Origin of the sequence: Arthrobacter sp. BL-252-APC-1A (genome assembly GCF_009696625.1) — a bacterium.
In the GTDB taxonomy this organism is placed as follows: domain Bacteria; phylum Actinomycetota; class Actinomycetes; order Actinomycetales; family Micrococcaceae; genus Arthrobacter_B.
On sequence record NZ_VULS01000010.1, the window covers coordinates 56,592 to 114,114 of the forward strand.

The following is a 57,523-nucleotide window of genomic DNA, read 5'->3' on the forward strand; positions in this document are numbered from 1 at the left end:
AAAGCGCCAACAATACGACGCCGTGCGTAGGCACCGAAGGGCACCCCAAGCTCCGCATTAAAAGATTCAGCGGACGTAATCAGGGCAATTGCCCCAACCGAAGCCAGATCATCCCGGGAAAGGTGCGTTGCCTTGGCACACACCTCTGAGACCAGATATCCGACCAGCGGTAAGTTCTCCACAACCAGACGGTTGCGTTCTTCGCGATTCAACTTTTGGACCCCCAAGTCCTTGTTCCCCAACAAAATACGCTGACCGCTAGGAGGGGAGCTGAGTCTCCCGGTTCATTCCACACTTTGGCGCAGTAGCTGCAACATACCACTAACATTGGAATCACAAGCGCCGATAGGTGTTTCCAACGGATTAAAAGTTTTCAAGCCTGTGAGAGCGGGGTCTTTGAACCCGTTGCAGGATGCGGCTTTGCATCCTTCGGAGACAAGACATTCGCGCGAACCGCAGGAGGTGGGCAAAGCATGGGGACCCAAAAACTATCCGCATTACTCTGGGAAGAACGGGAGCTGCTTGAGCTCCTGACCTTCAAGCTGGAAGAAGAACAGCTGCTCCTCACCTCCGGCAAAACGCGCTGGCTCCAGCACGCGACCCGGGAAGTGGAACAGGTTCTTGAACGCCTGCGAACCGCGAATCTGGCCAGGACGGTGGCCGTTTCCGAACTCGCACAAGAGTGGGGCATAGCCGAAGATGCAACTCTTCGGGAGATCATTGCCGCCGCGCCTCCGGGCCCGTGGACTGAGATCTTCACGGCCCATCTGCAGGCGATGACGGAACTTACTGTGAAGATTCGTGACCTGCGCGACACAAACGAGCAGTTCCTGCGGACTGCTGCGCGCTCGGCCCAGGAAACCCTCGCGGGCCTGGGCACTGAAAGCAAGACGTACACGTCCAACGGCACTTCCGCCGGCACCGGAAGCGGCGCCCGGATCGTGGACAAGCAACTCTAAAGACCGTGAACAAAGGAACCAGCACGCCATGAGCACCTTCAGCGGCCTGAACACCGCCTATACCGGTCTGAGCGCAGCCCGCAAGGGACTCGACGTCGTCGGCCAGAACATCGCCAACGTCAACACCCCCGGTTACACCCGCCAGCGCGTCACCACCTCTGCCATGGGTGGAGCAGCTATCACCGGCAAGTTCGCCACCGGCGCCAGGGTGGGCCAGGGCGTGTCTGTGGACGGCATAGCGCGTCTAGGCAGCATGCAGCTGGACACGCGGGTACGGGCCACCGCGGCGGCCTCGGGTTTCTCCGCCGTACGCGCCAATGCGCTGGCAGGACTTGAGACCAGCCTCAACGAACCCGGGAAGAACGGCATCTCTGCCTCCCTCACCGAGTTCTGGGCAGCCTGGCAGGGCGTTGCGAACAAGCCCGGGAATGAAGCGGCTGCCACGGCCCTGATCGGGCAGGCCACCACGCTCGCTTCCCAGATTTCAACCGGTTACAAGGCCGTTGAGGAGCAGTGGACCGGCGCCTACAAGCAGCTGAAGGACATGGAAGCGGAGCTGAACGGAACGGCGTCGCAGATCGCCTCGCTCAACGCGCAGATCCGCACCGTGCAGGCCTCCGGGGGCACCGCCAACGAACTCATTGACCAGCGCAACGCGCTGACCACCACCATCGCCGCCCTGGCCGGCGGCACCGTCCGCGAGTCAGGCAACGGCATGGTGGACGTGCTGATCGACGGCAACGCCATTGTTTCCGGTGACATTGTCCGCCCGGTGCAGGTTGCCGGCGGCATCAGGATGGGCGACGAGGCACCCCGGCTCGAATGGAGCCACCGCCCCGGAACCAACATGGCTGCCAGCGGTGAGATCGCCGGCGTACTCAGCGTGCTGGCACCGGCAGCCGACGGCGGGATCCTCGCCTCCGCTGCCGAGGGGTACAACAACTTCGCCAAAGAACTGGCCAGCGCTGTTAACAAAATCCACGGCACTGGTACCAACACGGCAGGTGACCCGGTGGGCAACTTCTTCAGCCACGACACTGATCCCGCTGCCCTGTCCCTGACCGTCCTCGCAGAGAAGGCGGCGGACATCGCCACAGGCGGCGCGAACATGGGCAACCTGGATAGCTCCATCGCCGACGAGATCGCCCAGCTGGGAACCGGCCCGAAATCCCCCGACTCCATCTGGGCGAACTTCGTCAGCGGCATCGGCGCGAGCACCCGCGTGGAAATGCAGCAGGCCGAACTGGCCGGTGTCGCAGCCTCCGCCGCCATCGACATGCAGCTTTCCAACTCTTCGGTGGACCTGGACGAGGAGAACCTGAACCTGCTGGCTTACCAGCACGCCTACCAGGGCGCGGCACGGGTCATGACCGCCATCGACGAAATGCTCGACACCCTCATCAACCGCACCGGCATTGTGGGAAGGTAACCCGTGATCACCCGCACCTCCAACCTGATGCTGACGCGCAACGCGCAGCAGAACCTCCAGGCCAACATGTCCCGGCTGGCCAAGCTCCAGGAGCAGGCCCAGACGTCCGCAGCCATCACCCGGCCGTCCGACGATCCCGCCGGAACCGCCGACGCCCTGAAGGTGCGCGCAGAAATGCGTGCCAACACCGCGTACAAGAACAACATCTCGGACGCGAACAGCTGGCTCTCCACCGTGGATGCTGCGCTGACCCGCACCACGGATATCCTCACCCGGATCAAGGATCTGGCGATCACGGCATCGACGGCCACAGCAACGGCGGCGAACAAGGCTGCCATCGCCACCGAAATCGAGGGACTGAAGTCGGACCTGCTGGGGCAGGCCAACACATCTTTCCTGGGCCGGAACATTTTTGCCGGGAACTCCGACGCCGGCGTGGCAGTGAAAGCGGAAACATCCGGCACTCCTCCTACACAGACCTACACCTTCACCGGCGAAGGCCACGGCCCTGTGAACCGCCGGCTTGATGCCAACACCGAGGTCCGCGTCGACGCCAGCGCCGCGGAGGTCTTCGGGGGCGGCGTCAATGAGCCGGACGTCTTCACCAAACTCGATTCCCTGGTCGCCGGTCTGCGGGCCAACGGCGACATCAGCACCCATCTGGCCGGCATCGACGAGAGCATCAACACCGTGCTCACGTCGCAGACGGACGTCGGTATCCGCCACGCACGTGTCCTGAAAGCAGAGGAAACCAACTTGGAGCAGTCCGTCAGCCTTGAAGCCCGGCGCTCCGGGATCGAGGACCTCGATACTGCCCAGGTCATCCTGGACCTCAAGCTGCAGGAACTGGCGTACCAGTCTTCCCTCGCCGTCACGGCCAAGGTCCTGCAGCCCACGCTGATGGATTTCCTGCGATGAGCACCGTAACGCCGGTTTCCTTTCTGGCTCCCCCACCCGGCCTCGAGCCGCTGACGGAGTTCTCACTTGAAGACATCGACGGCGCCAGCGGACTGTATTCCCTCACCGGGGCGGACACCTCGGCCGGCGTCCGCCGTTTCTACGCCATCGATGCTTCGGTCTATCTCCCGGAGTACAACCCGGAGATTTCCGATGAGCAGGCAGCTCAGCTCGGCCTGACCGATCCGGCGGACGCCCGCGTCCTGGTGGTAGCCAATCCGGCGGATAACGGTACTACCGTGAACCTGCTGGCTCCGGTGATCGTAAACACCCGGACCTGGCAGTGCGCCCAGGTGATCCTTGAGGGCAGGGACCTCCCGCTCCGGGCACCGCTGGAAGCCGTAGCCGCCGCGTAGCTCCTTTCCCCATCGAGATAGCAGAAAGTGCACGTCCCAGAGCTGGGACGTGCACTTTCTGCGATCTCGTTTTTTGAGTGAGAGCTAGGCGAAGTCGGACGTTGCCGGATCCGCGCCGAAGCGGGTGCCGTTGTCCAGTGCGTTGATTGCCTGGATGTCCTCGTCGGAGAGCTTGAGGTCCAGTGCGGCCCAGTTCTCGCGGATGCGGGACTCGGTGACGGACTTCGGGATCACGATGTTGCCGAGGGCCAGGTGCCACGCGATGACCACCTGGGCGGGAGTGGCGCCGTCGTACTTTGCTGCAATGTCCTTCAGCACAGCGTCATCCAGAAGGCCCTGGCCGGAGCCCAGCGGCGAGTAGGACTGGTGCTTGATGTTGTGCTTGGCTTCGAACTCACGCAGTTCGGCCTGGGCCAGGTACGGGTGGGTTTCAACCTGGTTCAGGACGGGGACCACGCCGGTGGCGTCGATGATCTCCTGCAGTGCCTCAACGGTGAAGTTGCAGACACCGATGGACTTGACCCGGCCGGACTTCTGCAGCTCGATGAGCGCCTTCCAGGTGTCCACGTACTTGCCCTGCTTCGGCTGCAGCCAGTGGATCAGGTACAGGTCAAGGTATTCAAGGCCCAGGCGCTCCATGGAGGCGTCGAAGGCAGCCAGGGTCTCTTCGTAGCCCTGGTCCGCGTTCCAGACCTTGGTGGTGATGAAGAGGTCTTCGCGGGGCAGGCCGGAAGCGGCGATGGCGCGGCCGACGCCGGCTTCGTTGCCGTAGATCTTGGCGGTGTCGATGTGGCGGTAGCCGGCCTCGAAGGCCATGCCCACCGTCTTTTCCGCGAGTTCGTCCTCAACCCGCCAGACGCCGTAGCCGAGCTGGGGGATGGTGTTGCCGTCGTTGAAAGTGACGAGGGGGGATGTAGTCATAGTCACTATCCTCCACCCAGGTCCGTGAACTCCGTGACCAAACGGGCTGGTGTTAGCTCGCCGCGAAATTTGTTCAGGGGCGGGAGGCTGCGAGGACGCGTTCTGCCTCAGCCACGTCTTCCTCCACCAGGGCCGCACGGCGGCGGACGTTCTCCACTCCGGCGGACGCGATCCCCCACCGTTCACCTTCCAGCCGGGACATGGCTGCCGCCTCGGCTGCGGCGGCCAGCGAATTCCCGGAGCGGGACAGCGCACGGTGGACGGCGATCAGGCCGCCCGGGATGTCCTGTCCGGAGCTGGGCAGCTGCTTCTGCGCGCCTGCGCAGACGGAGCGGACCCGGGGAAGCAGCGCAGCGAGGCTGTTGGCGACGACGGCGAGCTCGTTGTAAAGCGCGTCGTCCTCCACTCCCTCCAGCATCTGGTGGTAGCGGTCAAGTCCCCGGGTGAACCGGTCGTGGGCGCGGCGCCACACACCCTTGCCGAGTTCGACGTCGTCCTTGCGCCCCTGACGGGCTGCTGCGAAAAGTGCCATCCTGCCGGAAATTCTACAGATACTGTCCGGGACCCGCGTGCGGCTCGGGGCGGCCGGCGCCCGGCTGCTGGCCCGGCTGCTGGGCGGTGCCCGCCCGCCGGGGCTCGCCGTTTTCACCAATCACGACGCCGGGTGCCAGGACGGTGCCCGGCGGCAGCTGGCGCAGCTGGAGCCTGCTCTGCAGCTGCTGGTTGGCGGTCTGCTGGGCTGCGATCGCCGTTTGGATGCCGCGGAACAGGCCCTCCAGCCAGCCGACGAGCTGGGCCTGCGCGATGCGCAGCTCCGCGTCAGTGGGGGTCGCGTCGTCCGGGAACGGAAGGTTGATGCGCTCTAGCTCGGTGACGAGTTCCGGAGCCAGGCCGTCGTAAAGCTCCTTGAGCGAGCGCTCATGGATTTCGGCAAGACGGTTGCGGGCGGCGTCGTCCAGCGGCGCGTTGCGGACTTCCTCAAGCAGCTGCTTGATCATGGTTCCGATCCGCATGACCTTGGCCGGTTCGTCCACCAGTTCGTTGAGCTTGGCGGGACCTGACTTCGCGCTGCCCGAAGGTGCGGCTTCTGCCCCCTCATCCTTCGCTGCGGCGAGGGAGGATTCGCTTTCCGGCGACGGCATGTCCGTGCCGTCCCGGTCCGGGGACTCCGAACGCCGGCCAGCCGGGACGGAGGATTCTCCTGCCCCGTTCGCGGGCTCTGTGCCGTTCTGTTCAGTCATGAAATTAATGCTCTCACGCCTGGCTGGAGTTGTTCCGGGAGTCAGTCTCTTTCGAGGTCTTCCTCCCGCTTTTCTGCATACTCGCCGTCCGGGCTCAGCCCGGCGGCGAACTGTCCGGCGTTCAGCTGGCCGGAGGTGTAGTGGCGGTCATCGAACTCGGGACCAACCCGTGATTCCTCCGGAAGGCCGGCGTCCTCGGCCAGGTGCTCGTCCTCATTGTCCGGTTCCGGCAGCGGGATGCTGATGTCTTCACGCAGGTGGGGGTCATCGGGCAGGTACTTGTCTTCAGCCATTCCCCCAGCAAAGCAGCATCCCCGAAGCCTCTCAACCCCCTCCCCCTGCCACCGAGAGGCCAGTTGCGGCTCTTTTCAGGGCTGAAATGAGCCGCAACTGGCCTCTCGATGGGGGTGGCGGGGCCGCTAACGCATCAGCAGCAGCGGCTGCCGGGATTGGCGTCCTGGCGGTCCATCTTGTCCCGCCAGAACTCCCGTTCCGTCAGCGGCGGCGACGAACAGCCCGACGCCGCGTGGTACGCCTGGTACTTGCGGTAGGCGTCCTCCCCCATCACGTCACGGAAGAAGCGCACCAGTCCGCGCAGGTGGACGGCGACGGTGCTCATCAGTGCCGCGTCCTTGCCGGCTTCCTGTCCTCAGGAAGGGCATCCCACTGAGCTTCGATCTGCTTCTCCAGCGGGGTGGCGAAGAAACCGGCGGGAGCGAAGGTGCGCGAGGGCACGGCCGGGTCCTCGGCGCTCGGGGCACCGCCCGAACGGAAGGAACGCACCGAAGCAATGACAGCCGTGATGATCACGATGATCGCCAGGGTCACGAACAGGATTGAAAGCACGCCCTGCACGAAGGTGTTCCGAACGACTGCCTCCATCGCTTCCACGGTCTTTGCCGTGCCGAAGCTGGTTTCCCCGGCCTCCAGCGCATTCCGGAAGGCGTTGTGCTGCGCCCAGTAGCCCACGGCCGGGACCGGCGAGAAGATCTTGTACATCGAGGCGGTGATGGTCACGACCGACGCGAACGCCAGCGGCAGCACCACAACCCAGATGTACTTGAAGACGTTCTTTTTCGCCAGGATCGCCAGGCAAATGGCCAGGGCGATCGCGGCCAGCAGCTGGTTGGCGATGCCGAAGAGCGGGAAGAGGGTGTTGATGCCGCCCAGCGGATCCGTCACGCCCATGATCAGGATGGACCCCCATCCCGCGACCATGATGGCCGTACAGATCCAGGCGCCTGTGCGCCACCCCGTATCCCGGAACTTCGGCACGAAGTTCCCAATTGAGTCCTGCAGCATAAAGCGGGCAACGCGGGTACCGGCGTCGACGGCGGTGAGGATGAACAGTGCCTCGAACATGATGGCGAAGTGGTACCAGAACGCCATCATGGCAGGGCCGCCGATGAAGCTCTGCATAATCATCGCCAGGCCGACGGCGAGCGTGGGCGCACCGCCGGTGCGGGAGACCACTGACTCCTCACCGACGTCGGCCGCAAGAGAGGTGAGCATGTCCGGTGTGAGGTTCACTCCTACCAGTCCCAGTGAGTTCACAAACGCGACGGCGCCTTCCACGGTTCCGCCCGTGGCGGCAGCAGAGGAGTTCATGGCGAAGTAGATGCCGCGGTCCAGGGAGATGGCCGCGACCAGGGCCATGATGGCCACGAAGGACTCCATGAGCATGCCGCCGTAGCCAATGAAGCGGGTCTGGCGTTCCTTCATGATCATCTTCGGTGTAGTTCCGGAGGAGATCAGGGCGTGGAAGCCGGAGAGCGCACCGCAGGCGATGGTGACGAACAGGAACGGGAAGAGCGGACCGGCGACCACCGGGCCGTCGTCGCGTGAGGCGAATTCGCTGAACGCCGGGACGGAGATTTCGGGACGGACAATGATGATGGCTACGGCCAGCATCACGATCGTGCCGATCTTCATGAACGTGGAAAGGTAGTCGCGCGGGGCCAGTAGCAGCCAGACCGGCAGGACGGCGGCGATGAAGCCGTAGATGATGATGCCCCAGGCAATGGTGACCCGGTCCAGCGAGAAGATGGCCACGCCCCACTCGGTGTCGGCGATCCAGCCGCCGCCCACGATTGCCAGCATCAGCAGTACGAATCCGATGATCGAGACTTCGCTGACCTTGCCCGGGCGCAGGTAGCGCAGGTAGACGCCCATGAACAGGGCGATCGGGATGGTCATGGCTACGGAGAAGACACCCCAGGGGCTTTCGCCCAGCGCGTTCACGACCACCAGCGCCAGGATGGCAACAATGATGATCATGATGGTCAGGGTGGCGACCAGTGCTGCAGTGCCGCCGATCAGGCCGAGTTCCTCACGGGCCATCTGGCCGAGTGAGCGGCCGCCGCGGCGCATCGAGAAGAACATGACCAGGTAGTCCTGGACGGCGCCGGCGAGGATGACGCCCACGATGATCCAGACCGTGCCGGGCAGGTAGCCCATCTGCGCGGCCAGCACGGGACCAACCAGCGGGCCCGCTCCGGCGATTGCGGCGAAGTGGTGGCCGTACAGAACACGGCGGTCGGTGGCGGCGTAATCCTTGCCGTCTGCCTTGTATTCGGCGGGTGTTGCGCGCCGGTCATTGGGCTTTAGCAGGTGCCGCTCAATGTACTTGGAGTAGAACCGGTACCCGATGAGATAGGTACAGACGGCGGCGAAGACGAACCAGATGGCGTTGACGGTTTCGCCGCGGACAACCGCGAGCATGGTCCAGCTGATGCCGCCGAGCAGCGCGATGGCCACCCAGACGGCGACCTTGAGCGGAGTCCAGCGGCGTTCCTCGGCCTCCGCCTCCTGCTCGTCGATCGCAACCGGAGGCAGGTCCGGGTCCTGGACCACGAGCTCTGCGTCGGTGGCGCCGGAGCCCGGACGGTCCGGGTCCCTTCGGCGCCGATTCTCTTCTGTCATCGTGCTACCCCTTGTCAGCATTGTCAGCAGTGCGGCCCCTGCCAATTCGGCAAGGCGCGGGTGATGCGCACGAGGGTAGCAGGACGGGTGCGACGCAAATCACATACACACGCCGGGGCAGCGGGGAGGTGCGGCGGACGGTGGCAGGACCGCGCCCAGCGGCATGCCCGTTCACGCCCCTGGTTCAGCCGCCGGTCAGAGGGTCAGCAGGATCTTTCCGGTGTGCTGGCCCGAATCGAAGTACCGGTGTGCCTCAGCAGCCTCGGCCAGCGGGAAGGTGCGGTCCACCAGTGGTTTGACGCTTCCGTCGCGCAGCATCGGCCAGACGTACTCGCCAACTGCGGCCATGATTGCACTCTTCTCTTCCTCCGGCCGGGCGCGGAGCGTTGTACCCATGACGGCGCACCGCTTGCGCATAAGCGCGTTCAAATCCAGTTCGGCACGCGTGCCGCCCTGGAGTCCGATAATGACCAGGCGTCCCTCGACCGCGAGCGCGTCGAGATTGCGCTGCAGGTACTTGGCACCCATGACATCCAGGATGACGTCCGCGCCGTGACCGTCCGTGGCTGCCCGGACCTCCTCCACGAAATCCTGGTCCTTGTAGTTGATGAGCACCTTGGCCCCCAGGCTGGCCGCAAGGTCCAGCTTGGCCTGGCTGGACGCCGTCACCATGGGCACGGCGCCGAAAGCAGCGACGAGCTGGATGGCCATCGTTCCAATGCCGCCGGCCCCGCCGTGGATGAGAACGTACTCACCCTCGCGGACTCCTGCAGACATAAAGAGGTTGGAGAACACAGTGGCAGCCACCTCGGGCAGCGCGGCTGCGGTCACCAGATCCATCTCCGCCGGAACCGGCAATACCTGGCCTGCAGGCACAACAACCTGCTCGGCATACCCGCCGCCGGAAAGGAGGGCAACGACGTCGGCCCCCACTCCCAGTCCTTCCACACCCGTGCCGATGGCGGCCACGCGGCCGGAGACTTCGAGTCCCGGATATTCCGGTGCTCCCGGAGGCACAGGATAGTTCCCCTGCCGCTGCAGGACATCGGCCCGGTTCAGTCCGGCAGCGACGACGTCGATCAGGACTTCTCCCGGCCCCGGCACCGGCGCCGGCACATCGGAGAGGGACAGGACTTCCGGACCACCCGGTTCGGTAATGACGATCGCTTTCATGGAACCTCCTGCTGGTGGGGAGAAATTTTGGTGATCTGCGCTCATCTGCAAGACTACTAAGCGGAGGAAGGTTGTCCGAGCGGCCGATGGAGCTGGTCTTGAAAACCAGTGTGCGGTAACCCCGTACCAAGGGTTCGAATCCCTTACCTTCCGCAGATGAGATGATCCGGCCTGTTTTATGGCTGGGCACGCAGCATCTCCGGCACCCCGGTCTTCGGACCGGGGTGCTTTTTTGTGCACCGGCAGGACGTCCTTCTGCACCGCCGGGCGATGTTTCCGCTCAATGCCTATGCATATTGCTCTGGGATGTTACTTTCCCGATTTATAAGCGTGCTTCCCCTGCACATAGTCTCACTTGGTGGTTTCCGGCCCATTGGGGGATGGACAACCTAAAACCAATTACTGCAGAAGGAGTTATCCGCATGAAACCCGCCCGCCAGATTCACCTGGCCCGCGCCGGAAATACCATCACTGCCGCAGCTTTTGCCCTGGCCCTTGCCGGATGCAGCACCTCCGGAGCTTCGGCAGACAGCGATGACACCAAGTCAACGCAGCCGCCTGCAGCCTCGGCCTCGGCATCACCTGAAGCAGAAACAGTGGCCCAGGAGGAAGCGGCACCTGAATCCGTCGAGGCCACCAGCCTCAAGGTCGGTGACTGCCTGGCCGATGACCCGGACACCGAAGAGGTCTCCGACGTCGACGTAGTCCCCTGCACCCAGCCCCACGAGTCCGAGGTCTATGCAGCCATGGACATCGATGCAGGCGAGTACCCGGGCCAGGAAGCCGTGGAAACAATGGCCCAGGATTTCTGCCTCGCTGAATTCCAGCCCTACATCGGTACTGAGTACGCCGATTCCCTTGTAGACATCGGGTATCTGACGCCGACCTCCTATTCCTGGACGCTTGGCAATGACCGCGAGATCCTGTGCACCGCTTACCGCGTGGACGGCGAAAAACTGACCAGCACGGTCCGCAACTCCAAGGTTTAGCGGGATCCTCAAAGGGGGCCTAACCGGAAACTGTTAGGCCCCCTTTCTGCTCCTGTCAATAGTTACGCCCCGTTAGGGCGCCAAAGGGAGCGAATTCACATGCCTGTCACCCCGGGATGGTATTCAGAAGGGGTTCACCGCACCCGCTGCCGTTTTCCGAAGCCGTTACCGCGCGCCCCGAAGCCGGCATCCCCCAAAGGAGCAATGAGGCATGAGATTTACCCGATGGAGGGCAGCGCTGGGCACAGCACTGTCTGCCGGCCTGCTGGCCGGACCACTGGCGGCACTGCCCGCCCACGCCGAGGAGGCGGCCCCGTCCGGCGTCGTCATCAATGAGGCGTATCTAAGCGGCGGCAGCGCCAACGCCCCGTTCACCAACAAGTTCGTTGAGCTGTACAACCCCACCAGCTCCGCGGTCAGCCTGGACGGCTGGTCGCTTCAGTACCGCGCTGCCGGCAGCACGGGGGCACCCACCGGAATCGGCCGGCTCTCCGGCAGCATTCCGGCCGGGGGTTACTACCTGATCCAGGGCGCCAGCAACGGCTCCAGCGGTGTTGCCCTGCCCGCAGCCGACGCGACGATCGGCGCCAGCTTCTCCGGAGCCTCCGGCACCCTGGTGCTCGCAAACCAGGCCGCCGCCGTCAATCCCCTGCCCACCGGCTCGGTAACCACGCAGCCCGGCGTAGTGGACCTGCTTGGCTACGGCAGCTCCAACACCTTCGAAACAGCCCCGGCCACCGCACCGGCGGGCAACTCCGACCCGAAGTCCCTGAACCGGACCGAGTTCGCGGACAGCAACAACAACGCGGCAGACTTCACCCTCAGCACCTCCGTCACGCCGACGAACACCGCGGGAACGGGAACCGTACCCGACCCTGAGCCCACCGATCCCGAACCGACCGACCCGGAACCCACGGACCCTCCAGCCGGCACGGTTGCCATCGCGGAGATCCAGGGCACCGGCGACGCCAGCCCGCTGGTCGGTGCGAACGTCACCACCCGCGGCAAGGTCACCGCCGCGTACCCGACCGGCGGCTTCGGCGGCTACTACATCCAGACCCCGGGCACCGGCGGCGAACTGGATCCGGCCACCCACACCGCCTCGGACGGCATCTTTGTCTTCTCCGCGGCCACAGTCGGCCAGGTCGCAGTCGGGGACTATGTCGAGGTCACCGGAACCGTCGGTGAATACTTCGGCCTGACCCAGCTCACCGTCCCTGCCGGCAGCATGACCAAGCTCAGCGAAGCAGCTGAAGAGGTCAAGCCGGCCACCGTTCCCTGGCCCGCCACGGACACTGAGCGGGAAACTCTTGAAGGCATGCTCCTGGCGCCCCAGGGTGAGTTCACCGTCACCGACAACTACACCCTGAACCAGTACGCGGAAATCGGCCTCGCAGCCGACAGCGAGACGCTGGTCCAGCCCACCGCCGTCGCACCTGTGGGAACACCGGAGCACGCGGCGGTAGTCGCCAACAATGCGGCAAAAGCCGTAAAGCTCGACGACGGCGCCACCACCAACTTCCTTTCGGCCGCCAACCAGTCCAAGCCGCTGCCGTACCTGACCTCCACCGATCCGGTGCGGATCGGGGCGCCGGTATCCTTCACCACCAACGTGATCCTGGACTTCCGCAACAGCGCCTGGCGGTTCCAGCCGCTGACCGAATTGACTCCCGCCAACGCGGAGACCGTCCAGCCGGCGTCGTTCGAAAACACCCGCACCGCTGCACCGCAGAGTGTGGGCGGCAACCTGAAGCTCGCCGCCTTCAACGTGCTGAACTACTTCAGCACCACCGGCGACGACCTGACGGGCTGCACCTATTACAACGACCGCTCCGGCGCTCCGGTCACCGTCCGTGGCGGCTGCGATGCACGCGGCGCAGCCAACGAGGCGAACCTTGACCGCCAGCAGGCGAAAATCGTGGCAGCGATCAATTCCCTGGGCGCCGATGTCGTCGGGCTCATGGAGATTGAAAACTCCGCCGAACTGGGACAGGACCGGGACACTGCCCTGGCCCACCTCACCGAAGCGCTGAACGCGGCTGCACCGGGAACCTGGGACTACGTCCGCTCCCCCGCAGCCCTGCCCGACGACGAGGACGTAATCCGCACTGCGTTCATCTACCGGACCGCTACCGCCGAACCCGTGGGAGATTCGGTGATCCTGAATGACGAGAGCGTGTTCTCCAACGCCCGCGAGCCCCTCGCCCAGGCCTTCAAGCCTGCCGGCGGGGAAGACAGCGAAAGCTTCGTGGCGGTCGCGAACCACTTCAAGTCCAAGGGATCTGCACCGTCCAGCGGAGAGAATGCAGACAACGGACAGGGCGGCTGGAATGCCGACCGCGTCCGCCAGGCACAGGCCGTGACCGCGTTCGCTGACACGGTGGCGCAGGACGCCGGAACCGAGCGGGTCTTCCTGCTCGGCGACTTCAACTCCTACGCCGCGGAAGACCCCATGCAGGTCTTTGCCGAGGCAGGCTACGTGAACCTGGGCAAGGCTACCGGCAAGCACTCCTACGCCTTCAGCGGCCTGGTCGGATCCCTGGACCACGTCTTGGCTTCCCCGGCCGCCGCCGAGGACGTCACCGGCACCGATATCTGGAACATCAACTCGGTTGAATCGATCGCCTTCGAGTACAGCCGGTACAACTACAACGCCACTGATTACTACGCAGCCGATCCCTACCGTTCCTCGGACCACGATCCGATCCTCGTTGGGATGGACCTGACGCCGGCCGAGGCCGAGGTCACTGACCTGAACCTGCTCAACATCAACGATTTCCACGGCCGGATTGACGCCAACACCGTGAACTTCGCCGGAACCGTTGAACAGCTCAAGGCCGCCGCACCGGAGGGCAGCTCGCTGTTCCTCTCCGCCGGCGACAACATCGGCGCCTCCCTGTTCGCCTCTTCGGTGCAGGAGGACCAGCCGACCATCGACGTCCTGAACGCGCTGGACCTGCGGGCCTCGGCAGTGGGCAACCACGAGTTCGACGGCGGGTTCGCGGACCTCACCGACCGCGTGGTTCCGGCCTCGCAGTTCGAATACCTGGGCGCCAACGTCTACCTGAAGGGGACCACCACCCCGGCGCTGCCGGAGTACACCATCCTGGACGTCGACGGCGTGCAGGTGGCTGTAATCGGCGCCGTCACCGAGGAAACCGGAACCCTGGTCTCCCCCGGCGGCATTGCCGACCTTGAGTTCGGGGATCCGGTGGAAGCCGTAAACCGTGTCGCTGAACAGCTCGTCGCCGACGGCCTGGCCGACGTCATCATTGCCGAATACCACGAGGGTGCCGGTTCGGGAACGCCCGACGGCGCCAGCCTGGAAGAGGAAATCGCCGGCGGCGGTGCCTTCGCGGAGATCGTGACGGAGACTTCCGCCCTGGTGGATGCCATCTACACCGGCCACACGCACAAGCAGTACGCGTGGGATGCCCCTGTTCCCGGTGTGGACGGCAAGACCCGCCCCGTGGTCCAGACCGGCTCCTACGGCGAGTTCATTGGCCAGATCGAACTCCAGTACAACGCTGAGACTGACCAGGTGCTCTCCTACACCGCAGGCAACGTGGCCCGTACCACCACGCCCGCGGCGGAACTCGTTGCCGCTTACCCTGCCGTTGCCGAAGTCAGCCGGATCGTCGACGCCGCACTGGCGTACGCGGCCGAGGTCGGCAATCAGCCGATCGGCTCGGTCACTGCGGACATCACCACGGCCTTCGCCGGGACTTCCCGCGATGACCGCGGCAACGAATCCACCCTGGGTAACCTGGTGGCCGATTCGCTGCTCTCCTCCCTGGGCTCACCGGAGCGCGGCGGGGCCGAAATCGGCGTCGTCAACCCCGGCGGGCTGCGGGCTGAGCTGTACTACGGTGAGGACGGCGTGATCACCTACGCCGAAGCCAACGCAGTGCTGCCGTTCGTGAACAACCTGTGGACCACCACCCTCACCGGTGCGCAGCTGAAGTCGGTCCTGGAAGAACAGTGGCAGCCGGATGGAAGTTCCCGGACGTTCCTGGCGCTGGGGCTTTCTGACAACGTGACCTACACCTACGATCCGGACCAGCCGCGCGGCTCCCGGATCCAGTCGGTCACCGTCAACGGCGAGGCTCTGGATACCAACCGGGCCTACCGGGTGGGAACGTTCAGCTTCCTGGCACAGGGCGGGGACAACTTCTCCACCTTCGCGCAGGGCACGGACACCCGTGACTCCGGGCTGATCGACCGGGATGCGTGGATCAGCTACCTGCAGGCCAGCAGCCCGGTCTCCCCGGACTTCGCCCGCCAGGGCGTAATCGTCAAGGGCGCTCCGGCCAATGTGCAGGCCGGATCCAGTGTCACCTTCGCGGTGGACAAGCTGGACCTGACCTCGCTGGGCAGCCCCGCCAACACCACGCTCGCGGTGAGCTGGGTGCCCGCCGGCGGAACCGCCGTCGCGCTTGGTTCGGTTCCGGTAACGGCCGGTGCCGCCAGCGTCACCGCCGCGATTCCGGCGTCGGCGTCCGGGAACGGAGCCCTGGTTCTGACCGCGGATCCCTCTGGCACCACGGTGAGCATCCCGGTCACCGTGGATGAAGCACCGCAGCAGCCGACTTGTGTCCGTCCCGTCCCGCCGAAGAACTGGTGGGACGTCCGGGGCTGGCTCAAGTACGCGGTGGACTACGCCCGGTACCTGGTCTGCACGATCAGCCGCGGCTAGCCCGCACCGCCTGGGCAGTAAGCCTGGGCAGTAAGCACCAAGCGGCGCCGTCCAGACCAATGGTCCGGGCGGCGCCGCTCTGTGTGTTCTGGCCACTGCCGGTGGGCTGCACCGTTCCGAAAAGGTAGGCTGGCGGCCACGCGGCTCCTGCAGCGGGCGCGCGGCCGGAACCAGGCAACCGGAAGGAACCACAGTGACGCTCCCAGGAACCCGAAAGCTTCCCCCCGCTCCCCTGCACCCCACCGAACGGCGAAGCTGGGTGAGCGGCCACGGGGCGGAGCTCGCCGTCTACGAATACGGTCCCAACCCAGGACCGGGGGTGCCCGAGGTATTGCTGGTCCACGGTTATCCCGACGACCACACCGTCTTCTCCGGGGTTATTCCGCTGCTGGCAGAGGACCACCATGTGATCGCCTACGACACCAGAGATGCGGGACTGTCCACAGTCCAGGAATCCGTGCTCGCCAACTTCCGCCTGCCCCTTCTGGTCGAGGACCTCTACGCGGTTCTGGAGGCGACGGCCGGCGGTCCGGTTCAGCTGGTGGGACACGACTGGGGATCCATACAGGGCTGGGCTGCTGCGCGGGACGCGCGGGCACAGTCCCGGCTGTCCCGGTACCTCAGCATCTCCGGTCCGGACCTGCAGCATTTCCGCAGCTGGTTCGCCCAGCGGCTGCGGGATCCGCGCCGCTGGCCTGACGTCCTGCAGCAGTCGCTGCGCAGTTCCTATGTGGCCGGGTTCCAGGTCCCGGTGCTTCCCGAACTGTTCTTTTCCGTCATCGGATCGCGCCTGTATGAGCGGACGCAGGGAAGGTCTGCCGGCCGGAATCCGCAGCGCGGGCTGGCCCTGTACCGGGCGAACCTCGCCTCCCCGGGACAACCCGCGGCGCCGGGTACCGTCCAGGTGCCGGTGGACGTGATTGTGCCGCTGCACGATCCGTTCCTGTCCCCGGCCTTAAACCAGGGTGTGGAGAGCTTCGCTCCGAACGTCCGTTTCACCGCCGTCGACGCCGGACACTGGTGGCCGGCCACGCACCCCGCAGACCTTGCCGCCCGGCTCAGGGAGGATCCACGCAGCTGATACCCAGGAAGGGCAGCGGCTTGGGCGTTACCGCCGGCGCAGCCGGTCCTTGAGGCTGCGGTAGCGCCTGCGGAGCAGGCTCACCAGGCTCGCGTCGCTGACGGCGGCTTCCAGCGCGGCCATGCGTTCCTCAGCGTGGACCGCACGGTCACGGAGTTCGTGGAGGATTTCTTCGGAGTAGTTCAGGCGCTGGTGGAGGTGGTCTGCCTGCTGTTTCAGCTCCCCGGTCAGGAAGAGCAGACCGCCAATCCCGTTTTGTTTGATGTACTCCTGCAGATGACGGTCCCGTACAAGCTTGTCAAAGCGCCTGTGATCGTTCTTGCCCGCCAGGACGCTGTTGGCGTCCTCTCCTTCCGCGCCTTCCCGGTGGTGCCAGTAGGCCAGGGGCTCTCCGTCAAGGAAGCCGAGGCTGTGGTTCTGCAGCAGCCGAATGAGGAATTCCCAGTCACCGACCGCGGCCAGGGACTCGTCGTAGCCGCCAACCATGCCGTGAATGTCGCGGCGGTACAACAGCGAAATGGGTACGCACCGGTTGTACCGCAGGGCGTCCCCCAGGAAGAGCCCGTCGACGTCCTCGGCGAAGGGAACCCTGCCGGTTTCCAGGATCCGGCTGCCTTCTGTGCGTTCCAGCACAATTTCGGTGCGGACGCCGACGCCAACATCATCAGCGTGGGAACCGAGGTATTCCACGGTGCGGGCGAGGAACTCCGGATGCCAGGTGTCGTCGTCGTCATGGATGGCCAGAAACTCTGAGTCACTGGCCGCGATCCCAGCGTTGGAGGCGGCTTCCATTCCGGCGCTGGCGGCGTGGTGCAGGACCGTAACCCGGCCCTCGAGCCCGGGAGCTTCGGCAATGATCCGGTCCACCTCCGCAGCGTCCCCGCCGTCGTTCACGACGACGAGGTGCCAGTCCGTATACTGCTGCGCCAGGACGTCGGCAACAGCACGCCGCAGCAGCACCGGACGGTTTTTGGTACGGGTAATGATGGCGACGCCTGCGGCACCGCTGTTCTGCTCGTTCATCGTTTTCCTCGAAGAAGTGCCCTTACAGTTGCAATTTTGGCGAGGATGGCGAAGGTCCGGGAGTCCTTCCACGCCTGCAGCTCGCCTCTGGCGTCATCGCGTTCGCGTTCGGTTACAGCCAGTGCAGCGCGCAGGTGCTCGTGTTCCACGCGCAGCCCCGAGAGCGCAGAGGCCGTGGGAAGGTAGGTGCCGGCATGGGCTGCATCCCGCTGCTGCCAGCCTGTCTCCATTCCGGCAGGGAAGGCAACGGCGGGCTGTCCTGCAGGGTCCTCCGCGCGGGTGCCGTCCGCCAGCGCTGATGCCACGGTGTCCCACCAGCCGGAGAACCGCTGACGCTGCACTGTCCCGGCCTCAAGAAGGAACGAGGTGATGGCCTCTCGGTTCTTCCAGGCATCCAGTGTGGCTGCCGCGAACGATCCGTCAAACAGGGACGGCAGTGTCAGCGCGAGGCTTCCTGCTCCCCAGTTGTCCAAGGCTCCGTGCATCCGGACATGGCTGTAGTGTTCCGGGGCAACCGCCACCACCGGCACTGCGCTGTCTAGAGCGAACACCACGGGATGGTAACGCGATGTCATGACCAGGGCGGCACGACTGGTTAGTGCTGCTGTCTGCTCTGCGTTCTGTATCGGCATAAGCACTTTGCCGGACGATTTCATTCGGGCAGCGACTTTCTGATGCATAAGTTCGTCTGCGTCCGTGGGGCCCGAATCTTCGAGTGAGGGATCCATGCCGTCAAAGAGCGGCCCCCGCGGAGTTGCCATGTGCGGGATGAAAACTACGGTGCAGCCTGTCTGCTCCGCTACGGTGTCAAGTGCTTCTGCAAGTGCGTCGAGGTAGGCGTCGTGGTCCGCTTCCCCGTGCCCGGGGCTGAAGGTAGCAGCGATGAAGGGTTCCTCGAACAAATCCGCAGCCCGGCCGGCACCGCTCTTATCGCGGCAATCCGTGGCAAAGAAGGAGGCGTCATCGAGGCATCCCCGGACGGGCGTGGTTCCACCGGCCAGGTCCCGCATTAAGTGCAGCGACGGTTCTTCGCGTGCTCCGGCGAGTTCGGCAGCCGAGAGCAGATCCCCTGCGGTTTCACGGTCTGCGCCGAAAAGGTCCGGTCCCAGGGTCTGCCCCGCAATGGCTACCCTTAATCCGAGGATGCGGGCCACGGCGGCGACCGCGGCCCGTTCATAGAGCAGCCACCCGTAGAGGGAATTCATGTTGCCGCCGCCAGCTATCAGCAGCGCGTCACACGTTCGCAGGGCTGCGATCAAGTCCCAAACCTGGTCCTGTTCCGGCAGGGCTGAGGTATCTCCCTCGGCAGCCCTCAGTACCCTGGCGAGGTAGTCCGACCGTTCGTCCGGCGGCCATGGAAAGGCCAGGGTGCGTGCACTGTCCGTCCCGAATGCCCGGCGGGACTCGTTGGGATTCCGGCTCAGAACAAGCAGGTCCCCAATGCCTCTGTGCCGCAGTTCCGCCACTGCTGCATGGGTCATTGCCTCGTCACCTACGTGGTAGACCGGCTGCCCCACGTCGCCCAGTACGGCTATTCTCATGTGCTTATTGTTCACTACACCCCCGGAACCCGCCTAACCTCCCGGACCAGCCGGGAACCCTGGGGAGGCGCGTTCTGCATAAGCGCCCGGCTACTGCCGGGGATCGGGATTCTTCGGATCCTCGGAGCCCATGTCAGCGGCACCGAGCACGCTGGCCACCGGGTTGTCGGTCTTCTCGTTGGCCCGGGGCTTGAGCTCCGGGTGGTGCAGGTCCAGGGCTGGACGCTCGGACCGGATCCGCGGCAGCGACGTGAAGTTGTGGCGCGGCGGCGGGCAGGACGTGGCCCATTCGAGTGAGCAGCCGAAGCCCCACGGGTCATCGACTTCAACCTTCTTCCCGCGGCGCCACGTCACGTACACGTTCCAGAAGAACGGGATCATGGAGAATCCGAGGATCATGGAGCCCACGGTGGAGAGCTGGTTCATACCGGTGAAGTTGTCCTCCACCAGGTAATCCGCGTACCGCCGCGGCATGCCCAGCACACCGAGCCAGTGCTGGATCATGAAGGTCAGGTGAAAACCGAGGAACAGCAGCCAGAAGTGGATCTTTCCGAGGCGCTCGTTGAGCATCTTGCCGGTCCACTTTGGCCACCAGAAGTAGAACCCGCCGAACATCGCGAACACCACGGTGCCAAAGACCACGTAGTGGAAGTGTGCCACCACGAAGTAGGTGTCCGAAACGTGGAAGTCCAGCGGCGGGGAGGACAGGATGATGCCGGTCAGCCCGCCGAAGAGGAAGGTAATGAGGAATCCCAGCGCCCAGAGCATTGGGGTTTCGAAGGTCACCGACCCGCGCCACATGGTGCCGATCCAGTTGAAGAACTTCACCCCGGTGGGAACGGCGATCAGCATGGTCATGATCGCGAAGAACGGCAGGAAGACCTGTCCGGTGACGTACATGTGGTGCGCCCACACGGTCATGGACAGCCCGGCGATGGCAATCGTGGCGAAGATCAGCCCTTTGTACCCAAAGATGGGTTTGCGGCTGAAGACGGGCAGGATCTCCGAAATGATGCCGAAGAAGGGCAGCGCAATGATGTAGACCTCGGGATGGCCGAAGAACCAGAACAGGTGCTGCCAGAGAATCGCCCCGCCGTTCTCCGGATCGAAGATATGGGCGTCGAACCTGCGGTCCGCTCCGAGCGCAAACAGCGCGGCTGCCAGCGGCGGGAACGCCATCAGCACCAGGATCGCCGTGACGAGTGTGTTCCACGTGAAGATCGGCATCCGCCACATAGTCATGCCCGGTGCGCGCATGCAGATGATGGTGGTCACGAAGTTGACGGAGCCCAGGATGGTACCGAACCCGGACAGCGCGAGCCCAAAGACCCAGAGGTCCCCGCCTATTCCGGGCGAGAACGTGGTGTTGGACAGCGGCGCATAGGCGGTCCAGCCGAACGAGGCTGCTCCCTGCGGCGTCAGGAATCCGGAGATCGCAATGAGCGAGCCGAACAGGAAGAACCAGTAGGCGAGCGCATTCAGGCGGGGGAAGGCAACGTCCGGCGCACCGATCTGCAGCGGCATCATCACGTTCGCAAAGCCCGCGAAGAGCGGGGTGGCGAACATCAGCAGCATCAGCGTGCCGTGCATGGTGAACAGCTGGTTGTACTGTTCGCGGGAGGCCACAATTTCCAGGCCCGGCTGGAACAGCTCTGCCCGGATGATCAGCGCCATGACGCCGGCAAGGCAGAAGAAGATGAAGGAAGTGATCAGGTACAGGTAGCCGATCTTCTTGTGGTCGGTGGTAGTCAGCCAGTCGACCACCACCCGGCCGCGGGAAACCGGTACTACGCGCGGCGGTACGGTCGTTCCTTCTTCGTACTTCAACGTAGACATTAAAGCCGCCTTGGGTCCGCAGGAGGTTCAGTCCGCACACCGGACCTGCCCGAAGACAGGCCAGTGTGCCTCAAACTGTAGGGCGCGCTCCTGGCCCCGTCCATAGGAAGCGGCAGGTTTTACCGCCCCTGTCCCTGGCTTAGGCTCCGGCTTTCCCGGCGGCAATCCGTTCTCCGGCCCGCCAGACCGCACCGGTCAGCGGCATTCCGGGGCGGTAGGCAAGGTACGCAGCCGACGGCGCATTCAGCAGCTGGGCGTCCGCCCGGTGTCCGACGGCGAGGGACCCCACCGCCCGTTTCCCGTCGGCGTCCTCTCCCGCATGCCGGCGCAGGGCCAGCGCACCACCGTAGGTGGCTGCGCGCACCGCTTCGGTGATGCTGAGCTTCATCTGAAGCACTGCCGTGGCAACGCAGAACGCCATTGACGTTGTGTAGGACGTACCTGGGTTGCAGTTTGAGGCCAGCGCAATTTCGACGCCGGCGTCCAGCAGTTCCCGGCCCGGGGCCAGCGGCTGCCGGGTGGAGAGATCGCAGGCCGGCAGGCAGGTGGCCACGGTCCCCGGAGTTCCCGTCCCTGTGGAGGAGTTCCAGCCGGTCCAGGTTCCGGCGAGTGCGTCGATGTCCTGCGCAGACAGGTAGTTCACGTGATCCACGCTGGCCGCTCCGAATTCGGCCGCCAGCTGCACCCCGGCGCCAGGGCCAAGCTGGTTGCCGTGGACGCGCAGGCCCAGGCCGGCGTCCCGGCAGGCAGTGAGTACCCGGCGGGACTGTTCTTCGGTGAAGGCGCCGCGCTCGCAGAACACGTCGGCCCACTGCACGTAGGGCAGCACACCGGCGAGCATGGGACCGCAGACAAGGTCGGTGTATTCGTCGCCGTCCAGGCCGTCCGGGACCAGGTGCGCCCCCAGGTAGGTCACGTCATCCACCACGCTGGAAGCGATCCGGGCGCTGCGGGTTTCCTGCTCAACATCCAGCCCGTATCCGGTCTTGGTTTCCAGCCAGGTTGTTCCGCCTGCGGCGGCTTCGGCCCGGCGCGCCAGCAGCATCCGGGTGAGATCGTAGTCCCCGGCGGCACGCGTGGCTTCCATGGTCACGGCGATGCCGCCGGCACTGTAGCTCTCCCCCGCCATCCGGGCAGCGAACTCGGCGCTGCGGTCCCCGGCGAAGACCAGGTGTGTGTGCGAATCGACCCAGCCGGGAAGCATGGCCCGCCCGCCGGCGTCGACCATCCGGTCAGCGGCGGGGGCGGCGCCGGCGGAACCAAGCCAGCTGATGCGCTCGCCTTCGAACACCACCGCGGCATCCCGAATCACCGCGTCATCACCGCGGGCAGGATCCATGGTGGACAGTTCGCTGATGTTGGTAATCAGAATCGAGCCGCTCACCGCCGGCCCTCCTTTACGGGTTCTGCGGCGGGGGCGCTCCCAGCCAGATCGAGGTTCACGATGGCCGCGGCCAGCAGCGGACCAGGGTCTCCCAAGCGAAGGTGCCGCCCCCGGTCCGCTGCCGGAGCGCCGCCAATGACGACGGCGGTGACGTCCTGCGCGGTGGCGGTCAGTGCCAGCTGCGCCGGGTCGGATCCTGCGGTCCGGACGGTGTGCGGGTCTACCGCCATGAGGTCGCAGACCCTGCCCGGCGCGAAGCCCGGAGCGCGGCGGCCCTGGGCGGCAGCGCCGCCGTCGGACAGTGATGTGTGCAGGGCCGCGGGACTGAACCGCCCGCGGACTCCGGAGGACAGCCGTTCGCCATGTTCCAGGGCTCGCATCTCCAGCCACGGATCAAGCACTGCGTGCTGGTCTGAGCCAAGGGCGATCCGCGACCCGGCCCCGGCGAGTGCTGCAGCAGGTCCGATTCCGTCTGCGAGGTCCGCTTCGGTGCTGGGACACATTACGACTGTTGCTCCGGCGTCCCCGAGCAGCGCGATGTCTTCCGGAGCCAGATGCGTGGCGTGCACGGCGGACAGCCGGGGTCCCAGCAGGCCGTGCCGGTGCAGCAGCTGGACAGGGGTGAGGCCGGTCGCTTCGAGGCAGTCCTGGTTTTCGGCCGGCTGCTCGGAGACGTGGATGTGCAGTGGCAGTTCGGGGTCCAGTCCGGCGGCGATCGTCTGAAGCGCCTCCGCGGGAACCGCCCGCACGGAGTGCAGGGCCGCGCCGACGGAAACGTATGCCGGATCGAACTCCGCTTCAAAAGCGTGCCTCAGGTCTGTGAGCCGCTTGAGCCAGGCGTCTGCGCTGCCGTCGCTGAAGCGGATCTGTTCGGCCTTCAGCGGCTCACCGAATCCGCCGGACAGGTAGCAGGTGTCCAGCAGGGTCAAGCGGATTCCTGCGCTCTGGGCAGCACGCGCCAGTGCCAGTTCCATCGCATGGCCGGCATACGGCGTTCCGTCGGGGCGGTGGTGGACATAGTGGAACTCCGCTACGGAGGTGTAGCCGGCGGTGACCATTTCGGCGAAAACGGCGGTGGCCAGTTCCTCGTAAAGCACCGGGGTAAGCGTGCCGGCGGCGCGGTACATTTCCTGGCGCCAGGTCCAGAAACTCCCCGCTCCGCCGAGGTGTGTGCGGCCGCGCAGCGCCCGGTGGAAGGCGTGTGAGTGGGCGTTGGAGGCAGCCGGGAAAACGATTCCGTTCAGCACCAGGTCCCCCGGGCGCGCGTCGGTGCCGGTTTCAACGGAGGCCACGATGCCTCCGGAATCCACACTGAGCCGCACTCCGGCCTCCACCCGGCCGTCCCAGACGGCCTGTTCACACCAGACTGCCCTTGCCGGCCGGGTCACAACAGTGCCTCCAGGACGTCGGCAAGCGCCTGTGCAGAGTAGTCGGCGTCGACGTCTTCCACGTATTCCTTCGGCGAGTGCGAGATGCCGGAGGGATTGCGGACGAAGACCATGCCCGCCGGCACGTGTCCGGCCAGGATCCCCGCGTCATGCCCGGCACCGGTGGCCAGTACCGGAGCCTGCGGCAGGGCAAGCTGGAGCTGGCGCTGCAGGGCCGGGTCGAAGGACGTGGTGGGACTGAAGGACTCCTGCGCCAGTGAAACGGAGCAGCCTTCGAAGGCGGCGATCTTCTGCGCCTTTCCGTGGATGGTTTCCACCAGCTGCGCGGTGACGGCGTCTTCTTCATGCCGGGCATCGAGCCAGAGTTCCACCCGGGAAGCGATCACATTGGTGCCGCCCGGGACGGCCTGGATCCGGCCCACCGTGGCGCGCGCTCCGGGGAGGGCTGCCGCGGCCTGCTGCACGGCGGTGATGATCTGCGCCGCTGCCACCATGGGGTCTTCCCGGTCCTCCATCAGCGTGGTGCCGGCGTGGTTGCCCTGGCCGTGCACGGTGAGCTTCCAGCGGCCGTGGCCCAGGATCGAACTGCCGACGGCGACGGCCGGGCCGTCCTCACCGAGTCCGCGGCCCTGTTCCACGTGAAGTTCCACGAAGTCGCCGATCCGGGCCAGTGCTTCCTCGTCCCGGCCCAGGTGTTCCGGGTCCAGCCCGGCAGCGCGGGCGGCGTCCGCGAAGGTGGTGCCGCCGTCGTCGCGCAGGTAGCGCGCCTTGTCCGGGTCGATCGCACCGGTGAGTAGGCGGGATCCCAGGCAGGCGACGCCGAAGCGGGAGCCCTCTTCCTCGGGGAAGACCGTGATGGCCAGGGACCGGTTGGGCTGCACCCCGCGCTCTTTCAGAACGTCGACGGCGGCCAGGGCCGCGGCGATCCCCAGCGGTCCGTCGAACGCGCCGCCGCCGGGAACTGAATCCAAGTGGCTGCCGGTGACCAGTGCACCGTTCTGGGGTGCGCCCCACCAGGCCCACAGAATGCCGTTGCGGTCAGTCTCCACGTCGAGACCACGGGCCTGCGCTTCGGACACGAACCAGGAACGCAGGTCCGTCTCCGCCGCGGAGAAGACCGGACGGCTGTAACCGCCGCGCACCGGGTCGCGGCCGATGCCGGAGATCGCTTCGAGGAGGGTGGTAACTGCTGCCATGCTGGTGTCCTTGCCGGGGTTGGATCGGTGGTGCTGGTTCAAGCTTGGTATGGCCGGAGGCGCGGGCCTATTCGGCCATGGGGATGCGGACGCCGCGCTCTTTGGCGACCTGCGCCGCCTCGCCGTAGCCGGCGTCGACGTGCCGCATGACCCCAGTACCCGGGTCATTGGTGAGCAGCCGTTCGAGCTTGCGGGCGGCCAGTTCGGTGCCGTCCGCCACGGAAACCTGCCCGGCATGCAGCGACCGGCCGATCCCAACCCCGCCGCCGTGGTGGATGGAGACCCACGTGGCACCGGAGGACGTGTTCAGCAGGGCGTTGAGCAGCGGCCAGTCAGCGATCGCGTCGGAACCGTCCTTCATGGCCTCCGTTTCCCGGTACGGCGACGCGACCGATCCGGAGTCCAGGTGGTCGCGGCCAATCACGATCGGTGCGGACACCTTGCCTTCGGCGACCAGCCGGTTGAACAGCAGCCCGGCCTTGGCGCGTTCTCCGTAGCCCAGCCAGCAAATCCGGGCCGGCAGGCCCTCGAACTCGACATGTTCCGCGGCGGCGTCCAGCCAGCGGTGCAGGTGCTGCTTTTCCGGAAAGAGTTCCTTCAGCGCGGCGTCCGTGACGGCGATGTCCGCCGGGTCGCCGGAGAGCGCCACCCAGCGGAACGGCCCCATGCCCTCGCAGAACAGCGGCCGGATGTACGCGGGGACGAAGCCGGGGAAGTCGAAGGCCCGGTCATAGCCGCCCTGGCGGGCTTCGTCGCGGATCGAGTTGCCGTAGTCGAACACCTCGGCGCCGGCGTCCTGGAACCCGACCATGGCTTCAACGTGCCGGGCCATGGAAGCCTGGGCCTTCTTGGTGAAACCCACCGGATCGGCATCGGCTTCGCGGTGCCAGTCCTCCATGCGGATGCCTTCCGGGAGGTAGCTGAGCGGATCGTGCGCTGAGGTCTGGTCCGTGACGATGTCGAAGTCCGCACCATCGCCGGCGTTCCGGCGGCGGAGCAATTCGGGGAAGACCTCCGCGGCGTTGCCGACCAGGCCCACGGAGAGCGCCCGGCCTTCGGCCTTGGCCGCCATCACCTTGGCGAGGGCAGCGTCGAGGTCGGTCTCGACGTCGTCGAGGTAGCGTTTGCCGGCGCGGCGCTGCAGCCGGGACTCGTCGACGTCGACAATCAGTACCGCTCCGCCGTTGAGGGTGACGGCGAGCGGCTGTGCGCCGCCCATTCCGCCGCAGCCCCCGGTGAGCGTGGCGGTGCCGGCCAGGGTGCCGCCGAACCGCTTGTTCGCGATGACAGCGAAGGTCTCATACGTGCCCTGAAGGATGCCCTGCGTGCCGATATAGATCCACGACCCGGCGGTCATCTGTCCGTACATAGTCAGGCCTTCGGCTTCCAGCCGGCGGAACTCCGGCCAGGTGGACCAGTCCCCCACCAGGTTGGAGTTGGCGATCAGCACTCGCGGCGCCCACTCATTGGTGCGGAACACTCCCACGGGCTTGCCGGACTGGACCAGGAGGGTCTCGTCGTCGTCGAGAGTCTTCAGGGTGCGGACAATCGCGTCGAAGGATTCCCAGCTCCGGGCAGCCTTGCCGGTGCCGCCGTAGACCACCAGGTCCTCAGGCCGTTCGGCAACCTCGGGGTCCAGGTTGTTCATCAGCATCCGCAGGGGCGCTTCGGTCTGCCAGCTGCGGGCGTTCAGGCCGGTACCGCGCGGGGCACGGACGGTGCGCGGGGTGTTTTCGTTCATGGGGTTCTCCGTCGTCGTTGTCGGTTAGCCGGGTTGTTATTTAGCCGAGGGTTTGAACTGCGCTGGTTTCGGCTGTGAGGAGCTGGCAGATGTCCGCCAGGCGGTCGGGGGTGATGCGGTAGCTGGGTACCACGACGCTCATGGCTGCCACGGCTTTTCCGCCGGCAGTCAGCGGCACGGCGATCGCAGTGATATCCGGTTCGACGCCGTCGCTCACCACGGCGCAGCCGGTCCCGTTCACCTCGCCGCGCATTGCCTTTCCGGCTGCACTGGTTTCCAGATCGAAACGCCGGCCAACCCAGTTGGCGTGCCGGACGGACTGCGTGCCTTCGGAGATCGCAATGTAAAGGCCGTGGCCGCCCGCTGCCGGAATGCTGAGGTAGGTGGATTCACCGGTCTGATCCACGATCCGATCCATCGCGTCGCGGTAGGTGGCGATCAGGGATTCCGAGTTCAGGGCGAGGACTCCGAGCTGCACGACCGCCGGCCCGGGGCGGTAGGTCCCGTTCTCTTCCCGCCGCAGGAAGTCGGTTCCTTCCAGGGTGCGGAGCAGACGGAGTGCCGTGCTGGTGGACAGGCCTGCTGCCTTGGCCGCTTCGGACTGCGTTACAGCTCCCTGGCGGCACACGACGCTGAGCAGGGACAGTGCTCGCTCCACTGTCCGGGTGGTGCTGTCTGCCTTTGCTGCCTCGGCCATGCTGCTGCTTTCCTCGCGTGTTTCCTCGCCTGCGATATTGCCACCTAGTAAAACAGCAATTTCACTAGGTGGCTAGATTCGCAACGTACCTGGGCCTTCAATGAAGTTGTGCCACCGGCCTGCCGCTGATGCCGCGGCCGCTGCGTTTCCGCGTGCCCGGATCCGCGCTATGGTTGCGCCACCGGGCGGCACTTCACTGATCCGTCGCCCAGACCGGGGGGCCCTGATGGAGTTGTGGGATGACGTACCGATCATGGAGGACATGACCGGGTACGTACCGTTGCCGTACAGCTCTCGGCATTTCTTGATCGCCTACGCGGCCGGACCCGAGCTGCTGCGTCGTCGACGGGGTTCGCTGCAGGAGGCTGTTGGAACGTCAGAGGTTCTGGACGAAGATTTTGAACAGGACATCATTGAGCTGAATGATTCTGCTCTTGCTCAGGCAGGGATTCCGCCCGTTCCGCCAGGTTTCGTCTGGTTCCTTCGCCTGCCTCCGGGCGTGCACGATTCCGACGGGCTATGGACACGGCTGGACGAGCTTGCCCATCCCGTAATCGAACGGCTCGGCGGGGGAAATTTCGAGAGTGAGACCGCCGTTCTGAACGCCTACCGTGGCATCATGCAGCGTTTGTACGCGGACGGCGCGGCATAGGAATCCAGTTTGCCTCGGTCCTCGCTGAATCAAGCCCACATAGCGCCATCGCCCGAAACCCCCGGTGATATAACGTCGCTTAGCCCTCACCTGCCGAAACCCTCGGTGACTTGACGTCGCTTAAATTGACCCAAAACGACTTTTGCTCCCCGGAGGTTTCGGCAGGGAGGCCCATAAGGGCTTTATCTCCCCGAAGTTTGGAAGCCTGGCGGCCCGCAGGTTCCGCACGACGCCCGGGCAGCCATGGTGCGGCGCGGCGGGAATGCCGTCCCCAGAACAACCCAAGAGGCAAGATTCCCGGCCAGAACCGGGAACAAGAAGTAAGCATGCTTGGTTATACCCGGCATCGTCAGAAACGTACCCTCACAAAGGAGAACGCCCATGACCGCCGTAAACCCCGCAGCATCCGGATGGATCCCGGCCAAGCAGTTCATCGCCGGAGAGTGGCGCGAGGGCCGCTCCGAGAAAACGCTGCCGGACACGAATCCGTTCACGGGTGAAGAGCTACTCAGCCTGCCGCTGGCATCCATCGAAGACCTCAACGACGCCTACGAAAGCGCCCGCGAAGCCCAGCACGAGTGGGCAACCACTCCCCCGGCAGAACGCCGCCGCATCCTGGAACGGGCCGCTGAGATCCTGGATGAACGGCGCGATGAAATCGCCGCGTGGCTCGCCGCGGAATCCGGCAGCACGGTGGTGAAGGCCAGCCTCGAGATCGACTCAGCGATCGGCATCACGCGCGAAGCGGCGTCCTACCCGCACCGGGTCCACGGCCAGATCCTGGACTCCGACATTCCGGGCAAGGAAGACCGCGTCTACCGGGACCCGCTCGGCGTCGTCGGCGTGATCAGCCCCTGGAACTTCCCACTTCACCTCTCGCAGCGCTCGGTGGCACCCGCGCTGGCACTGGGCAACGCCGTCGTGCTGAAGCCCGCCAGTGATACGCCGGTCACCGGCGGCCTGCTGATCGCCAAGATCTTTGAAGAGGCAGGGCTGCCGGCCGGGGTGCTGAGCGTTGTTGCCGGAGCCGGCTCGGAGATCGGCGATGCATTCGTAGAGCACCCGGTCCCGTCCCTGATTTCGTTTACGGGCTCGACGGCGGTGGGCAAGAACGTCGGTGCACTCGCTGCCAGCGGTGAGCACCTGAAGCACACAGCGCTGGAGCTGGGCGGCAACGGCCCGTTTGTGGTCCTGGCTGACGCCGATGTGGACCAGGCCGTCCGTGCCGCGGTCATGGGCAAGTTCCTGCACCAGGGCCAGATCTGCATGGCGATCAACCGGATCATCGTTGAGGACGCCGTTCACGACGAGTTCGTGCAGAAGTTCACTGCGCACGTCCGTTCACTGTCTGCCGGAGACCCCACGGACCCGAAGACCGTGATCGGCCCAATCATCAACACGAAGCAGCTTGAGGGCCTGGAGGAGAAGATCAGCACCGCCAGCAACGAGGGCGCCACCGCCGTACTGGAAGGCAGCACCGAGGGCCAGGTACTCAGCCCGTGGATCTTCAGGGACGTGACTCCGGAGATGGAACTGGCCCGGGAGGAAATCTTCGGACCAATCGCCGGGATTCAGCGGGCACGCGACGCCGAGCATGCCCTGGAGCTGGCGAACGCCACCCCGCAGGGACTCTCCGGCGCGGTCTTCACCGAATCAGCCGAAAGCGGGCTGCGGTTCGCCCGCCGCATGCAGGTGGGCATGGCCCACGTGAATGACATGCCGGTCCACGACGAGGCTCACGTAGCCTTTGGCGGCGTGAAGAACTCCGGTCTCGGCCGGTTCAACGGCAGCTGGGCCATTGATGAGTTCACCAAGGACCAGACGCTTACGCTCCAGCACGAACCGCGGCAGTACCCGTTCTAGCCGGCAGTCCGCCGTCCCGGGGGATTCCTCCCCGGGACAGGACGGCGGCGGCAATGTCGTCGGCATCTCGCAGTGTCCGGGACCCGGCGTCGGCCGGGGCTCCGGACTCCGCTGCGATTGCCGTGCCCCACTGCACGGAAGAGAGCTGCAGTCCCAGCACGTACAGGTCCTCCTGCCGCTCGCCCTTCACATCGAGGGGCCGGTAAGGCGGCAGCGACACGTCCAGCCCGGGGGTAAGCACCGGTGTGCCGTCAGCGGCCATCATCACCTTCGCCCGTGCCTCGCCCCGGTGCAGCAGGTCCGCGAGCAGCGGGGAGAGCGTTGCGTTCACCCGGTTGGGCGGCATCATGGCTTCCACCAGCGTGCCGGCGGCATATTCGCCGGAGACCCAGGGAGACGACGCCGTGAAGACCCCGCGGGCCTCATCGACGTCGAACCGCGGGTCCGGGCCTACAAAGTGCACAAGTCCGGCACGGACCAGGGCGGCCAGCTGCTCGATTCGCTCCGGCGGCGGACCGGATGCCAGCCCTTCCACCAGGGGCTCGAACCAGCCACGCAGCTCGGTGAGCCAGGATTCTTCGGACAGCCCGCCGTCGGCCACCACTGACTTCAGCACGGAACGCCCAGCGTTCAGGGCGCCGATGGCCATCTTCAGCGGGTCGTCTTCTCCCTTGGCGGATCCGGCGGCGTCAGCTTCCAAATAGCGGAGGATCTCCGCGTCCAGTTCAGCGGCGTCAGCGAACGGACGGCGTCCCAGCGGCTGGGCCAGGGCCTCGAGGCTGGTCCGGTTCTCCGCCGGAACGCAGCGCTGGAGCACATCTTCCTTGGCGGCGTCCCAGTCCGGTCCGTCTATGTTCAGTGCGGCAACGAGTTCGGCCAGGAAGTCGGCGGCCGGAATGGACAGGCACTCCGGGGCAGTCCGTGCCAGCGTGGAGTAGTACGCCCAGACGGCGTCGCGGTGCAGCAGTGGCCAGAAGTCGTGGTCGAAGCCGGGCTGGATGCCCTGGGCGGCGAAGCTGCCGGCCGTCTCGTTGGTGAACCAGCGCAGCTTCACGCTGCGCGGCACGTACGTGTCCAGCTTGGCCTTGGCGCGGTAGGGCGTTCCACGGCGGGAGGCTGCAATCAGCACCGGTTCCCGGCCGGAAGGCTCGTAGCGCAGGGACCGCCCCGCCGGTTCACCGGTGGGCACGAACATTCCGCCGCGGCCCAGGGTGACGTGAGCCATGATGTCGAAGAAGTTCAGGCCGAGACCGCGGACCAGCACCGCTTCCCCGGCCGGCAGCACCGAGAAGTCAACGTCCGACGGAACAGCAGGCGGCAGATAGCGCAGCCCCAGCCGCGACGCAGCATCACTGAGCCTGGACTGCTCCGGTGTCAGTGCAGCGGGAAGATGGCCCATGGCCAGGACGACCGAGTCCGCGGCAAGCGGATCCTCGCCCGCCAGCTCAATCAGGAAACCGGCGCCGGAGCGGTGCAGGGCCAGCGCTTCGGCACGGTAATGGACGACGGCGGCACCCGCCTGGCCAGCTGCCTCCAGGAGGCGCGCGTAGGTCCACTCCAAATACCTGCCGTACAGGGCGCGGCTGGGGAAATCGGCCGGCCCGAGCCGGGCTACTTCCTCCCGGTCCCCGGAGCTCAGTGACGGAGCAGGAGCCGCTGCCATGCGGCGGATCCACTGCTCCAGGGAAAGCCCTGTAGCCGAGGGCGCAAGTTCTTCGGCCGTTCGCCCTGCGGGGACCACTGTGGGGAACAGGCAGGGAGTGTTCATGAGGAACTGCCTGGACTGGGTAGTGCGCCAAACGTGCCCGGGACCGGGGTTAAAGGGGTCAACCATGAAGACCTCGAGTACCGGGCGGTCTTCGACGGGAAGGTCGCGGTAACGGGCGAGGATCCGGTCAAGGACCGAGACGCCGCGCGGACCGGCACCGATCACGGCAACGCGGAGAGTTTGGCCTTTGTCCATGCCTCTAGGGTATCCGCCGGTATGCGTTGACCTGCGCGGAGACCGCCGTCCCGGGTCACGCCCGGCTCAGGTGAAGGACAGGAAGATGAAGACCGCGGCAACGAAGACTCCCAGGATCCAGAACCACCGGTTGACCCGTTTCCGGCCTTCGACGTCCTCCACCGGAATCCGGGACCCCCGGAAAATGAGGACGATCAGGATAACGGCGGCGATGATCCCGGCCAGCGGGAGCATGAGGACGAGGATCGACACAGCAGTTCCTCTCGCGGGTGGTCTGTGTTCCCGAAACACTACGTTGCGGACCCGGGCCGGAGAACGGCGCACCCGCCGGGAGCAGGCCCTGTGCCCCGATCTGCATGGTTTCCGTTATGTTCGGCCGGTCCTGCGTTAGGAATCCGTGAGGATTCCGAAAACCTCGCCTCAGCAGGTTTCTACTCGTGTCTGCGCTTACTGCGCCTTCCCGCCGGCCAGGTGGGAAGAGACTCGAGTTTTGTTGGGGGAACCCCTTGCTGGATGCACTGATAATCGCGGGAACGGCGGCCTTGTTCGCTGGTCTTGCCCTGCTGGCCCGGGCGGTGGAGAGGCTGTGACGTTCACCGATTACGCCGCCGTGATCCTGGCATCCGCCTCGGCAGTCTATGTACTGGCGGCGCTGATCCGGCCGGAGAAGTTCTGATGGCGGGCTGGCTGGCGCTGGGCCAGTTCCTCGCCGTCGCCCTGGTCCTGGCTCTGGCGCACAGACCTCTCGGGGACTACATGGCACATGCCTACACCTCCCCGAAGGACCTCGCTCCCGAACGCGGTTTTTACCGGCTGCTGGGCGTCGCCCCACGCTCGGGGCAGACCTGGCAGTCCTATCTGCGTTCCGTCCTGCTTTTCTCGGCACTGGGCGTCCTGGCGCTGTACCTGCTGCAGCGGCTCCAGCCGCTGCTTCCCGCTTCGCTGGGACTGCCCGCTGTTCCGGAGGGTCTGTCCTTCAACACGGCGGTGTCCTTCGTAACCAATACCAACTGGCAGTCCTATTCGCCGGAAGCCACAATGGGCTACGCCGTCCAAGCGACGGGCCTGGCGGTGCAGAACTTCCTTTCCGCCGCCGTCGGGCTCTGCGTGGCCATTGCCCTGGTGCGGGGCTTCGCCGGCCGCGGCGCACAAACCATCGGCAATTTCTGGGTGGATCTCACCCGGTCCATCACCCGAATCCTGTTGCCCGGTGCGGCACTGGGCGCACTGATTCTGCTGCTGGGCGGCGTCATCCAGAACTTCACCGGTTTCACCGAGGTTTCAATCCTGGCCGGAGGCACCCAGAGCATCCCGGGCGGTCCGGTGGCCACGCAGGAAGCGATCAAGCTGCTGGGCACCAACGGCGGCGGATTCTTCAATGCCAACTCCGCCCACCCGTTCGAGAACCCGAACGCGTTTACCAACCTGGTCTCCGTGCTGCTGATGCTCATTCTCCCGTTCTCGCTGCCCCGCACATTCGGCACCATGATCGGCGACCGCCGGCAGGGGTACGCCATCCTCGCCGCCATGGCGGGCATCTTCATGCTGTCCGTGGCGGCCATGACGGCGTTTGAGTTCGCTGCTGCGGACGGAACCGCCGGTGCCATGGAAGGCAAGGAAACCCGCTTCGGCGTCTCCGGCTCCACCCTGTTCGGCAGCACCAGCACCCTGACCTCCACCGGTGCCGTGAACTCCATGCATGACAGCTTCGGAGCCCTCGGCGGCATGATGGCCATGCTGAACATGATGCTCGGCGAGATTGCCCCGGGCGGGGTGGGTTCCGGGCTCTACGGCATGCTGGTGCTGGCCGTCGTCGCGGCCTTCATTTCCGGGCTGCTGGTCGGCCGGACCCCCGAGTACCTGGGCAAGAAGATCGGTCCGCGGGAGATCAAGCTGGCCTGCCTGTACGTGCTGGCCATGCCCGCGCTGGTCCTCGCCGGCACGTCCCTGAGCTTTGCCCTGCCGGGCATCCGGGCGGAAATCGAAGAGACGTCCATGCTGAACACCGGCCCGCACGGCTTCAGCGAGGTCCTTTACGCGTTCACTTCCGCAGCCAACAACAACGGTTCGGCCTTCGCCGGGCTGACTGCCAATACGCCGTGGCTGAACACTGCGCTGGGCCTGGCCATGCTGCTGGGCCGGTTCCTGCCAATCATCTTCGTCCTGGCGCTCGCCGGGACCCTGGCCGCGCAGGGCAAGGTCCCGGTAACGGCAGGGACCCTGCCTACCCACCGGCCGCAGTCAGTGCTGATGCTCAGCGGCGTCACCGTGCTTGTCACCGCCCTCACTTTCTTTCCCGTACTCGCGCTGGGTCCCCTGGCAGAAGGACTGATCTGACCATGTCCATCATCACCAAACACCGCCGCCCCCAACCCGGGAGCGCAAAGGCGCCCATTGCCCCGCGGCCGGCAGCCGCAGCAGGCTTCTCCTGGCGCCAGGCCGCCGCGGCCTTCCCGCTGGCCCTGCGCAAACTCGACCCGCGCCGCATGTGGCGCACCCCGGTCATGTTCATCGTGGAGGCCGGAGCGGTCCTCATCACCACCGTGGCGGTGTCGGAGTCCTTTACCGGCGTCTCCCCCAGCTCCGGCGGGTCATCCGTGCCGGAGGGGTTCACCTGGCTGGTCGCCCTCTGGCTTTGGCTGACCGTCCTCTTCGCCAACCTCGCCGAGGCAGTTGCTGAAGGCCACGGCAAGGCACAGGCAGCTGCCCTGAGGGCCACCCGCAGCACCACTGCCGCCAGACGAATCCGCGGTTATGATCCTCAGTCCGATCCCGCCGCGCTCGGCTCCCCCGTGGAGGACGTTGCCTCAGCCGACCTGCGGCTGGACGACGTCGTGATTGTAAGCGCGGGGGAAGTGATCCCCGGCGACGGGGACATCATCCACGGCATTGCTGCCGTGGATGAGTCCGCGATCACCGGAGAATCCGCCCCGGTAGTGCGCGAATCCGGCGGCGACCGGTCGGCAGTCACTGGAGGCACCCGCGTGCTCTCGGACCGGATCATTGTCCGCATCACCAGCCGTCCGGGAGAAACGTTCGTGGACCGGATGATCGGACTGGTGGAAGGCGCCAAGCGGCGGAAAACGCCCAACGAGGTGGCCCTGGACATCCTGCTCTCCACCCTCACCCTGGTCTTCCTGCTGGTGGTGCTGACGCTAAACCCGATGGCCTCATACGCCGGCGCCACCATCAGCATTCCGGTTCTGATCGCCTTGCTGGTCTGCCTGATTCCAACGACGATCGGCGCCCTGCTCTCTGCCATCGGCATCGCGGGAATGGACCGCCTGGTCCAGCACAACGTGCTGGCCATGTCCGGCCGCGCCGTCGAAGCCGCGGGCGACGTGACCACCCTGCTGCTCGATAAGACCGGCACCATCACCTACGGGAACCGGCAGGCGGCCGAGTTCATCCCCGTGGCCGGAGCGGACGCGGAGGAACTTATCCGCACCGCAGCATTGTCTTCGGCGCTCGACCCCACGCCGGAAGGCCGCTCCATTGTTGATCTGGCGGCCTCCCGCGGAGTCGTTGCCACGGCTCCTGCGGACGCCGAAGGTATTCCGTTCACTGCGCAGACCCGCATGAGCGGACTGGACTTCGCGGACGGGTCCAGCATCCGCAAAGGCGCCGGCTCGGCGGTCATCGACTGGGCCGCGGAAAGCGACGGAGTTGAGGTCTCCGTCCTGGCCGACCTCACCTACCGGGTAGACACGGTTTCCGCTGCCGGCGGCACCCCGCTGGTGGTCGCGGAACGGGACACCGCAGGCGTGTCCCGGATTCTCGGCGTCGTCTACCTGAAGGACGTGGTGAAACAGGGCCTGAAGGAGCGCTTCGCCGAACTGCGCCGGATGGGCATCCGCACGGTGATGGTCACCGGAGACAACCCGCGCACTGCCAAGGCGATCGCTGCGGAAGCCGGGGTTGATGATTATCTTGCTGAAGCGACTCCGGAAGACAAGATCGCCCTGATTCGCCGTGAGCAGGATGGCGGACGGCTTGTAGCGATGACCGGGGACGGCACCAATGACGCCCCGGCCCTGGCCCAGGCGGACGTCGGTGTCGCAATGAACACGGGAACCTCCGCGGCGAAGGAAGCCGGAAACATGGTGGACCTGGATTCGGACCCCACCAAGCTGATCGATATCGTCCGGATCGGCAAGCAGCTGCTCATCACCCGCGGTGCCCTGACCACGTTCTCGATCGCCAACGACGTCGCCAAGTACTTCGCGATCATTCCGGCAATGTTCGTGGGCCTGTTCCCGGGGCTGGAGGTCCTGAACGTCATGAACCTTCATTCGCCTGCCTCCGCGATCCTGTCCGCACTCGTCTTCAACGCCGTCGTCATCCTGGCGCTGATCCCGCTCGCCCTGCGCGGAGTAAAGTACCGGGCCACCGGTGCCACCGCCGTCCTCAACCGCAACCTGCTGGTCTTCGGCGTGGGCGGCGTGGTGGCCCCGTTCCTGGGCATCAAACTGATCGACCTCGCCGTCTCCCTGCTTCCCGGCTTCTAGAACCAAAGGACTGAACATGACCACGCTTCGTTCCACGGCCCGGCAGCTCGCCGTAGCCGCCAAAGCCCTGGCGGTCTTCACCCTGCTCCTTGGCATCGGCTACCCGGCGCTCGCCACTGCCGCGGCCCAGGCCGCTCTCCCCCACCGCGCCAACGGCTCCCCGGTGACCGTCGACGGCGCCGCGGCCGGCTCAGCCCTGCTCGGCCAGTCCTTCACTGACGGTGCGGGCGCTGCCCTGCCGGAGTGGTTCCAGTCCCGGCCGGGAACTTACGACGGCGCTGCCTCCGGGGGCAGCAACCTGGGGCCTTCCAGCCCGGAACTGGCAGCCCAAATCGAGGAGCGCCGCCAGGCCGTTGCTGCCCTTGAATCAGTCCCCGCCGAAGACGTTCCCGCTGATGCGCTTACAGCCTCCGCCTCGGGCCTGGACCCGCACATCAGCCCGGAGTACGCCTACCTCCAGGTGCCGCGCGTGGCGGAGGCGCGGGGGCTGCCCGAACCGGACGTGCGTGCACTGGTGGACGATGCGGTAGCCGGCCGCACGGCAGGAATCCTGGGCGAGCCAACCGTAAACGTGTTGGAACTGAACATCGCGCTGCTGGAGCTGGACACTTAGGCAATGAAACGAGGAGAGCTCCGGGTCTTCCTGGGCGCGGCCCCGGGGGTCGGGAAGACCTGCACAATGCTGGAGGAAGGCCACCGCCTGCGAAGCGAAGGGCGGGACGTGGTGGTGGCGCTGGTGGAAACGCACGGCCGGGAGGCCACCGCCGCAGCCGCCCGCGGTCTGGAAGAGGTGCCGCGGGTGACGCTGGAACACCGTGGACTCGAGCTGCAGGAGCTGGACCTGGACGCCGTGCTGGCCCGGTGCCCGGACTACGCCCTGGTGGACGAGCTGGCCCATACCAACGCACCCGGGCTGGCCCATTCCAAACGCTGGCAGGACGTGGAAGCACTTCTGGCCGCAGGTATTAATGTCCTGTCCACGGTGAACATCCAGCACATCGATTCGCTCAACGACGTGGTGGAAGGCATTACCGGAACCGTGCAGCGCGAAACGGTTCCGGATGATGTTCTCCGTGCAGCCGACCAGATTGAACTCGTGGACATTGCCCCGGAACTGCTGCGCGCCCGGCTGGCAGAGGGAATCATCTACCCGGCTGCCCGGATTGACGCTGCGCTGTCGAACTACTTCCGCGTCGGCAACCTCACCGCCCTTCGTGAACTGGCCCTGCTCTGGCTGGCCGATGAAGTGGACAGCGCGCTGAACCGGTATCGGAATGAAAAGGGCATCCGCAGCAAATGGGAGGCCCGCGAGCGCGTGGTGGTTGCGCTCACCGGCGGCCCGGAGGGACAGACCCTGCTCCGGCGCGGCGCACGGATTGCTGCACGGTCCGCGGGCGGAGAGCTGCTGGCGGTGCACGTAACCACCCCGGACGGGCTGCGGGAAAGCCATCCCGGTGAACTGGCCGTGCAGCGGGCGCTGGTGGAGAAGCTCGGCGGCACCTTCCATCAGGTAGTTGGTTCAGACATCCCCGGATCCCTGGTTGAATTCGCCCGGTCCGCCAACGCGACTCAGCTGGTCATCGGCGTCAGCCGCCGCCCCAGGCTGAAGGCGCTGTTCGGCGGACCAGGCATCGGCGCCACCGTCATCCGGCTCTCGGGGGACATTGACGTGCACATCGTTAATCACGGCGCCGCAGCAAGCCACCGGGGGCTTCCACGCCTGGGCGGTGCCCTCAGCCCCCGACGGCGGCTGGCCGGCTTTGGCCTGGCACTGGCCGGCGGGCCGCTGCTCACCTGGCTGCTGGTTGGCATCAGCACCCCGGAATCTATTACCAGCGATGTGCTGGCCTACCAGCTGCTGGTGATCCTCGTGGCGCTGGCAGGAGGCATCTGGCCGGCACTGTTCGCTGCACTGCTTTCCGGGGTGACCCTGGACTACTTCTTCATCCAGCCGCTCCATACAGTGACGGTTGCCGAGCCGCTGCACCTGTTTGCGCTGGTGCTTTATGCCGCCAACGCGATGCTGGTCAGTTTCGTGGTGGACCGTGCGGCACGGCGTTCCCGTTCTGCCCGCCGGGCGGCATCTGAATCCGACCTCCTGGCTGCCGTCGCAGGCAACGTCCTGCGCGGTGAGGACGCGGTGGAAGCGCTGGTGGGCCGGGTGCGGGAGGCCTTCAACCTCGACGCCGCCCGGTTGCGGACCGCTGATGCCGACCTCGCCGTGTCCGGCAGCATTCCGCCCGGATTGCCGGAACACCGGCTTGAGGTGGGCGAAGCGGTCCTGGAACTCTACGGCCGCAGTCCCGAGCCGGCTGACCTTCGCCTGCTCGAGGTTACTGCCGCTCAGCTGGCAGCCGCCCTGGATCACCGGACCCTGTCCGCCAAAGCCGAAGGCATCGGACCCCTGGCTGCCGCCGACCGGGTCCGTACAGCCCTGCTGGCGGCCGTGGGGCATGACCTGCGCCGTCCGCTGACTGCGGCCACTGCGGCTGTGACCAGCCTGCGCGCTGATGACGTGGACTGGAGCGAACAGGACCGCCAGGAACTGCTCGCCACTGCGGAGGAGTCGCTGAACGGCCTCTCTGAACTGGTGACAAGCCTCCTGGACGTCAGTCGGCTGCAGGCCGGAGCGCTGGCCGTCTCGCTCGCACCGCTGGAGACAGCGGACGCAGTGCTGCCCGCGCTTGAGGAACTGCGGCTCGGGCCAGGCGAGGTTGAGCTGGACCTGGCACCAGGCCTGCCTCCCGTGCTCGGGGATGCGGTCCTGCTTCAGCGGGTGCTGGTGAACGTCCTGGCAAACGCCGTCCGCTTCTCCCCGCCGGATGCCAAGGTGCTGCTCACCGCCAGCGAGTTCGGCGGGAGAGTTGAACTACGGGTCATAGACTGCGGACCGGGAATCTCCCCGGAACGCGGCGAAGATATGTTCGTACCCTTCCAGCGGCTGGGAGACACGGATAACGAAACCGGGCTGGGGCTGGGGCTGGCCGTCGCGAAGGGATTCATGGAAGGAATGGGCGGGACTGTGGAGATCGAGAAGACACCCGGCGGAGGACTGACCATGGTGCTCAGCCTGCCCGCCGCTGTCGCCTTCGGGCGCACTGAATCAGCGGCGGCACTGTGAGGATCCTGCTCGCCGACGACGACGTCCAGATCCTTCGTGCCCTGAAGATCACCCTGGCTGCGTACGGCTACGAGGTGGCGGTGGCCCAGGACGGCGAAGCAGCAGTGCGGCGGGCCGTGGACTCGCATCCCGACCTCCTGGTCCTGGATCTTGGAATGCCTGGGCTGAGCGGCATGGAAGTGATCGAAGCTGTACGCGGCTGGAGCACCATGCCAATCCTGGTGATTTCCGGGCGTTCGGATTCTGCGGAGAAGGTACGGGCACTGGACCTGGGCGCGGATGACTACGTCACCAAACCCTTCTCCGCCGAAGAGCTTCTGGCTCGTATCCGTGCCCTCAAACGCAGGACGGGTCCGGCTCAGGAGAGCCCCGCTGTCAGTTTCGGAAACGTCCGCGTAGATCTGGCAGCCCGCCGTGTCTCGCGGATCGGCGACGGCGGCGTGGTCCGGCTTACGCCAACCGAATGGCATCTGCTCGCTGCCCTGCTGCGGCAGCCCGGCCGCCTCGTCACGCAGGCGCAGCTGCTCACCGAGATCTGGGGACCGAAGACAACCGACGCCGGGTATCTCCGTCTATACATGGCACAGCTGCGCCGCAAGCTTGAGCCGGACCCTGCGCATCCCGTTCATTTCCTGACTGAGCACGGCATGGGCTACCGGTTCCAGCACTGAAGCGGGTTAGGTGCACACGCAGAACATATGCTCCCGAGAATATCTATGCCGCCACATGACGGGGTTACCATAAAACCCATGACTATAGGCAGTACGACGATTACCCCCGGCGCCCTGGGCTGGGATCTCTCCATACTGGCCGGCTGTTACCAGTCCCGTGTAGAAGCAGCCCTGGAAGGTGCGGCAGGTGGACTGCGCGGCTTCCAGGTACTCTCCACAGTCGTGCGCCTCGATCCCCCGAACCAGCAGGCCCTGGGCGCCCATCTTGGCATCGACCGTACTGTGCTGACCTACTTGATCGACGCACTCGCGGAAGCCGGGGACGTAGAACGCATCCCCGATCCTGCGGACCGCCGGGCCCGCAAAGTGGTCGCTACCAAGGCCGGCCGCGCACGCCTGGCGTCCTGCGAGGAACGGGTTGCCGCTGCCGAGGCGGACTTCCTCGCCGGGCTTGAGCCCTCCGAATCGGAGCTGCTCCGCGTCCTTCTGCACCGGCTGGCCAGCCAGGCCCACCAGCCGGCGTCGGGCCTAAATCCCTGCGCGGCCATGGACGACGCCTAGTCCGTCCCGGCTGGCCATTTGCCCGCTGACTTCGTAGAGTCAGCTGTAGTGACACGGGGTGCCGCAAGGCTGAGATGAGACCCGTCGAACCTGATCTAGTTAGAACTAGCGAAGGGATGTCGCCGATGACTATTGGCCTGACACCATTTTCTGTATCCACCCACCTTTCCCGCGTCCGCAGCGAGCCGCCGCTGGTGCAGTGCCTGACCAACACAGTGGTCACCAACTTCACCGCCAACGTGCTGCTGGCCCTGGGGGCAGCCCCGGCCATGACGGACATTCCGGGTGAAGCCGGACCTTTTGCCCGCATCGCGTCCGGGGTGCTGATCAATCTGGGCACCCCGCATGCCGAGCAGCGCATGGCCATGCTGGAGGCCGCCGCAGCTGCAAACGATGCCGGCACGCCGTGGGTCCTGGACCCCGTGGCTGTCGGCAGCCTCCCGGTCCGCACGGCGCTGGCCGCAGAGCTGCTGGCGATGCGTCCCACGGTGGTCCGGGCCAACGCTTCCGAGGTCATGGCCCTGGCCGGACTGGGCGCGGGCGGACGGGGCGTGGACGCCACCGACAATCCGGAGGATGCCCTTCCGGCAGCTGAACTCCTGGCGGCGAAACACGGCTGCGTCGTGGCGGTCTCCGGGCCCACTGACGTCATCACGGACGGTGAATCAACCCTGAGGATCAGCAATGGCAGCGCGCCGCTGACCAAGGTGACCGGCGGGGGCTGCGCCCTCGGCGCCGTGACGGCCGCGTTCCTCGCCGCCGCGGACGAAGGCGGCGACCTCACTGCCACGGCGGCAGCCACCGCCGCATACACAATCGCCGCGCAGCAGGCTGCAGCCGTGTCGGCAGGACCGGGGTCGTTTGCCCCGGCATTCATGGACGCCCTGGCGGCACTCTCCACCGAAGACATCGAGAACCTGCTGGTGGCGGCATGAGCGCCGGCGTGCAGTCCGAACTGCTCCGGCGGCCCCGGGCTCTGGCCAGGAACACCGGCATCTATCTGGTCACTGATGCGGCGCAGTGCGGGGACCGGGGCGTTGCCGCTGTTGCCGCAGCCGCCGTCGCCGGAGGGGTGCGCACCGTGCAGGTCCGGGAAAAGCACGCCTCCGCCGCGGAGTTCTACGCCCAGGTGCTGGCCGTCGCCGACGCCGTCGGTGACCGCGCCCTTGTGCTCGTCGATGACCGGGTGGACATTTACCTCGCCGCCCGGGCAGCCGGCGCCCGGGTGCACGGAGTCCACGTTGGCCAAAGCGACCTGCCCGTCGACTCCGTCCGCTCGCTGGTGGGCCCCGGCGCCGTCGTGGGCCTCACCGCCAACAGTCCCGCCCACCTCGACGCCGTGCGGGACCTGGCACCGGGAACGGTGGACTATCTCGGTGCCGGAGTCATCCATCCCACCAGCACCAAGCCGGATCATCCTGCCCCGCTGGGCGTGGACGGGTTCCGGTCCTTTGCTTCTGCGGCTCCGATACCGTGCGTGGCAATCGGCGGGATCGGACTGCACGACCTCCGGGATCTGCGGGCCGCCGGCGCGTCCGGCGCCGCCGTCGTTTCCGCCATCTGCACCGCCGCCGACCCGCGCCGCAGCGCCGAGGAACTGGTGGCGGCATGGGAGGGCTGAGCGGCCGGGACGTTCCGCGGATCCTGAGCATCGCCGGAACGGATCCCACGGGCGGAGCCGGAATCCAGGCCGACCTGAAGTCGATCGCCGCCAACGGCGGATACGGCATGGCCGTGGTCACGGCACTGGTTGCGCAGAACACTCACGGGGTCCGTGCCGTGCACACCCCGCCGGTCGACTTCCTCCGTGAACAGCTGGAAGCGGTGAGCGACGACGTGATTATCGATGCGGTGAAAATCGGCATGCTCGGCGGCGCCGAGGTTGCCCGGACGGTGGGTTCCTGGCTGGCGGTCGTCCGGCCCCCGGCGGTAGTGCTGGATCCGGTGATGGTGGCCAGCAGCGGTGACCGCCTGCTCAGCCCTGATGCCGAAGATGCCCTTCGCGCGCTGTTGCATCACGTGGACCTGGTGACGCCCAACCTGCCGGAGCTGGCTGCCCTGCTGAAAGTCGAACCGGCTCAGGACTGGGGGAAGGCGTTGGAGCAGGGACGCCGCCTCGCCGGCACCTATGACACGGCCGTGCTGGTCAAGGGTGGGCACCTGGCTGGAACCACGGCACCGGATGCGCTGGTAATGCCCGACGGCGAGCGCGGATTCACGATTTCAGAGTTCAGTTCCGTGCGCGTCAATACCAAGAACACCCATGGCACCGGCTGCTCGCTCTCTGCCGCGCTGGCTGCCCTGTTCGCCCGGACCGGGAACTGGGCACACGCGCTGGAGGGCGCGAAAGCCTGGCTGCAGGAAGCCCTCGAAACCGCGGATTTGCTGGAGGTGGGAACCGGGCACGGCCCGGTGAACCACTTTGCCGGGCTCTGGCAGAGGGGACTCGCTCCGCTGCCTACGCCGACAGGATCCGATGTTCCACCGGCTGGCGTCCACACTGCTGAGCTCTGGTCCCGAACCGCCGACATTCGGGAGAGAATCGCAGGGCTGGACTTCGTCCGCGGTCTCGGCGACGGGACCCTGGATTCGGCAGTCTTTGGCAGATATCTCGCCCAGGATGCGATCTACCTGCGGGGATATGCCCGCGCCCTGGCACGCGCCAGTGAACTGGCACCCACGCTCCAGGAACAGCTGTTCTGGGCGGAGAGTGCCAGCGGGGCCCTGGAAGCTGAACTCGACCTGCACCGGAATTGGCTGCATGCCAACGCCGGTCCGGGCGGCGTCCCCGTCACCCGGGACGTTCCGGCGGATCCCGCCGCGGGGCTTGCTGCCGGACCGGTAACCCGCGGCTACCTGGACCACCTGCTGGGACCTGGCCGCCACCAGGATGACCGGCTTGAGTACGCCCGGCTGGTGGGCGCGGTGCTCCCCTGCTTCTGGGTTTATGCCGATGCCGGTGCGGAGCTCGCCGCCGGCAACCACCCGGCCCATCCCTACCGGGAGTGGCTGGACACCTATGCCGATCCGGCCTTTGCTGCGGCCACTGTCCGTGCCGTCGGGATCCTGGAGGGTGTGCTTGCCGGGAATGATGACCAGCGGCGGGCGGCCGAGGAAGCGTTCGCCCTGTCAGTGCAGTGGGAGCACGACTTCTTCGCGGCCGGCTAGCCCTCCACGTCCGTCTCGGTGTGGGCCGCACCGACCGGCTTGGACTCCGGGGACCCGCGCTGTCGCAGAAACACGGCAAGGATCACCATGGACGCGACAGCGAGGAACTCGGACTGCCAGTTCTGCAGCGTCCTCCCCCAAAATTCCGGCGACAGGACGTATTCACCCCAGGTCCCGGGATCCTGCAGGTTGGCGAGCTGCTCTTGCGCAAACGCACTGAAACCTGCCACTGACTGGGCGAACCATGACAACAGGAAGATCGCTCCCATAACAATGGCCAGGGAGTTCGAATACAGCCGGGTCCGCCAGCCGCCGGCACGTGCCCACGACGGCGAATCCGGGTTGGCATGCTCCCCCACCCGCTGGTCCTGGTCTGTTTCAAGGCCTTCCCGTCCGACTTTCTTCGACTCAGGGGAACCCTTCTGCACAAACCAGACAGCCGCAACGATCAGCAGCAGGAACTGCAGGAATTCTGACTGCCAGTTCTCAGCCACATCGACGGCAAAGCTGGACGTGGTGACGTACTGCCAGATACTGACATGTTCCAGTCCGGCGGCGGTCTGCTGTTCGTTGAACAGTGCCACATCTGCGAGCGCCTGACCGGCAAGTGAAAGCAGGAACAGCACGAAGAACACAATGAAAAGGCCGTTGTGCTTGAGTGTTTTCACCGGTGCAGCACCCCCACCGTGATCATGTAGGCAAGCCCGGCGGCGATAAAGGCCAGGCAAAGGATGAACGCCCACCGTGCGCGCATCTCAGTCTCCCTCGATCAGGCAGCTGTACGCCGCTCTCCCCGCGGCGTACAGCCGGCAGCCATGACTTTCCAGGTGCCGTTAGAGAGGGTCAGGAATACGGTGTCCGATTCGAACACCACCTGGGCGTTCCGCCCGAAGGCCTGGCTTGTAACCGGCGTCCCGGGAGAAGCGAGGGACACAGCACCGAGTTTGTCGGTGCAGGGCTGTTCCCCGCCGTCTTCCGCCTGCTGGCTGTCCTCGAGCGTGGCGGGGGCCAGCATGCTGCATGCCTGTCCGTATTCCCCTGACTGCACAGCGGCATGGAACTTTTCTGCAGCCTGCTCCGCGCCGGGAGGCCCGGAGCCCTCCCCGCTGCAGGCGGCAACGCCCAGCAGGAGCACCAGGCCGGGCGCAGCTTTCACCAGAGTACGAAACACGGATCCTCCCGCTTCTCGATTCCTGCAATTACCCTAGGCCACGGCGCTGCCGGCCTGCGACGGTCCGGGAAGATGGCGTGGCTGGCCGCCGTCGTCGTGGACTTCTCACCAGAGCAGAACCGAGGCTAGGACTCGTCAGCAACGGCAGCGGTGCGGCCTGCCAGCGGTATCCGCCAGCCGTATCGCAGCGAAAGGATCCGCAGGGTGAAGACCAGCCCCGCCACCGACATGCCCACAACCGCGTTATAGACGCCCAAGGCTGAGAAGAAGGACACCAGGCCAGCCCCAAGAAGGGCAGGGATGGCGTAGACGCCGTTGGGGTTGAACACCTGCGGTACTTCGTTGGCAACCACGTCGCGCAGCAGGCCTCCGCCCACCGCCGTCGTGACCCCCAGGAGGGCGGCAGACACGGGGGGCAGTCCGGCGGCGAGTGCAGTCTGTGTTCCGGTAACGCAGAAGAGAGCCAGGCCGGCGGCGTCGAAGACCAGCAGCGTGCGCCGGTAACGCTGGACTCCCAGCGCGTGGACAAAAACAAGCAGGGCGGCCAGCACAGGCGGGGCCAGGTACACCGGATTCGTGAAGGCCTGGGGGACGCCCTGTCCAATGATCAGGTCCCGCACCACTCCGCCGCCGAGTCCGACCAGGGATCCGAGCATCAGCGAGCCAACAATGTCGAAGTTTCGCCGGGCCGCCAGCAGGGATCCGGAGACCGCGAAGAAGAAGACCCCGGCCAGGTCAAGAATCAGCAGCGTCATGCCCGGACCTCGGAGCTGCGGCGCCGGCGGCTAACAAGAGACATGTGGGTCCTTTCTCGCACAGGGAACGGCATGGAGTCCATCATGCCCGCCGGAACGCCTGCAGGCGCGCAGGCCATTCAACCGTGGCGCCCGCGGAGACCTGTGTCACCATCCGCCCCTAGGATGGGCACATGAGTACCGCGAGCGCAGAAACCCCGCAGGACAGCGAAGACGAGTTCCTCTGGCTGGAGGACATCTACGGAGACAGGCAGCTGGACTGGGTCCGGGCCAGGAACTCCGAGACGGAAGCCCTGCTCTCCGCCACCGGCTTCGCCCGGACCGAAGAACGCCTGCTGGAAGTCCTTGACTCCACCGACCGGATTCCCATGGTCGTGAAACGCGGGGACTGGTACTACAACTTCTGGCGGGACGCCGAACACCCCAGGGGCATCTGGCGCCGTACCTCATGGGAGGGCTACACGGCTCCGGAAACTCAGTGGGAGACCCTTCTGGACCTCGATGCGCTGAGCGGTGAAGATGATACCGAGTGGGTCTGGGGCGGAGCACGCTTCCTTCGTCCGGAAGACGGTGTCTCCTACCGCCGCGCCCTCGTGATTCTCTCGCCCGACGGCGGGGATGCCTCCCGCTACCGGGAGTACGACGTCGTCGACCGCACCTTCGTGCCGGGCGGCTTCGACCTGCCCGTGGCGAAAACACAGGTTTCCTGGGCCGGCCCGGACACCCTCTATGTGGCCACGGATTACGGTCCCGGCAGCATGACTGCCTCCTCCTATCCGCGCACTGTCCGCGTCCTGCACCGCGGACAGGGACCCGTGGACGCCCAGCTGTACTTCGAGGTCCCCGAGGACCACATGATGGGCTATGTCCACCATGACCAGACGCCGGGGTTCGAGCGGGACCTGGCCGTGGACATCATCGACTTCTATGACAGCATCACCTACCTCCGGAAGGACGGGGAGTGGGCCCGGATCGATGTGCCGCTGGACGTGAACGTGGACCTGCACCGGCAGTGGCTGGTGATGCGCCCGCGCACCGACTGGCTGGTTGGCGAAACCCTGCACAAGGCCGGCTCCCTGCTCGCAGCGGACCTGGAGGACTTCCTGGCCGGCAGCCGGAACCTTCGCACGCTCTTCACCCCCGAGCCCACCGTGTCCCTGCAATCGTGGAGCTGGACCCGGGACTATCTGCTGCTGAACCTGCTGCGTGACGTCTCCTCCGAAATCCAGGTCCTGGACCCGGCTGCTGACTGGCAGGCCTCGGAACTCGACGCGTGCCCTCCCCTGCATTCCGTGGACGCCTACGCCGTGGACGACGAGGACGAGCATGCCGGCAACGACTACTGGCTGGTCAGCACCGGATTCACCACACCGTCCACACTCTCGCGCGGAACCCTCGGCCAGCCGGGGTCGCCGGCCTCCCCGGTCAAGGCATCGCCGTCGTTCTTCGATGCCTCCGACTGCACGGTTGAGCAGCACTTCGCTGTGTCGGAGGACGGCACCCGGGTGCCGTACTTCCAGGTGGGACACAAGGACATGGTGCTCGACGGCGGCAACCCCACGGTCCTCTCGGGTTACGGCGGGTTCGAACAGGCCCTCACCCCCGCCTACTCAGGCGTTGTTGGGCGCGGCTGGCTTGAGCGCAGCTACACCGACGACTCCGGAACCCTGCGCCGCGGTGTCTACGTGCTGGCCAACATCCGCGGCGGCGGAGAATACGGGCCGGACTGGCACCGCGCAGCACTGCAGCAGAACCGGCACCGGGCCTATGAGGACTTCGCGGCAGTTGCCCGGGACCTCACAGCACGGGGCGTCACCTCCCGCGAACACCTGGGCTGCACCGGCCGCAGCAACGGCGGCCTGCTGGTGGGCAACATGCTTACCCTCTATCCGGAGCTCTTCGGCGCCGTGTCCTGCGGTGTTCCGCTCCTGGACATGCGCCGGTACACCAAGCTCTCCGCGGGCGCGTCCTGGATTGCCGAATACGGAGACCCCGATGATCCGGAACAGTGGGAGTTCATCAAGACCTTCTCCCCGTACCACCTGCTGCGTGAAGGCGTGCAGTACCCGCCGGCGCTAATCTGGACCGCTACGAGCGATGACCGGGTGGGCCCGGTCCAGGCCCGCAAAATGGCGGCCCGGATGAAGGCACTGGGCGTGGACCGGGTCTGGTTCCACGAGGCACTCGAGGGCGGCCACGCGGGCGCTGCGGACAACCGCCAGTCCGCCCGCATGCACGCTATGTCCTACGAGTTCCTCTGGGAAGCGCTGACCGGCAGGTTGTCCTGAACCTGTTTTGCTGAAAGCACCCCGTTATGGGTAGTCTTGACAGGCTGGCAGCGTGAGTTTGCCAGGGCAATTGGAGACGTGCCAGAGCGGCCGAATGGGCTTCACTGCTAATGAAGTGTGGGCCTAAAGCCCACCGGGGGTTCAAATCCCCCCGTCTCCGCGTTGTGATGTTGAGACATCAAGGACACCCCGGTCTTCGGACCGGGGTGTTTCCATATCCGAGCTTTTCCTGAACCGCAGGAGGTGAACCGCACGCATGGACGACGGAAATAGTCGATCTCCGCAGCGCGCGGACCTCGCCAGCGTTTCAGGGAAGCTCTCCTGAACATCCGCCCCTAAGGGCCACGCCGGTTCCTCCCTGTTCGAAGGGAAACCAACCCCTGCTTCCCTAGCCGGCCCGGGTCCGCGCGGCTGCGGCATTTGCCAAAGCCCCACCACACCCGATCACTGCTCCGCGGTTCTTCCGCGCCGTTGCAGTGCGCCCACCGTAGGGAAGCGGATCATGATCAAGTCCCCCAATCTTTCATTCGACGCAACCGCCGAACTGCTGGATCATGCCCTCAGCAGCGGCAGCCTGACCGGGATTGCCCGGGTTCTCCAGCCACTGGACGTCTCCGAAACCCTGGAACAGCTCGAACGCCTCAATACCATTGACCGCGCGGTGGCGTACCGGACACTCTCGAAGGGGCGGGCCATGGAAGTTTTCGAGCGTTTCGACGCACCGGTCCAGGCAGACCTCCTGACCGGACTGAAGGATGCCCAGGTGGCGGAGGTCTTCACCGCGCTCAGCCCGGATGACCGGGTGGCGCTGCTGGATGAATTGCCGGCGGGAGTGGCCAACCGCCTGATTCTGGGGCTCAACGAGAAGGACCGGGCGCTCACCACCGCAGTCCTGGGGTACCCGCGCGGCGCAGTGGGCCGCTACATGAGCCCACAGTTCGTCACCACCAGCCCGGACAGGACGGCCGCCGAGTCCCTGGCCCGGGTCCGGTCACAGCTCGACGACGCGGAAAGCGTCTACACCATCCCCGTGACCGACGGCAGACGGCACCTGCTGGGCGTAGTTTCCCTCCGGGACCTGCTCCGCGCCGCGGACTCCGACCCGGTAGCGGACCTGATGAAGGCCCCGCTGTCAGTCCCCGCCACCCTGAACGCCGAAGAGGCTGCGCGGTACTGCGCTGATGCCAAGGTGCTGGTGCTGCCCGTGGTTGATTCCGAAAACCGGCTGGTCGGAATCCTCACGGTGGATGACGCCCTCCGGATCCTGGAATCGGCCGAAAGCGAGGACTCCGCACGTTCGGGCGGGACTGAGCCCCTGCGGCGGCCTTACCTGGCGACTCCAGTCCGGGCCATTGTGCGCGCCCGTGTCGTGTGGTTGCTGGTCCTGGCCCTCGGAGCCACCCTCACCGTCCAGGTAATGGATACCTTTGAAGCCACCCTGGCCGAGCAGGTGGCGTTGTCACTGTTCATTCCTCTGCTGATCGGCACCGGAGGCAATACCGGAAACCAGGCCGCCACCACCATCACCAGGGCACTCGCCCTGGGAGACGTGCGGCCGCGGGACGTTGCCAAGGTCGTTGCGCGCGAGGTCCGAGTGGGTGCGGTGCTTGGCTTACTGCTCGGCGGGCTGGGGTTCGCCGTAACGTCCGTTATCTTCACCGTGCCGCTGGGCACCGTGGTGGGCCTGACCCTGCTGGGCGTGTGCACCATGGCCGCCGCTGCCGGAGGGCTCATGCCGCTTCTGGGTAGGGCCCTGAAAGTCGATCCGGCCGTGTTTTCCAACCCGTTCATTTCCACTTTCGTCGACGCCACGGGGCTGATCATCTACTTCCTCATCGCGTCCGCAGTGCTGGGCATTTAGCCCACCCTCTACACTCTCCACAGGACAGGCAGCGGGGAAGCAGTCATTTGAACGTGAACCGGTTCGCCGTTATTGGCGGAGGCATCGTGGGAATCGCCGTGGCCCGGGCACTGGCCCTGCGCGGTCTGGGAGAAGTCACTGTCTTCGAGAAGGAAGCCCGGCTGGCCGCCCATCAGACCGGCCACAATTCCGGAGTTGTCCACGCCGGTCTGTACTACAGGCCCGGTTCGCTGAAGGCACAGCTCTGCGCCGAGGGCAGGCAGCGCATCCGGGACTACTGCCTGGAGAAATCCCTGCCCTACCGTGAGGTGGGCAAGCTCGTGGTGGCCGTGGATGAGGCGGACCTGCCGGCCCTGGCGGACATCGAGTCGCGTTCCCTCGCCAGCGGCGTTCCCGGGCTCGCCAGGATTGATGACCCGGCGAAGCTGCGCGAAATCGAGCCCCATGTGGCAGGCGTTGCTGCCGTTCATTCCCCGCACACCGCCGTCGTGGATTACGCAGCGATTACCGAAGCCATGGCGCAGGACGTGCGTGCCTCCGGCGGCACCATCCTGCTGGGACAGGAAGTGACCGGACTCCGCATGGAAGGCGCCCGGGTCCGCGTTCAAACAGCGGTCTCCGAGCAGGGCTTCGACCATGTGATCGCCTGTGCAGGCCTGCAGTCCGACGTCGTGGCAAGGCTGGCCGGCGCCGATCCTTCACCCAAAATCCTGCCGTTCCGCGGCGAATACTGGGAGCTCAGCCCCAAAAGGAACCACCTTGTCAACGGCATGATCTATCCGGTCCCTGATCCGGCCTTCCCCTTTCTGGGCGTGCATTTCACCCGCGGGGTCTATGACGACGTGCATGTGGGCCCCAACGCAGTTCCTGCCCTGGCCCGCGAGGGCTACAGCTGGGGCAAAGTCTCCGTCCGCGACACCCTCGAGTCGCTGCGCTGGCCCGGCGCGCTTCCACTGGCGAAGCGCTACTGGAAGATGGGCCTCGACTCCGTGGGTGAATCACTGCTGAAACCCGTCTACTTCTCCCGCGCCCGCCGGTTCATTCCGGAGCTGAAACCCTCCGACCTCACTGCCAAGACTGCCGCCGGGGTCCGCGCCCAGGCGTGGGGACGGGACGGATCACTTCTGGATGACTTCGCCGTAGACCAGAACGGGCCGGTCACGCTGCTGCGCAACGCCCCCTCACCTGCCGCGACGTCGTCCCTCGCAATCGCTGACTATCTGATCGACAACTATCTGACTTAGGCAGCCCGCTCTTCCGCTGCCCGGCCATCGCCCTGTTCCAGCCCGCAGGAAGAGGCATAGGCTGGGGCGCAGCACACTGCACGCCGGTCGGAAGGAAATACCCATGGAGATGCGCCTGCTGGGCAACAGCGGAACCGCCGTGAGCAACTATGCGCTGGGCACCATGACGTTCGGCAATGAGACCGATGAAAAGACCTCCCATCGGATGCTGGACGACTATCTGGCCGCCGGCGGCAACTTCATCGACACCGCGGACATCTACAACGAAGGTGCCTCGGAAGAAATCGTCGGCAAATGGCTGCATTCAAACCAGACCGCCCGCAACACCGTGGTGCTGGCCACCAAGGCCCGCTTCCCCACCGGGCAGGACACCAACGACGCCGGGAACTCCCGCCGTCATCTGCGCCGCGCACTGGAAGCCTCGCTGCGCCGGCTCGGCGTTGACCACATCGACCTGTACCAGCTGCACTCCTGGGACCCCCTGACCCCGCTGGAAGAGAGCCTCGGCTTCCTCCAGGACGCCGTCAGCTCCGGACTGATCAGCTACTACGGCTTCTCCAACTTCACCGGCTGGCAGCTGACCAAGGCGGTCTGGATGGCCAAGCTGCACAACTGGCCGGCACCAGTGACGCTTCAGCCTCAGTACAACCTGCTGGAGCGCGAAATCGAATCCGAAATCGTGCCGGCAGCACTCGACGCCGGACTCGGGCTGCTTCCCTGGTCGCCTTTGGCCGGGGGCTGGCTGACGGGCAAATACCACCGCGAAACCGTCCCCTCCGGCAACACCCGCGTTGGTGAGAATCCGGCACGGCAGTTCCAGGGGTGGGACCTGCGCAGTTCCAACCCGCAGACCTGGGAGGTCCTGGACGCCGTACAGCAGATCGCAGCGTCCCACGGTGCTTCTCCAGCCGAGGTCTCTCTGGCATGGCTTGCCGGGCGTCCCGGTGTGACCTCAGTAATCCTGGGTGCCCGGACTCCGGACCAGCTGGAGGGCAACCTGCAGGCAGCGCAGCTGGAACTAACCCCGGCGGAGATCCAGCGGCTGAATCATGCCAGCGCTCCGGCCGTGGGCAACTACCCCTATGGCTTGGACGGCCGGAACCAGCGTGCGCGAAAGCTCGGCTAGAAGTCCTCGGGACGCAGGTTCTGCGCCCATTTGCTGATTTCGGCGTCGTCGGGGGCTGCGGGCTCTTTGTCCTTCGCAGTTCCGCGCGGCTTATCCTTGCCGGACCCGGCGCCTTCTGCACCCGGACTTCCCGCTGCGCTGCGTGCTGTGTCCTTGGCGGGAGTGTCGCGCTCTGCGGAATCGCGGACCTCCGGCGCGGTCTCAGGCTTCAGGGCTTCAGTCTCTGCAGCCTCCGGTTCCAGAGGAGCGGCACCCTCGGAGGGAGCGGGGTCGACGCCGCTCGGCTGCTGCGGCTGACGGGATTCCGGGCGCGTGAACGGGATGGGATGGGATGCCATTGAAGCCACCGCAGCGCTGGCGGCGCGCAGCCCGCACCCGGTGCTCTGCGCATAGAGCTGAATGGCGCGGATCGGCTGCCCCTGGGCGATGGCCGCGTACACCTGCTGATGACCCTTCTCATCGAGCCGGGCCACGGCTTCCCGTGCCGCTTCCAGGGATGTTCCGGCCGGTGCGCGGCCCGTTCCCTTGGGGTTCCCGGTGCCCGCTGCCTTGGACTGGGTGGCCTCGGGACGGGCTGCCCGTTTCTTCTGGGCGCGGCCCACCAGGAAGTTCACGAGCACGATTGCAGCGACGAACAGGGCAATGACCACAAACTCCATACCTTGATCCTAGCTTTTTCACGGCCCTGCTTCTTCGGGCCCCGGTATATTGGCCCGCAGGCCCTGCGCCGGCATGGCCCGGCCCCTTCATCAAAGGACATCCATGAACTCTGACTCCGCGCTCCGCTCACTGCAGGTCAGCCTCCACGGACCGGTGGCTGAGGTACAGCTTCGAGGCCCGTCGAAGGGCAACGCGATGGGCCCTGACTTCTGGGCTGAGCTTCCGGAAGTTTTCGCAGAGCTGGACGCCGACGAAGGCGTCCGTGCAGTCCTGCTCTACGGTTCGGGAGGCAATTTCAGCTACGGCCTGGATCTTCCGGGCATGGAACCGGTGTTCCGGCCCCTGCTGGAGTCCCAAGGAACGGATGCCCGCCTGCGTGCGGGGTTCCGGCGGCAGATCAAGGCCCTGCAGGACGCCGTGAGTTCAGTGGCCCGCTGCAGCAAACCAGTGGTGGCTGCTGTGGAGGGGTGGTGCATCGGCGGCGGTGTGGATGTCATTACCGCTGCGGACGTACGCGTCGCAGCTCCGGGTGCGCGGTTCAGCATCCGGGAGGTCCGTGTGGGCATCGTTGCGGACCTCGGATCCCTGCAGCGGCTTCCGGGGATCATCGGCTCCGGCGCCACCCGGCACCTGGCGCTTACCGGAGAGGATTTCGACGCTGCCCGCGCATTTGAACTGGGCCTGGTCACTGAGCTGGCGGACGACGTCATTGCGCGCGGCCGTGAGCTGGCCGCCCAGATCGCGGCGAACCCGCCACTGGTGGTGCAAGGCGTCAAACAGGTTCTAAACCAGGGCAGCGAGGCGGCGGCGCAGTCCGGGCTGGATTACGTGCAGGTATGGAATACGGCGTTCCTGCCCAGTCGTGACTTCGCCGAAGCCGGCAGGGCCTTCGCCGAGCGCCGCCCCGCGGTCTTCACCGGCGACTAACCCCGGCCCGAGAGGCCAGTTGCGGCTCTTTTCGGCCGCGAAACGAGCCGCAACTGTCCTCTCGGCGGGCGCTGCCGGGAGCCACGTGTAAACATCCGACCATTAGGATGTAGGCATGGCTGTTACAGACGAAGCGATCACCAAGATCAAGGACATGCTCATCTCAGGTGAGCTCAAGGCAGGTGACCGGCTTCCTCCGGAGAAAGACCTCAGTGAGCGTCTGGGCCTCTCACGCAGTTCAATGCGGGAAGCGGTCAAGGCACTTGAACTGATCCGGGTGCTCGACGTCCGCCGTGGTGACGGTACGTATGTAACCAGCCTCGAACCGCAGCTGCTCACCGAAGCCATGGCGTTTGTGGTTGACCTCCACCAGGACAAGTCCGTGCTGGAACTGTTCGAGGTCCGGCGTATCCTCGAACCCGGCTCCGCCTCGCTCGCCGCCCAGCGGATCACGGAACCCCAGCTGGCAGAACTGAACGAAATGATCGAGACGGTGCAGGAAGACACGTCCGTCGAAGACCTGGTGGCCCATGACCTGGCGTTCCACAGCCTGATCGCCAAGGCGTCCGGCAACTCCTATCTCGAGAGCCTCCTGGACGGGCTTTCCAGCAGTACCGTCCGTGCCCGCGTGTGGCGGGGGCTGACCCAGGACAAGGCGGTCACGGCTACCCTCGCCGAACATAACGCCATTGCAGCGGCACTCTCCCGCGGTGACGCCGAGCTGGCGCGGGCACTCATGACCGTCCACGTCAGCGGCGTGGAGAACTGGCTTCGACAGTCCCTCTAGCCACTCGCCTGCCATACAGAAGATGCCCCGCCGGTCCAAAACCGGCGGGGCATCTTCTGTGTATGGGCGAACTGATTACTCGTAGAGGTTCGGCTTAATTTCGTCCGAATCGATGTTCTCGGCGTCGTACCAATAGAAGCCGGTGTCGATGACCTTGTCCACACTCTCACCCTTGGCTGCGGCAACGGCCGCCTTGACCGTTTCGTAGCCGCTTCCCACCGGGTTCTGCGTCACGGCGCCGGCCATGGTGCCGTCCTTGATCGCGTCGATCTGTGCCTTGCCGGAGTCGAAGCCCACAATGGTGAGCTTGCCCTTCAAGTTCAGTTCCTTCACGGCGTTCACGACGCCGATGGCCGAGCCTTCATTGGTTCCGTACATTCCCGCCAGGTCAGGGTTAGCCGCGATGATCGCCTTGGCCGCGTCGGTGGACTTCAGCTGGTCGCCGTCGCCGTACTGGACGTCGACCACTTCAATGTCCGGAGCATTCCCTTCCATCCATTCCAGGAATCCGTCGCGGCGGTCCGTGCCGGACTTGGAGGTCTGGTCGTGGGCGATAACGGCGATCTTCCCCTTGCCGCCAATCAGGTCAGCCAGCTGCTTGGCAGCCTCGGCAGCGGCAGCCTTGTTATCAGTGGTGGCGGTGGCTACCGGGATGTCGCTGTCCACCCCCGAGTCAAAGGCCACCACGGGGATGTCCTTCGACTTGGCTTCTTCCAGCAGCGGGGTGGCTGCCTGGCTGTCCAGGGCCGCGAAACCGATGGCGGAAGGATTCTTGCCCAGCGCCGTCGTCAGCATCTGGATCTGCTGGTCCACGTTGGTTTCCTTGTCCGGGCCCTCGAAGGTGATTTCGACGCCGAACTCCTCCGCCGCCTGGTCAGCGCCCTGCTTTACCGCCTGCCAGAACTGGTGCTGGAAACCCTTGGAAACGATGGCGATGTACGGAGTGCCGCCGTTGTCATCCGCACTGCTTTCGGTGCTTTCGCAGGCGGTCATGCTGAGCATCAGTGCTGCGGCGGCCGTGACTGCCGCGAGCTTTTTCCGGATCATGTCTAAAACTCCTTTGTTGAAGAACCAGTGAAGTGCCAGGTGCTTGAGTGGTTGATAAACGCTGCTGAGGGGAATATGCGGGAGGAGTCCGCGGCGCCGGATCTACGTGGTGTTCTCCTTCCGGCGGAGCATGTCCAGGTACACGGCAATCAGGATCACGACGCCGATCGCCACGTTTTGCCATTCCTGCGGCACCGAGATGACCCGGAGCCCGTTGGTCATCACCGACATGATCAGGGCTCCGATGACGGTGCCGATGATCGATCCCTTGCCGCCCACCAGTGAGGTTCCGCCAATAACGACGGCGGCAATTGCCTGGAGCTCGTATCCCATGCCCTGTCCGGGCTGGGCCGAGTTAAGCCGGGCCGCGATCATCACGCCGGCCAGTCCGGTGAAGGATCCGGCGAGCGTGTAGATGAGCATCTTCCATTTGCGCACATTGATGCCGGAGAGCGCTGTGGCTTCTTCGTTGCTGCCGATGGAGAAGGTGTACCGGCCGATCAGGGTCCGGCTCAGCACAATTCCGGCGATGACGGCGGCGGCGAAGAAGATGAACACGGCGTTGGGGATAACCAGTCCGGCGATCGGTTTGCCCAGGGCGATGGAGCTGAAGCCGGGAGTGTCGTTGAAGTAGATCGGCTTGGTTCCCGAGATCACCAGCGCCAGCCCCTGAGCCACCATCATCATGGCCAGCGTGGCGATGAAGGGCGGGATCTTCAGGTAGGAGACGAAGAATCCGTTGACCGCCCCCATGAGCGCTCCCGCCAGGATGCCGCCCAGGACACCGAGGATCAGGGGCATGCCGAGGTTGGTCAGCACAACACCGGTCATGACCGAGCACAGGCTCATGCCCGTTCCGACGGAGAGATCGATGCCTCCGGTAACGATCACGAAGGTTGCACCCAGGGCCAGCAGCCCGATGACCACGGTGGAAAGGAGGATGTCCGAGAGGTTCGTGGGCTGCAGGAACCGCGGGTTCAGGATGCCGAAGAGGATAACCAGGACAATCAGGGAACCGAATGCCATCAGCTGCTGCAGCGAGGTCTGGAACCGGACGCGCAGTCCAGGGCTGGTCACCGCCAGGGCACTGCGGAGCCGTCCCGGACCCCCCGGGGACTGCGGGCTGCGAGTGGGAGCCTCTGGTGCTTTGTTTACCGTGCTCATGCTGCTGGGGCTCCTTTGCCTTGTGTGGCCAGTTCCATGATGTTTTCCTGTGTGGCCCCGGAATTCTCCAGGACACCGGTGATGCGGCCGTCGCTCATGACCGCTATGCGGTGGGACATGCGCAGCACTTCGGGAAGTTCGGAGGAGATCATGATGATCGATTTCCCGGCCGCGGCGAGTTCGTTCAGCAGCGCGTAGATCTCGTCCTTCGCTCCGACGTCGATTCCGCGGGTTGGTTCATCGAAGATGAGGATGTCGCAGTCGCGGAAGAGCCATTTGGCGATCACGATTTTCTGTTGGTTGCCGCCGGAGAGGTTCTTGGCGCTCTGCCGGATGCCGGGGGTCTTGATGCGCAGCTGCTGGACCGATGCAGTGGCCTGTTCGCGGATGGCCTTTGCCTTCACGAAGCCGGCGGTGCTCAGCTTGGGCAGGGACGTCACCACGATGTTCTCGGCT

Annotated in this window: 50 protein-coding genes, 2 tRNA genes and 1 riboswitch (2 of these 53 only partly in view); of the genes, 27 read left to right on the top strand and 25 right to left on the bottom strand. The window is 65.8% G+C overall.

The window, feature by feature from the left end; genetic code table 11:
- A protein-coding gene (locus tag FYJ28_RS14445) for a sigma-70 family RNA polymerase sigma factor (RefSeq protein ID WP_154579843.1) crosses the window boundary here: on the bottom strand, positions 1-212 show its beginning. Its footprint begins 637 nt before the window's first position; the window shows 212 of its 849 coding nt (coding positions 1-212); the start codon lies at positions 210-212; its stop codon lies beyond the left edge, outside the window.
- Positions 213-473: 261 nt separating this feature from the next.
- On the opposite strand from FYJ28_RS14445, the gene FYJ28_RS14450 reads away from it, so the two are divergent.
- Genes FYJ28_RS14450 through fliW form a run of 4 tightly spaced genes read left to right on the top strand, consistent with a single transcriptional unit; the run spans position 474 to position 3,701 of the window.
- Complete coding sequence (locus FYJ28_RS14450; protein ID WP_154579780.1) at positions 474-959, top strand: flagellar protein FlgN; 486 nt, start codon at positions 474-476, stop codon at positions 957-959.
- Positions 960-987: 28 nt separating this feature from the next.
- A complete protein-coding gene (flgK, locus tag FYJ28_RS14455; RefSeq protein ID WP_154579781.1) occupies positions 988-2,388 on the top strand; it encodes a flagellar hook-associated protein FlgK in 1,401 nt (466 codons plus the stop codon).
- A gap of 3 nt (positions 2,389-2,391) precedes the next feature.
- The gene (gene flgL, locus FYJ28_RS14460) at positions 2,392-3,306 is read left to right on the top strand and encodes a flagellar hook-associated protein FlgL (RefSeq protein ID WP_326831745.1); all 915 of its coding nucleotides are present in this window, start codon (positions 2,392-2,394) and stop codon (positions 3,304-3,306) included.
- Complete coding sequence (gene fliW, locus FYJ28_RS14465; protein ID WP_154579782.1) at positions 3,303-3,701, top strand: flagellar assembly protein FliW; 399 nt, start codon at positions 3,303-3,305, stop codon at positions 3,699-3,701. Before flgL ends, fliW begins: the two co-directional genes overlap by 4 nt.
- Positions 3,702-3,785: 84 nt before the next feature.
- On the opposite strand, the gene FYJ28_RS14470 is transcribed toward fliW, so the two are convergent.
- The 7 genes from FYJ28_RS14470 to FYJ28_RS14500 form a co-directional block, all read right to left on the bottom strand.
- Positions 3,786-4,622, bottom strand: a complete 837-nt coding sequence (locus FYJ28_RS14470) for an aldo/keto reductase (RefSeq protein WP_154579783.1) — start codon at positions 4,620-4,622, stop codon at positions 3,786-3,788.
- Between the two features lie 73 nt (positions 4,623-4,695).
- Entirely contained in the window at positions 4,696-5,154 is a 459-nt protein-coding gene (locus FYJ28_RS14475; RefSeq protein WP_055240714.1) for a hypothetical protein, read from the bottom strand.
- Positions 5,155-5,167: 13 nt separating this feature from the next.
- The gene (locus FYJ28_RS14480; RefSeq protein ID WP_154579845.1) at positions 5,168-5,764 is read right to left on the bottom strand and encodes a bacterial proteasome activator family protein; all 597 of its coding nucleotides are present in this window, start codon (positions 5,762-5,764) and stop codon (positions 5,168-5,170) included.
- A 140-nt stretch (positions 5,765-5,904) separates the two neighbouring features.
- Positions 5,905-6,156 (bottom strand): hypothetical protein, encoded by a 252-nt coding sequence (locus FYJ28_RS14485; protein ID WP_154579784.1) that lies wholly within the window; start codon positions 6,154-6,156, stop codon positions 5,905-5,907.
- 134 nt (positions 6,157-6,290) lie between these two features.
- Entirely contained in the window at positions 6,291-6,482 is a 192-nt protein-coding gene (locus FYJ28_RS14490; RefSeq protein ID WP_055240712.1) for a YbdD/YjiX family protein, read from the bottom strand.
- The gene (locus tag FYJ28_RS14495; RefSeq protein ID WP_154579785.1) at positions 6,482-8,785 is read right to left on the bottom strand and encodes a carbon starvation CstA family protein; all 2,304 of its coding nucleotides are present in this window, start codon (positions 8,783-8,785) and stop codon (positions 6,482-6,484) included. Before FYJ28_RS14495 ends, FYJ28_RS14490 begins: the two co-directional genes overlap by 1 nt.
- A 195-nt stretch (positions 8,786-8,980) precedes the next feature.
- Complete coding sequence (locus FYJ28_RS14500; RefSeq protein WP_154579786.1) at positions 8,981-9,958, bottom strand: NAD(P)H-quinone oxidoreductase; 978 nt, start codon at positions 9,956-9,958, stop codon at positions 8,981-8,983.
- 65 nt (positions 9,959-10,023) lie between these two features.
- On the opposite strand from FYJ28_RS14500, the gene FYJ28_RS14505 reads away from it, so the two are divergent.
- The 4 genes from FYJ28_RS14505 (at position 10,024) to FYJ28_RS14520 (ending at position 16,724) form a co-directional block, all read left to right on the top strand.
- Positions 10,024-10,111, top strand: a tRNA-Ser gene (locus FYJ28_RS14505).
- A gap of 269 nt (positions 10,112-10,380) precedes the next feature.
- Positions 10,381-10,947 (top strand): septum formation family protein, encoded by a 567-nt coding sequence (locus tag FYJ28_RS14510; RefSeq protein WP_195840689.1) that lies wholly within the window; start codon positions 10,381-10,383, stop codon positions 10,945-10,947.
- Between the two features lie 211 nt (positions 10,948-11,158).
- Complete coding sequence (locus FYJ28_RS14515; protein WP_154579788.1) at positions 11,159-15,643, top strand: ExeM/NucH family extracellular endonuclease; 4,485 nt, start codon at positions 11,159-11,161, stop codon at positions 15,641-15,643.
- 193 nt (positions 15,644-15,836) lie between these two features.
- Positions 15,837-16,724 carry an alpha/beta fold hydrolase gene (locus FYJ28_RS14520; protein WP_326831746.1) on the top strand — a complete coding sequence of 296 codons (888 nt, stop codon included), beginning with the start codon at positions 15,837-15,839 and terminating at the stop codon, positions 16,722-16,724.
- 27 nt (positions 16,725-16,751) lie between these two features.
- Here the strand turns inward: FYJ28_RS14520 and FYJ28_RS14525 are convergent, their stop codons facing one another.
- The 8 genes from FYJ28_RS14525 to FYJ28_RS14560 all read right to left on the bottom strand — a co-directional run bounded on the left by FYJ28_RS14525 (position 16,752) and on the right by FYJ28_RS14560 (position 27,530).
- Positions 16,752-17,747, bottom strand: coding sequence for a glycosyltransferase family 2 protein (locus FYJ28_RS14525; RefSeq protein ID WP_154579789.1), 996 nt, complete (start codon positions 17,745-17,747; stop codon positions 16,752-16,754).
- A complete protein-coding gene (locus tag FYJ28_RS14530; protein WP_154579790.1) occupies positions 17,744-19,288 on the bottom strand; it encodes a polysaccharide pyruvyl transferase family protein in 1,545 nt (514 codons plus the stop codon). Before FYJ28_RS14530 ends, FYJ28_RS14525 begins: the two co-directional genes overlap by 4 nt.
- 90 nt (positions 19,289-19,378) lie before the next feature.
- A complete protein-coding gene (gene ctaD / locus FYJ28_RS14535; protein WP_154579791.1) occupies positions 19,379-21,124 on the bottom strand; it encodes an aa3-type cytochrome oxidase subunit I in 1,746 nt (581 codons plus the stop codon).
- A 139-nt stretch (positions 21,125-21,263) separates the two neighbouring features.
- Positions 21,264-22,463, bottom strand: a complete 1,200-nt coding sequence (locus FYJ28_RS14540; RefSeq protein ID WP_154579847.1) for an amidohydrolase family protein — start codon at positions 22,461-22,463, stop codon at positions 21,264-21,266.
- Positions 22,464-22,504: 41 nt separating this feature from the next.
- Entirely contained in the window at positions 22,505-23,896 is a 1,392-nt protein-coding gene (locus tag FYJ28_RS14545; RefSeq protein WP_326831747.1) for a formimidoylglutamate deiminase, read from the bottom strand.
- Positions 23,893-25,092, bottom strand: a complete 1,200-nt coding sequence (locus tag FYJ28_RS14550; RefSeq protein WP_154579792.1) for an allantoate amidohydrolase — start codon at positions 25,090-25,092, stop codon at positions 23,893-23,895. Before FYJ28_RS14550 ends, FYJ28_RS14545 begins: the two co-directional genes overlap by 4 nt.
- Positions 25,093-25,159: 67 nt before the next feature.
- The gene (gene hutU, locus FYJ28_RS14555) at positions 25,160-26,833 is read right to left on the bottom strand and encodes a urocanate hydratase (protein ID WP_154579793.1); all 1,674 of its coding nucleotides are present in this window, start codon (positions 26,831-26,833) and stop codon (positions 25,160-25,162) included.
- 40 nt (positions 26,834-26,873) lie between these two features.
- Positions 26,874-27,530: an IclR family transcriptional regulator gene (locus FYJ28_RS14560; RefSeq protein WP_154579794.1), complete on the bottom strand. Its 657-nt coding sequence runs from the start codon at positions 27,528-27,530 to the stop codon at positions 26,874-26,876.
- Positions 27,531-27,783: 253 nt separating this feature from the next.
- Here FYJ28_RS14560 and FYJ28_RS14565 point away from each other — a divergent pair, with 253 nt between their 5' ends.
- Both FYJ28_RS14565 and FYJ28_RS14570 read left to right on the top strand, forming a co-directional pair.
- On the top strand, positions 27,784-28,182 hold the full coding sequence (locus tag FYJ28_RS14565) for a DUF5956 family protein (protein ID WP_154579795.1): 399 nt from the start codon (positions 27,784-27,786) through the stop codon (positions 28,180-28,182).
- 381 nt (positions 28,183-28,563) lie between these two features.
- Positions 28,564-30,045: an aldehyde dehydrogenase family protein gene (locus FYJ28_RS14570; protein ID WP_154579796.1), complete on the top strand. Its 1,482-nt coding sequence runs from the start codon at positions 28,564-28,566 to the stop codon at positions 30,043-30,045.
- On the opposite strand, the gene FYJ28_RS14575 is transcribed toward FYJ28_RS14570, so the two are convergent.
- Together FYJ28_RS14575 and FYJ28_RS14580 are read right to left on the bottom strand one after the other, a co-directional pair.
- Positions 30,008-32,008, bottom strand: a complete 2,001-nt coding sequence (locus FYJ28_RS14575; RefSeq protein ID WP_154579797.1) for an FAD/NAD(P)-binding protein — start codon at positions 32,006-32,008, stop codon at positions 30,008-30,010. The two genes, FYJ28_RS14570 and FYJ28_RS14575, sit on opposite strands and share 38 nt — an antisense overlap.
- Positions 32,009-32,074: 66 nt before the next feature.
- On the bottom strand, positions 32,075-32,260 hold the full coding sequence (locus FYJ28_RS14580) for a hypothetical protein (RefSeq protein ID WP_154579798.1): 186 nt from the start codon (positions 32,258-32,260) through the stop codon (positions 32,075-32,077).
- A gap of 334 nt (positions 32,261-32,594) precedes the next feature.
- Between FYJ28_RS14580 and FYJ28_RS14585 the strand changes: the two genes are divergently transcribed.
- From FYJ28_RS14585 to FYJ28_RS14630, 10 genes are all read left to right on the top strand, one after another.
- Positions 32,595-32,684, top strand: a complete 90-nt coding sequence (locus FYJ28_RS14585; RefSeq protein WP_154579799.1) for a potassium-transporting ATPase subunit F — start codon at positions 32,595-32,597, stop codon at positions 32,682-32,684.
- Positions 32,684-34,345, top strand: a complete 1,662-nt coding sequence (kdpA, locus tag FYJ28_RS14590; RefSeq protein WP_154579800.1) for a potassium-transporting ATPase subunit KdpA — start codon at positions 32,684-32,686, stop codon at positions 34,343-34,345. The genes FYJ28_RS14585 and kdpA overlap by 1 nt, the downstream gene beginning before the upstream one ends.
- Positions 34,346-34,347: 2 nt before the next feature.
- The gene (gene kdpB, locus FYJ28_RS14595; RefSeq protein ID WP_154579801.1) at positions 34,348-36,516 is read left to right on the top strand and encodes a potassium-transporting ATPase subunit KdpB; all 2,169 of its coding nucleotides are present in this window, start codon (positions 34,348-34,350) and stop codon (positions 36,514-36,516) included.
- 16 nt (positions 36,517-36,532) lie between these two features.
- Complete coding sequence (kdpC, locus tag FYJ28_RS14600; protein ID WP_055239844.1) at positions 36,533-37,129, top strand: potassium-transporting ATPase subunit KdpC; 597 nt, start codon at positions 36,533-36,535, stop codon at positions 37,127-37,129.
- 3 nt (positions 37,130-37,132) lie between these two features.
- Positions 37,133-39,637, top strand: a complete 2,505-nt coding sequence (locus tag FYJ28_RS14605; RefSeq protein ID WP_154579802.1) for an ATP-binding protein — start codon at positions 37,133-37,135, stop codon at positions 39,635-39,637.
- Positions 39,634-40,308, top strand: coding sequence for a response regulator (locus FYJ28_RS14610; protein ID WP_326831748.1), 675 nt, complete (start codon positions 39,634-39,636; stop codon positions 40,306-40,308). Before FYJ28_RS14605 ends, FYJ28_RS14610 begins: the two co-directional genes overlap by 4 nt.
- Positions 40,309-40,386: 78 nt before the next feature.
- Complete coding sequence (locus FYJ28_RS14615) at positions 40,387-40,869, top strand: MarR family winged helix-turn-helix transcriptional regulator (protein WP_055239863.1); 483 nt, start codon at positions 40,387-40,389, stop codon at positions 40,867-40,869.
- A 44-nt stretch (positions 40,870-40,913) separates the two neighbouring features.
- Positions 40,914-41,003, top strand: a riboswitch (TPP riboswitch).
- On the top strand, positions 40,995-41,804 hold the full coding sequence (gene thiM, locus FYJ28_RS14620; protein WP_154579803.1) for a hydroxyethylthiazole kinase: 810 nt from the start codon (positions 40,995-40,997) through the stop codon (positions 41,802-41,804). (Overlaps the previous riboswitch by 9 nt.)
- Positions 41,801-42,490, top strand: coding sequence for a thiamine phosphate synthase (gene thiE, locus FYJ28_RS14625; RefSeq protein ID WP_154579804.1), 690 nt, complete (start codon positions 41,801-41,803; stop codon positions 42,488-42,490). Before thiM ends, thiE begins: the two co-directional genes overlap by 4 nt.
- Positions 42,478-44,037: a bifunctional hydroxymethylpyrimidine kinase/phosphomethylpyrimidine kinase gene (locus tag FYJ28_RS14630; protein ID WP_154579805.1), complete on the top strand. Its 1,560-nt coding sequence runs from the start codon at positions 42,478-42,480 to the stop codon at positions 44,035-44,037. The genes thiE and FYJ28_RS14630 overlap by 13 nt, the downstream gene beginning before the upstream one ends.
- On the opposite strand, the gene FYJ28_RS14635 is transcribed toward FYJ28_RS14630, so the two are convergent.
- The 3 genes from FYJ28_RS14635 to FYJ28_RS14645 form a co-directional block, all read right to left on the bottom strand.
- Positions 44,034-44,705, bottom strand: a complete 672-nt coding sequence (locus FYJ28_RS14635) for a DUF6766 family protein (protein WP_326831749.1) — start codon at positions 44,703-44,705, stop codon at positions 44,034-44,036. The genes FYJ28_RS14630 and FYJ28_RS14635 overlap by 4 nt on opposite strands.
- Positions 44,706-44,806: 101 nt before the next feature.
- Positions 44,807-45,193 (bottom strand): hypothetical protein, encoded by a 387-nt coding sequence (locus tag FYJ28_RS14640; RefSeq protein ID WP_154579806.1) that lies wholly within the window; start codon positions 45,191-45,193, stop codon positions 44,807-44,809.
- Between the two features lie 140 nt (positions 45,194-45,333).
- Positions 45,334-45,963 carry a trimeric intracellular cation channel family protein gene (locus tag FYJ28_RS14645; protein WP_055239835.1) on the bottom strand — a complete coding sequence of 210 codons (630 nt, stop codon included), beginning with the start codon at positions 45,961-45,963 and terminating at the stop codon, positions 45,334-45,336.
- 173 nt (positions 45,964-46,136) lie between these two features.
- Between FYJ28_RS14645 and FYJ28_RS14650 the strand changes: the two genes are divergently transcribed.
- The 5 genes from FYJ28_RS14650 to FYJ28_RS14670 all read left to right on the top strand — a co-directional run bounded on the left by FYJ28_RS14650 (position 46,137) and on the right by FYJ28_RS14670 (position 52,482).
- The gene (locus FYJ28_RS14650; RefSeq protein WP_154579807.1) at positions 46,137-48,251 is read left to right on the top strand and encodes a prolyl oligopeptidase family serine peptidase; all 2,115 of its coding nucleotides are present in this window, start codon (positions 46,137-46,139) and stop codon (positions 48,249-48,251) included.
- 72 nt (positions 48,252-48,323) lie between these two features.
- Positions 48,324-48,411: transfer RNA gene (locus FYJ28_RS14655), tRNA-Ser, on the top strand.
- A 342-nt stretch (positions 48,412-48,753) separates the two neighbouring features.
- Complete coding sequence (gene mgtE, locus FYJ28_RS14660) at positions 48,754-50,112, top strand: magnesium transporter (RefSeq protein ID WP_154579808.1); 1,359 nt, start codon at positions 48,754-48,756, stop codon at positions 50,110-50,112.
- Between the two features lie 53 nt (positions 50,113-50,165).
- Positions 50,166-51,356 (top strand): L-2-hydroxyglutarate oxidase, encoded by a 1,191-nt coding sequence (lhgO, locus tag FYJ28_RS14665; protein ID WP_326831750.1) that lies wholly within the window; start codon positions 50,166-50,168, stop codon positions 51,354-51,356.
- A gap of 103 nt (positions 51,357-51,459) precedes the next feature.
- On the top strand, positions 51,460-52,482 hold the full coding sequence (locus FYJ28_RS14670) for an aldo/keto reductase (RefSeq protein WP_055239831.1): 1,023 nt from the start codon (positions 51,460-51,462) through the stop codon (positions 52,480-52,482).
- On the opposite strand, the gene FYJ28_RS14675 is transcribed toward FYJ28_RS14670, so the two are convergent.
- Complete coding sequence (locus FYJ28_RS14675; protein WP_154579810.1) at positions 52,479-53,141, bottom strand: hypothetical protein; 663 nt, start codon at positions 53,139-53,141, stop codon at positions 52,479-52,481. The two genes, FYJ28_RS14670 and FYJ28_RS14675, sit on opposite strands and share 4 nt — an antisense overlap.
- A gap of 103 nt (positions 53,142-53,244) precedes the next feature.
- Here FYJ28_RS14675 and FYJ28_RS14680 point away from each other — a divergent pair, with 103 nt between their 5' ends.
- Positions 53,245-54,069: a crotonase/enoyl-CoA hydratase family protein gene (locus tag FYJ28_RS14680; RefSeq protein ID WP_154579811.1), complete on the top strand. Its 825-nt coding sequence runs from the start codon at positions 53,245-53,247 to the stop codon at positions 54,067-54,069.
- A gap of 115 nt (positions 54,070-54,184) precedes the next feature.
- Positions 54,185-54,856, top strand: coding sequence for a FadR/GntR family transcriptional regulator (locus tag FYJ28_RS14685; RefSeq protein ID WP_154579812.1), 672 nt, complete (start codon positions 54,185-54,187; stop codon positions 54,854-54,856).
- 75 nt (positions 54,857-54,931) lie between these two features.
- On the opposite strand, the gene FYJ28_RS14690 is transcribed toward FYJ28_RS14685, so the two are convergent.
- The 3 genes from FYJ28_RS14690 to FYJ28_RS14700 all read right to left on the bottom strand — a co-directional run.
- Positions 54,932-55,903 carry an ABC transporter substrate-binding protein gene (locus FYJ28_RS14690; protein WP_154579813.1) on the bottom strand — a complete coding sequence of 324 codons (972 nt, stop codon included), beginning with the start codon at positions 55,901-55,903 and terminating at the stop codon, positions 54,932-54,934.
- A gap of 102 nt (positions 55,904-56,005) precedes the next feature.
- On the bottom strand, positions 56,006-57,067 hold the full coding sequence (locus tag FYJ28_RS14695; protein ID WP_154579814.1) for an ABC transporter permease: 1,062 nt from the start codon (positions 57,065-57,067) through the stop codon (positions 56,006-56,008).
- On the bottom strand, positions 57,064-57,523 hold the 3' end of the coding sequence (locus FYJ28_RS14700; RefSeq protein ID WP_154579815.1) for a sugar ABC transporter ATP-binding protein. Its footprint extends 1,049 nt past the window's final position; 460 of the gene's 1,509 nt are visible here — the last part of the coding sequence; its start codon lies off the right edge, out of view; the stop codon is at positions 57,064-57,066. Before FYJ28_RS14700 ends, FYJ28_RS14695 begins: the two co-directional genes overlap by 4 nt.

Coding starts and splice junctions, on each gene's coding strand:
- FYJ28_RS14530 (WP_154579790.1), bottom strand. CDS start 19,288: ATGAGAATAGCCGTACTGGGCGACGTGGGGCAGCCGGTCTACCACGTA.
- FYJ28_RS14670 (WP_055239831.1), top strand. CDS start 51,460: ATGGAGATGCGCCTGCTGGGCAACAGCGGAACCGCCGTGAGCAACTAT.
- FYJ28_RS14540 (WP_154579847.1), bottom strand. CDS start 22,463: ATGGATCCTGCCCGCGGTGATGACGCGGTGATTCGGGATGCCGCGGTG.
- FYJ28_RS14450 (WP_154579780.1), top strand. CDS start 474: ATGGGGACCCAAAAACTATCCGCATTACTCTGGGAAGAACGGGAGCTG.
- mgtE (WP_154579808.1), top strand. CDS start 48,754: ATGATCAAGTCCCCCAATCTTTCATTCGACGCAACCGCCGAACTGCTG.
- FYJ28_RS14695 (WP_154579814.1), bottom strand. CDS start 57,067: ATGAGCACGGTAAACAAAGCACCAGAGGCTCCCACTCGCAGCCCGCAG.
- thiE (WP_154579804.1), top strand. CDS start 41,801: ATGAGCGCCGGCGTGCAGTCCGAACTGCTCCGGCGGCCCCGGGCTCTG.
- ctaD (WP_154579791.1), bottom strand. CDS start 21,124: ATGTCTACGTTGAAGTACGAAGAAGGAACGACCGTACCGCCGCGCGTA.
- thiM (WP_154579803.1), top strand. CDS start 40,995: ATGACTATTGGCCTGACACCATTTTCTGTATCCACCCACCTTTCCCGC.
- FYJ28_RS14560 (WP_154579794.1), bottom strand. CDS start 27,530: ATGGCCGAGGCAGCAAAGGCAGACAGCACCACCCGGACAGTGGAGCGA.
- kdpA (WP_154579800.1), top strand. CDS start 32,684: ATGGCGGGCTGGCTGGCGCTGGGCCAGTTCCTCGCCGTCGCCCTGGTC.
- fliW (WP_154579782.1), top strand. CDS start 3,303: ATGAGCACCGTAACGCCGGTTTCCTTTCTGGCTCCCCCACCCGGCCTC.
- kdpB (WP_154579801.1), top strand. CDS start 34,348: ATGTCCATCATCACCAAACACCGCCGCCCCCAACCCGGGAGCGCAAAG.
- FYJ28_RS14485 (WP_154579784.1), bottom strand. CDS start 6,156: ATGGCTGAAGACAAGTACCTGCCCGATGACCCCCACCTGCGTGAAGAC.
- FYJ28_RS14500 (WP_154579786.1), bottom strand. CDS start 9,958: ATGAAAGCGATCGTCATTACCGAACCGGGTGGTCCGGAAGTCCTGTCC.
- flgK (WP_154579781.1), top strand. CDS start 988: ATGAGCACCTTCAGCGGCCTGAACACCGCCTATACCGGTCTGAGCGCA.
- FYJ28_RS14475 (WP_055240714.1), bottom strand. CDS start 5,154: ATGGCACTTTTCGCAGCAGCCCGTCAGGGGCGCAAGGACGACGTCGAA.
- FYJ28_RS14490 (WP_055240712.1), bottom strand. CDS start 6,482: ATGAGCACCGTCGCCGTCCACCTGCGCGGACTGGTGCGCTTCTTCCGT.
- FYJ28_RS14495 (WP_154579785.1), bottom strand. CDS start 8,785: ATGACAGAAGAGAATCGGCGCCGAAGGGACCCGGACCGTCCGGGCTCC.
- hutU (WP_154579793.1), bottom strand. CDS start 26,833: ATGAACGAAAACACCCCGCGCACCGTCCGTGCCCCGCGCGGTACCGGC.
- FYJ28_RS14550 (WP_154579792.1), bottom strand. CDS start 25,092: ATGGCAGCAGTTACCACCCTCCTCGAAGCGATCTCCGGCATCGGCCGC.
- FYJ28_RS14645 (WP_055239835.1), bottom strand. CDS start 45,963: ATGACGCTGCTGATTCTTGACCTGGCCGGGGTCTTCTTCTTCGCGGTC.
- FYJ28_RS14605 (WP_154579802.1), top strand. CDS start 37,133: ATGAAACGAGGAGAGCTCCGGGTCTTCCTGGGCGCGGCCCCGGGGGTC.
- FYJ28_RS14570 (WP_154579796.1), top strand. CDS start 28,564: ATGACCGCCGTAAACCCCGCAGCATCCGGATGGATCCCGGCCAAGCAG.
- kdpC (WP_055239844.1), top strand. CDS start 36,533: ATGACCACGCTTCGTTCCACGGCCCGGCAGCTCGCCGTAGCCGCCAAA.
- FYJ28_RS14510 (WP_195840689.1), top strand. CDS start 10,381: ATGAAACCCGCCCGCCAGATTCACCTGGCCCGCGCCGGAAATACCATC.
- FYJ28_RS14630 (WP_154579805.1), top strand. CDS start 42,478: ATGGGAGGGCTGAGCGGCCGGGACGTTCCGCGGATCCTGAGCATCGCC.
- FYJ28_RS14515 (WP_154579788.1), top strand. CDS start 11,159: ATGAGATTTACCCGATGGAGGGCAGCGCTGGGCACAGCACTGTCTGCC.
- FYJ28_RS14690 (WP_154579813.1), bottom strand. CDS start 55,903: ATGATCCGGAAAAAGCTCGCGGCAGTCACGGCCGCCGCAGCACTGATG.
- FYJ28_RS14680 (WP_154579811.1), top strand. CDS start 53,245: ATGAACTCTGACTCCGCGCTCCGCTCACTGCAGGTCAGCCTCCACGGA.
- FYJ28_RS14575 (WP_154579797.1), bottom strand. CDS start 32,008: ATGGACAAAGGCCAAACTCTCCGCGTTGCCGTGATCGGTGCCGGTCCG.
- FYJ28_RS14480 (WP_154579845.1), bottom strand. CDS start 5,764: ATGCCGTCGCCGGAAAGCGAATCCTCCCTCGCCGCAGCGAAGGATGAG.
- FYJ28_RS14525 (WP_154579789.1), bottom strand. CDS start 17,747: ATGAACGAGCAGAACAGCGGTGCCGCAGGCGTCGCCATCATTACCCGT.
- FYJ28_RS14685 (WP_154579812.1), top strand. CDS start 54,185: ATGGCTGTTACAGACGAAGCGATCACCAAGATCAAGGACATGCTCATC.
- FYJ28_RS14470 (WP_154579783.1), bottom strand. CDS start 4,622: ATGACTACATCCCCCCTCGTCACTTTCAACGACGGCAACACCATCCCC.
- FYJ28_RS14565 (WP_154579795.1), top strand. CDS start 27,784: ATGGAGGACATGACCGGGTACGTACCGTTGCCGTACAGCTCTCGGCAT.
- FYJ28_RS14650 (WP_154579807.1), top strand. CDS start 46,137: ATGAGTACCGCGAGCGCAGAAACCCCGCAGGACAGCGAAGACGAGTTC.
- FYJ28_RS14615 (WP_055239863.1), top strand. CDS start 40,387: ATGACTATAGGCAGTACGACGATTACCCCCGGCGCCCTGGGCTGGGAT.
- FYJ28_RS14675 (WP_154579810.1), bottom strand. CDS start 53,141: ATGGAGTTTGTGGTCATTGCCCTGTTCGTCGCTGCAATCGTGCTCGTG.